At 72.7% G+C, this 55,335-nt stretch carries 54 protein-coding genes (1 of these 54 only partly in view); 18 read left to right on the top strand and 36 right to left on the bottom strand.

Features of this window, described 5'->3' with window-relative positions:
* From nuoN to ACIBPC_RS26565, 14 genes are all read right to left on the bottom strand, one after another.
* Positions 1–1,319 carry the 5' portion of an NADH-quinone oxidoreductase subunit NuoN gene (gene nuoN / locus ACIBPC_RS26630; RefSeq protein WP_362966973.1) on the bottom strand. 289 nt of this gene lie to the left of the window's left edge, so 1,319 of the gene's 1,608 nt are visible here — the first part of the coding sequence; the start codon lies at positions 1,317–1,319; its stop codon lies off the left edge, out of view.
* Positions 1,320–1,392: 73 nt separating this feature from the next.
* Positions 1,393–3,030 (bottom strand): NADH-quinone oxidoreductase subunit M, encoded by a 1,638-nt coding sequence (locus tag ACIBPC_RS26625; protein ID WP_362966971.1) that lies wholly within the window; start codon positions 3,028–3,030, stop codon positions 1,393–1,395.
* A 1-nt stretch (position 3,031) separates the two neighbouring features.
* Positions 3,032–4,927: an NADH-quinone oxidoreductase subunit L gene (gene nuoL / locus ACIBPC_RS26620; RefSeq protein WP_362966969.1), complete on the bottom strand. Its 1,896-nt coding sequence runs from the start codon at positions 4,925–4,927 to the stop codon at positions 3,032–3,034.
* 28 nt (positions 4,928–4,955) lie between these two features.
* Positions 4,956–5,255 (bottom strand): NADH-quinone oxidoreductase subunit NuoK, encoded by a 300-nt coding sequence (nuoK, locus tag ACIBPC_RS26615; RefSeq protein WP_362966967.1) that lies wholly within the window; start codon positions 5,253–5,255, stop codon positions 4,956–4,958.
* A complete protein-coding gene (locus tag ACIBPC_RS26610) occupies positions 5,252–6,160 on the bottom strand; it encodes an NADH-quinone oxidoreductase subunit J (RefSeq protein WP_398848112.1) in 909 nt (302 codons plus the stop codon). The genes nuoK and ACIBPC_RS26610 overlap by 4 nt, the downstream gene beginning before the upstream one ends.
* The gene (nuoI, locus tag ACIBPC_RS26605; protein ID WP_362966963.1) at positions 6,157–6,795 is read right to left on the bottom strand and encodes an NADH-quinone oxidoreductase subunit NuoI; all 639 of its coding nucleotides are present in this window, start codon (positions 6,793–6,795) and stop codon (positions 6,157–6,159) included. Before nuoI ends, ACIBPC_RS26610 begins: the two co-directional genes overlap by 4 nt.
* Positions 6,788–8,170, bottom strand: a complete 1,383-nt coding sequence (nuoH, locus tag ACIBPC_RS26600; protein ID WP_362967053.1) for an NADH-quinone oxidoreductase subunit NuoH — start codon at positions 8,168–8,170, stop codon at positions 6,788–6,790. Before nuoH ends, nuoI begins: the two co-directional genes overlap by 8 nt.
* The gene (locus ACIBPC_RS26595) at positions 8,170–10,710 is read right to left on the bottom strand and encodes an NADH-quinone oxidoreductase subunit G (protein WP_398848109.1); all 2,541 of its coding nucleotides are present in this window, start codon (positions 10,708–10,710) and stop codon (positions 8,170–8,172) included. The genes nuoH and ACIBPC_RS26595 overlap by 1 nt, the downstream gene beginning before the upstream one ends.
* The gene (gene nuoF, locus ACIBPC_RS26590; RefSeq protein ID WP_398848107.1) at positions 10,707–12,074 is read right to left on the bottom strand and encodes an NADH-quinone oxidoreductase subunit NuoF; all 1,368 of its coding nucleotides are present in this window, start codon (positions 12,072–12,074) and stop codon (positions 10,707–10,709) included. Before nuoF ends, ACIBPC_RS26595 begins: the two co-directional genes overlap by 4 nt.
* A 2-nt stretch (positions 12,075–12,076) precedes the next feature.
* Positions 12,077–12,955, bottom strand: a complete 879-nt coding sequence (gene nuoE, locus ACIBPC_RS26585) for an NADH-quinone oxidoreductase subunit NuoE (protein WP_362966957.1) — start codon at positions 12,953–12,955, stop codon at positions 12,077–12,079.
* The gene (locus ACIBPC_RS26580; RefSeq protein ID WP_398848418.1) at positions 12,952–14,289 is read right to left on the bottom strand and encodes an NADH-quinone oxidoreductase subunit D; all 1,338 of its coding nucleotides are present in this window, start codon (positions 14,287–14,289) and stop codon (positions 12,952–12,954) included. Before ACIBPC_RS26580 ends, nuoE begins: the two co-directional genes overlap by 4 nt.
* Entirely contained in the window at positions 14,286–15,011 is a 726-nt protein-coding gene (locus ACIBPC_RS26575; protein WP_398848416.1) for an NADH-quinone oxidoreductase subunit C, read from the bottom strand. Before ACIBPC_RS26575 ends, ACIBPC_RS26580 begins: the two co-directional genes overlap by 4 nt.
* Before the next feature lie 44 nt (positions 15,012–15,055).
* Positions 15,056–15,610 (bottom strand): NADH-quinone oxidoreductase subunit B family protein, encoded by a 555-nt coding sequence (locus ACIBPC_RS26570; protein ID WP_052848501.1) that lies wholly within the window; start codon positions 15,608–15,610, stop codon positions 15,056–15,058.
* A gap of 16 nt (positions 15,611–15,626) precedes the next feature.
* Positions 15,627–15,986: an NADH-quinone oxidoreductase subunit A gene (locus ACIBPC_RS26565; RefSeq protein ID WP_362966953.1), complete on the bottom strand. Its 360-nt coding sequence runs from the start codon at positions 15,984–15,986 to the stop codon at positions 15,627–15,629.
* 354 nt (positions 15,987–16,340) lie between these two features.
* On the opposite strand from ACIBPC_RS26565, the gene ACIBPC_RS26560 reads away from it, so the two are divergent.
* Together ACIBPC_RS26560 and ACIBPC_RS26555 are read left to right on the top strand one after the other, a co-directional pair.
* Entirely contained in the window at positions 16,341–17,123 is a 783-nt protein-coding gene (locus tag ACIBPC_RS26560) for a sulfite exporter TauE/SafE family protein (RefSeq protein ID WP_398848105.1), read from the top strand.
* Between the two features lie 271 nt (positions 17,124–17,394).
* Entirely contained in the window at positions 17,395–18,255 is an 861-nt protein-coding gene (locus ACIBPC_RS26555) for a C40 family peptidase (protein ID WP_362966949.1), read from the top strand.
* A 95-nt stretch (positions 18,256–18,350) separates the two neighbouring features.
* On the opposite strand, the gene ACIBPC_RS26550 is transcribed toward ACIBPC_RS26555, so the two are convergent.
* The gene (locus ACIBPC_RS26550; protein WP_398848103.1) at positions 18,351–19,646 is read right to left on the bottom strand and encodes a geranylgeranyl reductase family protein; all 1,296 of its coding nucleotides are present in this window, start codon (positions 19,644–19,646) and stop codon (positions 18,351–18,353) included.
* Between the two features lie 98 nt (positions 19,647–19,744).
* Complete coding sequence (locus ACIBPC_RS26545) at positions 19,745–20,446, bottom strand: demethylmenaquinone methyltransferase (protein ID WP_362966947.1); 702 nt, start codon at positions 20,444–20,446, stop codon at positions 19,745–19,747.
* Positions 20,447–20,541: 95 nt separating this feature from the next.
* Between ACIBPC_RS26545 and ACIBPC_RS26540 the strand changes: the two genes are divergently transcribed.
* On the top strand, positions 20,542–20,919 hold the full coding sequence (locus ACIBPC_RS26540) for a hypothetical protein (RefSeq protein WP_362966945.1): 378 nt from the start codon (positions 20,542–20,544) through the stop codon (positions 20,917–20,919).
* A gap of 87 nt (positions 20,920–21,006) precedes the next feature.
* Here the strand turns inward: ACIBPC_RS26540 and ACIBPC_RS26535 are convergent, their stop codons facing one another.
* Positions 21,007–21,306 (bottom strand): hypothetical protein, encoded by a 300-nt coding sequence (locus tag ACIBPC_RS26535; RefSeq protein WP_398848101.1) that lies wholly within the window; start codon positions 21,304–21,306, stop codon positions 21,007–21,009.
* A 95-nt stretch (positions 21,307–21,401) separates the two neighbouring features.
* Between ACIBPC_RS26535 and ACIBPC_RS26530 the strand changes: the two genes are divergently transcribed.
* Positions 21,402–21,791, top strand: coding sequence for a DUF4180 domain-containing protein (locus ACIBPC_RS26530; RefSeq protein WP_398848099.1), 390 nt, complete (start codon positions 21,402–21,404; stop codon positions 21,789–21,791).
* Positions 21,792–21,816: 25 nt separating this feature from the next.
* Positions 21,817–22,452 carry a DNA-binding response regulator gene (locus ACIBPC_RS26525; protein WP_398848098.1) on the top strand — a complete coding sequence of 212 codons (636 nt, stop codon included), beginning with the start codon at positions 21,817–21,819 and terminating at the stop codon, positions 22,450–22,452.
* A 70-nt stretch (positions 22,453–22,522) separates the two neighbouring features.
* Here ACIBPC_RS26525 and ACIBPC_RS26520 read toward each other — a convergent pair whose 3' ends face one another.
* Complete coding sequence (locus ACIBPC_RS26520) at positions 22,523–22,726, bottom strand: cold-shock protein (protein WP_052848493.1); 204 nt, start codon at positions 22,724–22,726, stop codon at positions 22,523–22,525.
* A 244-nt stretch (positions 22,727–22,970) separates the two neighbouring features.
* Here ACIBPC_RS26520 and ACIBPC_RS26515 point away from each other — a divergent pair, with 244 nt between their 5' ends.
* Both ACIBPC_RS26515 and mqnC read left to right on the top strand, forming a co-directional pair.
* Entirely contained in the window at positions 22,971–23,840 is an 870-nt protein-coding gene (locus ACIBPC_RS26515) for a menaquinone biosynthetic enzyme MqnA/MqnD family protein (protein WP_398848096.1), read from the top strand.
* 36 nt (positions 23,841–23,876) lie between these two features.
* Entirely contained in the window at positions 23,877–25,067 is a 1,191-nt protein-coding gene (gene mqnC / locus ACIBPC_RS26510; RefSeq protein ID WP_362966936.1) for a cyclic dehypoxanthinyl futalosine synthase, read from the top strand.
* Positions 25,068–25,149: 82 nt separating this feature from the next.
* Here the strand turns inward: mqnC and ACIBPC_RS26505 are convergent, their stop codons facing one another.
* The 4 genes from ACIBPC_RS26505 to ACIBPC_RS26490 are packed head-to-tail and all read right to left on the bottom strand — an operon-like array spanning position 25,150 to position 30,615.
* On the bottom strand, positions 25,150–26,502 hold the full coding sequence (locus ACIBPC_RS26505; RefSeq protein WP_398848093.1) for an ABC transporter substrate-binding protein: 1,353 nt from the start codon (positions 26,500–26,502) through the stop codon (positions 25,150–25,152).
* Positions 26,503–26,540: 38 nt separating this feature from the next.
* Entirely contained in the window at positions 26,541–27,497 is a 957-nt protein-coding gene (locus ACIBPC_RS26500) for a carbohydrate ABC transporter permease (RefSeq protein WP_398848091.1), read from the bottom strand.
* Between the two features lie 28 nt (positions 27,498–27,525).
* Positions 27,526–28,440 carry a carbohydrate ABC transporter permease gene (locus tag ACIBPC_RS26495; protein ID WP_398848089.1) on the bottom strand — a complete coding sequence of 305 codons (915 nt, stop codon included), beginning with the start codon at positions 28,438–28,440 and terminating at the stop codon, positions 27,526–27,528.
* Between the two features lie 3 nt (positions 28,441–28,443).
* Positions 28,444–30,615, bottom strand: a complete 2,172-nt coding sequence (locus tag ACIBPC_RS26490) for an alpha-galactosidase (RefSeq protein WP_398848087.1) — start codon at positions 30,613–30,615, stop codon at positions 28,444–28,446.
* A gap of 287 nt (positions 30,616–30,902) precedes the next feature.
* Here ACIBPC_RS26490 and dacB point away from each other — a divergent pair, with 287 nt between their 5' ends.
* On the top strand, positions 30,903–32,480 hold the full coding sequence (gene dacB, locus ACIBPC_RS26485) for a D-alanyl-D-alanine carboxypeptidase/D-alanyl-D-alanine-endopeptidase (protein WP_398848085.1): 1,578 nt from the start codon (positions 30,903–30,905) through the stop codon (positions 32,478–32,480).
* Positions 32,481–32,484: 4 nt separating this feature from the next.
* On the opposite strand, the gene ACIBPC_RS26480 is transcribed toward dacB, so the two are convergent.
* The 9 genes from ACIBPC_RS26480 to ACIBPC_RS26440 form a co-directional block, all read right to left on the bottom strand.
* On the bottom strand, positions 32,485–32,697 hold the full coding sequence (locus ACIBPC_RS26480) for a hypothetical protein (protein WP_362966924.1): 213 nt from the start codon (positions 32,695–32,697) through the stop codon (positions 32,485–32,487).
* Positions 32,694–33,230 (bottom strand): ATP-binding protein, encoded by a 537-nt coding sequence (locus tag ACIBPC_RS26475; protein WP_362966922.1) that lies wholly within the window; start codon positions 33,228–33,230, stop codon positions 32,694–32,696. Before ACIBPC_RS26475 ends, ACIBPC_RS26480 begins: the two co-directional genes overlap by 4 nt.
* A 189-nt stretch (positions 33,231–33,419) precedes the next feature.
* On the bottom strand, positions 33,420–34,634 hold the full coding sequence (locus ACIBPC_RS26470; RefSeq protein WP_398848083.1) for an HNH endonuclease signature motif containing protein: 1,215 nt from the start codon (positions 34,632–34,634) through the stop codon (positions 33,420–33,422).
* Between the two features lie 116 nt (positions 34,635–34,750).
* Positions 34,751–36,115: a dicarboxylate/amino acid:cation symporter gene (locus ACIBPC_RS26465; RefSeq protein ID WP_362966918.1), complete on the bottom strand. Its 1,365-nt coding sequence runs from the start codon at positions 36,113–36,115 to the stop codon at positions 34,751–34,753.
* A gap of 430 nt (positions 36,116–36,545) precedes the next feature.
* Positions 36,546–36,851, bottom strand: coding sequence for a DUF4229 domain-containing protein (locus tag ACIBPC_RS26460; RefSeq protein ID WP_362966916.1), 306 nt, complete (start codon positions 36,849–36,851; stop codon positions 36,546–36,548).
* 68 nt (positions 36,852–36,919) lie between these two features.
* Complete coding sequence (locus ACIBPC_RS26455) at positions 36,920–37,501, bottom strand: GNAT family N-acetyltransferase (RefSeq protein ID WP_398848080.1); 582 nt, start codon at positions 37,499–37,501, stop codon at positions 36,920–36,922.
* Positions 37,498–38,664: an aminofutalosine synthase MqnE gene (gene mqnE / locus ACIBPC_RS26450; RefSeq protein ID WP_362966913.1), complete on the bottom strand. Its 1,167-nt coding sequence runs from the start codon at positions 38,662–38,664 to the stop codon at positions 37,498–37,500. The genes ACIBPC_RS26455 and mqnE overlap by 4 nt, the downstream gene beginning before the upstream one ends.
* A gap of 43 nt (positions 38,665–38,707) precedes the next feature.
* A complete protein-coding gene (locus tag ACIBPC_RS26445; RefSeq protein WP_362966911.1) occupies positions 38,708–39,169 on the bottom strand; it encodes an Lrp/AsnC family transcriptional regulator in 462 nt (153 codons plus the stop codon).
* A gap of 67 nt (positions 39,170–39,236) precedes the next feature.
* The gene (locus tag ACIBPC_RS26440) at positions 39,237–39,947 is read right to left on the bottom strand and encodes a UbiX family flavin prenyltransferase (protein ID WP_362966908.1); all 711 of its coding nucleotides are present in this window, start codon (positions 39,945–39,947) and stop codon (positions 39,237–39,239) included.
* Between the two features lie 287 nt (positions 39,948–40,234).
* On the opposite strand from ACIBPC_RS26440, the gene ACIBPC_RS26435 reads away from it, so the two are divergent.
* The 3 genes from ACIBPC_RS26435 to ACIBPC_RS26425 all read left to right on the top strand — a co-directional run bounded on the left by ACIBPC_RS26435 (position 40,235) and on the right by ACIBPC_RS26425 (position 42,991).
* A complete protein-coding gene (locus ACIBPC_RS26435) occupies positions 40,235–41,344 on the top strand; it encodes a hypothetical protein (RefSeq protein ID WP_398848078.1) in 1,110 nt (369 codons plus the stop codon).
* Positions 41,345–41,387: 43 nt separating this feature from the next.
* Positions 41,388–42,035 carry an O-methyltransferase gene (locus ACIBPC_RS26430; RefSeq protein ID WP_398848077.1) on the top strand — a complete coding sequence of 216 codons (648 nt, stop codon included), beginning with the start codon at positions 41,388–41,390 and terminating at the stop codon, positions 42,033–42,035.
* Between the two features lie 68 nt (positions 42,036–42,103).
* A complete protein-coding gene (locus ACIBPC_RS26425) occupies positions 42,104–42,991 on the top strand; it encodes a DNA-formamidopyrimidine glycosylase family protein (RefSeq protein ID WP_398848075.1) in 888 nt (295 codons plus the stop codon).
* 18 nt (positions 42,992–43,009) lie between these two features.
* Here the strand turns inward: ACIBPC_RS26425 and ACIBPC_RS26420 are convergent, their stop codons facing one another.
* The gene (locus ACIBPC_RS26420; protein WP_362966900.1) at positions 43,010–44,530 is read right to left on the bottom strand and encodes a TerD family protein; all 1,521 of its coding nucleotides are present in this window, start codon (positions 44,528–44,530) and stop codon (positions 43,010–43,012) included.
* A gap of 99 nt (positions 44,531–44,629) precedes the next feature.
* Between ACIBPC_RS26420 and ACIBPC_RS26415 the strand changes: the two genes are divergently transcribed.
* Both ACIBPC_RS26415 and ACIBPC_RS26410 read left to right on the top strand, forming a co-directional pair.
* On the top strand, positions 44,630–45,208 hold the full coding sequence (locus tag ACIBPC_RS26415) for a SecDF P1 head subdomain-containing protein (protein WP_398848074.1): 579 nt from the start codon (positions 44,630–44,632) through the stop codon (positions 45,206–45,208).
* 95 nt (positions 45,209–45,303) lie between these two features.
* Positions 45,304–46,359, top strand: coding sequence for a sigma-70 family RNA polymerase sigma factor (locus tag ACIBPC_RS26410; RefSeq protein ID WP_362966896.1), 1,056 nt, complete (start codon positions 45,304–45,306; stop codon positions 46,357–46,359).
* Positions 46,360–46,678: 319 nt separating this feature from the next.
* On the opposite strand, the gene ACIBPC_RS26405 is transcribed toward ACIBPC_RS26410, so the two are convergent.
* The 3 genes from ACIBPC_RS26405 to ACIBPC_RS26395 form a co-directional block, all read right to left on the bottom strand.
* Positions 46,679–46,960, bottom strand: a complete 282-nt coding sequence (locus tag ACIBPC_RS26405; protein WP_398848072.1) for an STAS domain-containing protein — start codon at positions 46,958–46,960, stop codon at positions 46,679–46,681.
* Positions 46,961–47,025: 65 nt separating this feature from the next.
* Entirely contained in the window at positions 47,026–47,448 is a 423-nt protein-coding gene (locus ACIBPC_RS26400; RefSeq protein ID WP_398848414.1) for a GNAT family N-acetyltransferase, read from the bottom strand.
* A gap of 42 nt (positions 47,449–47,490) precedes the next feature.
* The gene (locus ACIBPC_RS26395; RefSeq protein ID WP_398848070.1) at positions 47,491–47,964 is read right to left on the bottom strand and encodes an ATP-binding protein; all 474 of its coding nucleotides are present in this window, start codon (positions 47,962–47,964) and stop codon (positions 47,491–47,493) included.
* 334 nt (positions 47,965–48,298) lie between these two features.
* Between ACIBPC_RS26395 and ACIBPC_RS26390 the strand changes: the two genes are divergently transcribed.
* The 5 genes from ACIBPC_RS26390 to ACIBPC_RS26370 all read left to right on the top strand — a co-directional run bounded on the left by ACIBPC_RS26390 (position 48,299) and on the right by ACIBPC_RS26370 (position 54,714).
* Entirely contained in the window at positions 48,299–49,132 is an 834-nt protein-coding gene (locus ACIBPC_RS26390; protein WP_398848068.1) for a hypothetical protein, read from the top strand.
* Positions 49,122–50,480, top strand: coding sequence for a hypothetical protein (locus ACIBPC_RS26385; RefSeq protein ID WP_398848066.1), 1,359 nt, complete (start codon positions 49,122–49,124; stop codon positions 50,478–50,480). Before ACIBPC_RS26390 ends, ACIBPC_RS26385 begins: the two co-directional genes overlap by 11 nt.
* Complete coding sequence (locus ACIBPC_RS26380; RefSeq protein ID WP_362966888.1) at positions 50,477–52,030, top strand: SCO6880 family protein; 1,554 nt, start codon at positions 50,477–50,479, stop codon at positions 52,028–52,030. The genes ACIBPC_RS26385 and ACIBPC_RS26380 overlap by 4 nt, the downstream gene beginning before the upstream one ends.
* 70 nt (positions 52,031–52,100) lie before the next feature.
* A complete protein-coding gene (locus tag ACIBPC_RS26375; RefSeq protein WP_362966886.1) occupies positions 52,101–53,534 on the top strand; it encodes an ATP-binding protein in 1,434 nt (477 codons plus the stop codon).
* A 16-nt stretch (positions 53,535–53,550) separates the two neighbouring features.
* The gene (locus tag ACIBPC_RS26370; protein WP_398848064.1) at positions 53,551–54,714 is read left to right on the top strand and encodes a hypothetical protein; all 1,164 of its coding nucleotides are present in this window, start codon (positions 53,551–53,553) and stop codon (positions 54,712–54,714) included.
* Here ACIBPC_RS26370 and ACIBPC_RS26365 read toward each other — a convergent pair.
* Positions 54,692–55,183: a GNAT family N-acetyltransferase gene (locus ACIBPC_RS26365; RefSeq protein ID WP_398848062.1), complete on the bottom strand. Its 492-nt coding sequence runs from the start codon at positions 55,181–55,183 to the stop codon at positions 54,692–54,694. The two genes, ACIBPC_RS26370 and ACIBPC_RS26365, sit on opposite strands and share 23 nt — an antisense overlap.
* Between the last annotated feature and the right edge of the window lie 152 nt (positions 55,184–55,335).

Here is a 55,335-nt window from a genome sequence, read left to right as displayed (position 1 = left end):
GTCAGCGGAATCCCCGCGAACGCCAGCAGGAACAGCGCGAACACCGCCGCCAGCAGCGGCGAACGCCGCCCCAGCCCCGCCCACTTGGACAGGTGCGTCGCCTCCCCGCCCGCGTCCCGCACCAGCGTGACCACCGCGAACGCGCCCAGCGTCACGAACGAGTACGCCGCCAGGTAGAACAGCACCGACGACACCCCGTCCTCGCTCACCGCGACCACACCGGACAGGATGAAGCCCGCGTGCGCGATCGACGAGTACGCCAGCAGCCGCTTCACGTCGGTCTGCGTCACGGCGATGACCGCGCCCGCGACCATCGACGCGATCGCCACGCCCCACAGCACCGGCTCCCAGTCCCAGCGCAGCCCCGGCAGCACCACGTACAGCAGCCGCAGGATCGCGCCGAACGCGGCCACCTTCGTCGCGGCGGCCATGAAGCCCGTCACCGGCGTCGGCGCGCCCTGGTACACGTCGGGCGTCCACATGTGGAACGGCACCGCGCCCACCTTGAACAGCAGCCCCACCAGCAGCATCGCGCCGCCGATCAGGAGCAGCGCGTCGTTCCCCATCGTCCCGGCGAGGCCCGGGTCCAGCGTCCCGACCTCGCCGCGCACGACCTCGCCGATCACGGTGTACGAGACCGAGCCCGCGTACCCGTACAGCAGCGCGATGCCGAAGAGCAGGAACGCCGAGGCGAACGCGCCCAGCAGGAAGTACTTGACCGCCGCCTCCTGCGACAGCAGCCGCCTGCGGCGCGCCAGCGCGCACAGCAGGTACAGCGGCAGCGACAGGACTTCGAGGGCGATGAACAGGACCAGCAGGTCGTTGGCCGCCGGGAAGAGCAGCATGCCGCCGACCGCGAACAGCAGCAGCGGGAAGATCTCCGTCGTCGTGTGCCCGGCCCGCACCGCCTCCTGCTCGGCCTGCCCGCCCGGCACGGCGGCCGGCTGCGCGGCGAACGAGTCGACCGCCGCGCCGTGCGCCGCCGGTTCGAGCCGCCGCTCGGCGAAGAGGAAGACCGACACGAGGCCGACCAGCACGATCACGCCCTGCAGGAACAGCGCCGGGCCGTCCACCGCCAGCGAGCCCATGCCCGCGATCTGCGCCTCGCTCGTCGCGTGCCCGCCGGACGCCAGCACCACCACGGCGGCGAACGCGCCCGCCAGCGCCAGCGCCGACAGCGCCACCTCGGTCACATACCGGTGCCTGCGCGGCACGAACGCCTCGACCAGCACGCCGAGCACGGCCGCCGCGAAGACGATCAGGCTGGGCGACAGCGCGCTCCACTCGATGTCAGGCGCCTGCAACTCACCCGGGATCATGCGCCACTCTCCTCGCTACCCGACATACCCGCCCTGCCCGCGTTCCGGGCCGTTCCGGCCACGCTCGCCCCGCTCACTCGGCGGCCTCCGCTTCCGCTGTCTCTTCCGCCTCCGCGATCTCGTGCTGCGGCCGCGGATCGTGGCGGTCCACGTCGGACAGCGTGTGCTCCACCGCCGGGTCGACGATCTCCGTCAGCGGCTTCGGGTAGACGCCGAGGAAGACCAGCAGCACGATCAGCGGCGCCACCACGGCGACCTCGCGCACGCGCAGGTCGGGCAGCTTCTCCAGGCCCGCCTTGACCGGCCCGGTCATCGTGCGCTGGTACAGCAGCAGCACGTACAGCGCGGCCAGCACGATGCCGGTGCACGCGATGATCCCGACCGCCTGCCAGCGGCTGAACGCGCCGACCAGCACCAGGAACTCACTGACGAACGGCCCCGTCCCCGGCAGCGACAGCGTCGCCAGGCCGCCGACGAGGAACGTCCCGGCCAGCACCGGCGCCGTCTTCTGCACGCCGCCGTAGTCCGCGATGAGCCGCGACCCGCGCCGCGCGATGAGGAAGCCGGCGACCAGCATCAGCGCCGCCGTGGCGATGCCGTGGTTGATCATGTACAGCGTCGCGCCGCCCTGGCCCTGGCTGGTCATCGCGAAGACGCCGAGCACGATGAAGCCGAAGTGGCTGATGGACGCGTACGCGATCAGCCGCTTCATGTCGCGCTGCCCGATGGCGAGCAGCGCGCCGTAGACGATGCTGACGAGCGCCAGCGTCACGACGACCGGCGTCGCCCACTCGCTCGCCTCCGGGAACATGCCCAGGCAGAACCGCAGCATCGCGAACGTGCCGACCTTGTCCACCACGGCCGTGATCAGCACGGCGACGGGGGCGGTGGACTCGCCCATCGCGTTCGGCAGCCACGTGTGCAGCGGCCACAGCGGCGCCTTGACGGCGAAGGCGAAGAAGAAGCCGAGGAACAGCCAGCGTTCGGCGTCGGCCGCGAAGTCCAGCTCACCGGACTGCCGCGCCTCCAGGATGGCCTGGAGGGAGAACGTGCCCTCGGGCAGCTGGTCGGCGGTCGCCACGTACAGGCCGATCACCGCGGCCAGCATGATGAGGCCGCCCGCGAGGTTGTAGAGGAGGAACTTGACCGCCGCGTACGACCGCTGGCGCGCCTGGCCCTCCTCGCCCTGCTCCCCCGCGCGGTCCCCGAAGCCGCCGATGAGGAAGTACATCGGGATCAGCATGGCTTCGAAGAAGATGTAGAAGAGGAAGACGTCGGTCGCGGCGAACGAGACGATCACCATCGCCTCGACCATGAGGATCAGCGCGAAGAAGCCCTGGGTGGGCCGCCAGCGCCGGTTCGCGGGGGTCTCGCCGTCCACGGGGTCCGCGTCGTTCCAGCCCGCGCCGATGAGGAACGGGATGAGCACGGCCGTCAGCGCGATCATCGCGACGCCGATGCCGTCCACGCCCAGCTCGTACCTGACGCCGAAGTCGGGGATCCAGGACCGCGACTCGGTGAGCTGGAACCGGTCGGCGCCCGGCGCGGTGTCGAAGCGCAGCACGACCGCCGCCGCAAGCGCCACCGTCAGCAGCGAGAAGCCGAGCGCCAGCCACTTCGCGGCCGTCCGCCGCGCGGCGGGCACCGCGGCGGTGACGACGGCGCCGAGCGCCGGAGCCACCGCCGTGGCCGTCAGCAGGGGAAATGACATGTCAGACCGCCCTCATCAGCAGGGTCGCGGCGACGAGCAGGGCCGCGCCGCCGAACATCGAGACCGCGTAGGAGCGGGCGAAGCCGTTCTGCACGCGCCGCAGCCGCCCGGAGAGGCCGCCGAACGAGGCGGCCGTGCCGTTGACCACGCCGTCGACCAGCTTGTGGTCCACGTAGACGAGCCCCCGGGTGAGGTAGCTGCCGGTCTGGACGAACGCGGCGTGGTTGAAGTCGTCCTGGAGCAGGTCGCGGCGCGCCGCGCGGGTGAGCAGGCTCCCGGCCGGCGCCACCGCGGGCACCGGGCGGCGGCCGTACTGGAACCAGGCGCCGGCCACGCCGAGGACCATCACGGCGGTCGCGGCGATCGACACCTCGCCGTGGCTGACCGGCGAGTCGCCGTGCGCCAGGCCGGTGACGGGTTCGAGCCAGTGGACGAACGACTCGCCCGCGTCGAAGAGGAAGCCCGCCGCGACCGCGCCGACCGCCAGGACGATCATCGGGACGGTCATGGTGAGCGGGGACTCGTGCGGGTGCGGCTCGTGCCCGTGGGCGTCCGGCTGCCAGCGCTTCTCGCCGAAGAAGGTCATCAGCATGATGCGCGTCATGTAGTACGCGGTGAGCGCCGCGCCCAGGAGCATCACGCCGCCGAGGATCCAGCCCTCGGTGCCGCCCTTGGAGAAGCCGGCGTAGATGATCTCGTCCTTGGAGAAGAAGCCGGAGAGGTAGGGGAAGCCGATGATCGCGAGGTAGGCGAGGCCGAAGGTCGCGAACGTCACCGGCATGTGCTTGCGCAGCCCGCCGTAACGCCGCATGTCCACCTCGTCGTTCATGCCGTGCATGACCGAACCGGCGCCGAGGAACAGCCCGGCCTTGAAGAAGCCGTGCGTGACCAGGTGCATGATCGCGAAGACGTAGCCGAGCGGGCCGAGCCCGGCGGCCAGCATCATGTAGCCGATCTGCGACATCGTGGACCCGGCGAGGGCCTTCTTGATGTCGTCCTTCGCGCATCCGACGATCGCGCCGAACAGCAGCGTCACCGCGCCGACGACGACCACCACCGTCTGGGCGTCGGGCGCCGCGTCGAACACCGCGCCCGAGCGGACCACCAGGTAGACGCCCGCGGTGACCATCGTCGCCGCGTGGATCAGGGCCGAGACCGGGGTCGGGCCCTCCATCGCGTCGCCCAGCCACGACTGGAGCGGCACCTGCGCCGACTTGCCGCAGGCGGCCAGCAGCAGCATCAGGCCGATGCCGGTCAGCGTGGACTCGGAGGCGGTCGTCGCGTTCGGCAGGACCTCGGAGAACGCGAACGTGCCGAACGTGGTGAACATCAGCAGGATCGCGATGGACAGGCCCACGTCGCCGACACGGTTGACGACGAACGCCTTCTTCGCCGCCGTCGCCGCGCTCGGCTTGTGCTGCCAGAAGCCGATCAGCAGGAACGAGGCGAGGCCCACGCCCTCCCAGCCGACGTACAGCAGCAGGTAGTTGTCGGCGAGGACCAGCAGCAGCATCGCGCCGAGGAAAAGGTTCAGGTAGCCGAAGAAGCGGCGGCGCCGCTCGTCGTGCTCCATGTACCCCACCGAGTAGAGGTGGATCAGCGTGCCCACGCCCGTGATCAGCAGCACGAACGTCATCGACAGCTGGTCCAGCTGGAACGCGACGTCGGCCCGGAAGTCCGCCACCGGCACCCAGCTGAACAGGTGCTGGTGCAGCGTCCGCTCCTCCCCCGTCCGGTCCAGCAGGTCGAGGAAGAGCGCCACGGCGAGGACGAACGAGACGGCCGCCATGGCCAGGCCGAACCAGTGGCCCGCGCGGTCCAGGCGCCTGCCGCCGAGCAGCAGCACGGCGGCGCCCAGCAGCGGTGCCGCGACGAGCAGTCCGATCAATGACTCCACGAGAACGCTCCCACGATTTCCTTTGGCCCTACAGCTTCATCAGGCTGGCGTCATCGACCGAGGCCGAGTGCCGGGAGCGGTAGACCATGACGATGATGGCCAGCCCCACGACGACCTCCGCGGCGGCCACGACCATCACGAAGAACGCCATGATCTGGCCGTCGAGATTGCCGTGCATGCGGGAGAAGGTGACGAGCGCGAGGTTGGCGGCGTTGAGCATCAGCTCGATGCACATGAACACGACGATGGCGTTGCGCCGCAGCAGCACCCCGGCGGCGCCCAGCGTGAACAGCAGGGCGGCGAGGTAGAGGTAGTTCTGCGGGTTCACTTCCTGGCCTCCTCGGCCTCGGACGCGTCGGCGGCGTCGGTGGTGTCGCCGCCGCCCAGCGCCGTGCCCTGCGGCACGGAGACGGGCGGCGTGGGACGGCCCTGGTACGCGGCGGTGCGCTGTTCGAGGGCGGCGAGGTCGGCGAGCGCCTGGCCGTGGACCTCCCGCACCTGGCCGCGCCCGCGCAGCGTCGCGTTGACGGTCAGCTCGGACGGGGTGCCGTCGGGCAGCAGGCCCGGGATGTCCACGCCGTTGTGGCGGGCGTAGACACCGGGGGCGGGCAGGGGCGGCAGCTGCGTGCCCTTGCGCACGCGCTCCTCGGCCTGCTCGCGCTGCGTCTTGTTCCGCTCGATGCGCTCGCGGTGGGTGAGCAGCGTGGCGCCCAGGGCGGCGATGGTCAGCAGCAGGCCCGTCACCTCGAAGGCGACGACGTACCGGGTGAACAGCAGGGACGCGAGACCCTGCACGTTGCCCTGCGCGTTGGCCTCGCCCAGGCCGGTGAACGAGCCGGTGGACGCCTGGCCGATGCCCGCGATCAGCAGCAGCCCGAGGCCCAGGGCGCAGGCCGCCGCGAGCCAGCGCTGTCCGGACAGCGTCTCCTTGAGCGAGTCGGCCGCGCTGACGCCGACCAGCATCAGGACGAAGAGGAAGAGCATCATGACCGCGCCGGTGTAGACGACGATCTGGACGACGCCCAGGAAGTACGCGCCGTTGGCGAGGTAGAAGAGCGCCAGCAGCACCATCGTGCCGGCGAGGCACAGCGCGGAGTGCACCGCGCGGCGCAGCAGGAGCGTGCCGAGGCCGCCGAGGACGGCCAGCGGGGCGAGGAGCCAGAACTGCACGGCCTCGCCGGTGGAGGTGGAGGTCTCGGCGGCGAGCGTGCCGAGCGTGGTCACGGTGCTCATGCGTGGCCCCCCGGTACGCGGGCGGCCGGGTCGGTCAGCTTGGACGCGGCGGTCACCGGGTCCTCGTCGCCGTCACCGCCGGGGACCTCGCCCTTCGACCGGGCCACCTGCCGCTCGGTGCCCGGCGCCGCGCCGGTGACCTCGCCCCGGTAGTACGACTGGTCGTCGGTGCCGGGGTACATCGCGTGCGGCGCCTCGACCATGCCGTCCGTGAGCCCGGCGAGCAGCTCCTCCTTGGTGTAGATCAGGGAGGCGCGGGTGCGGTCGGCCAGCTCGTACTCGTTCGTCATGGTGAGCGCCCGGGTGGGGCACGCCTCGACGCACAGGCCGCACAGGATGCAGCGCAGGTAGTTGATCTGGTAGACGCGGCCGTAGCGCTCGCCCGGGGAGTAGCGCTCCTCCTCGGTGTTGTCCGCGCCCTCCACGTAGATGGCGTCGGCGGGACAGGCCCAGGCGCACAGCTCGCAGCCGATGCACTTCTCCAGGCCGTCCGGGTGCCGGTTGAGCTGGTGGCGGCCGTGGAAGCGCGGGGCGGTCGGTTTCTTGACCTCCGGGTACTGCTCGGTGAGGCGCTTCTTGAACATGGCCTTGAAGGTCACGCCGAAGCCGCCCACCGGATTGTGGAACTCAGGCATCGTCGGCCTCCTTTCGGGGAGTCTCGGGGTCGGCGTCCTCGGCGGCCGTGGTCACACCGGCGACGGTCGCCGGGACCCGCGCCCGCGACGGGCGGCGCGGCACGGCGGGCAGGGTCTGCCCCGGCAGCGGCGGCACGGGGTAGCCGCCCGCCACGGGATCGAAGACGGGTTCGGGACGCGCGGCCTCGGCGTTCTCCCGCTCCTGGTCGGCGCGGTCGCGGAAGATGTCCACGACGAACGAGATCAGCAGCAGCGCCAGGACGCCGCCGCCCACCCACAGGAGGATGTCGCGGAAGGCGTAGTCCTCGTTCTGCATCGCGCGGACGGTGGCGACGAGCATCAGCCACACCAGCGCGATGGGGATGAGGACCTTCCAGCCCAGGACCATGAACTGGTCGTAGCGCACGCGCGGCAGCGAGCCGCGCACCCAGACGAAGAAGAAGATGACGGCCGCGGTCTTCGCGAGGAACCACAGCATCGGCCACCAGCCGGAGTTCGCGCCCTCCCAGAAGCTCAGCGGCGCCGGTGCGCGCCAGCCGCCCAGGAAGAACGTCGTCATGAGCATCGAGACCGTGACCATGTGCACGTACTCGGACATCATGAAGAACGCGAACTTGATCGAGGAGTACTCGGTCAGGTAGCCGCCGACCAGGTCGCCCTCGGACTCCGGCATGTCGAACGGCGCGCGGTGCGCCTCGCCGACCATCGCGACCATGTACATCAGGAACGAGACGGGCAGCAGGATCACGAACCAGCGGTCCTCCTGCGCGTCCACGATGGCCGAGGTGGACATCGACCCGGAGTAGAGGAAGACCGCCGCGAAGCTCAGGCCCATCGCGACCTCGTACGAGATCACCTGCGCCGTGGCGCGCACGCCGCCGAGCAGCGGGTACGTCGAGCCGGACGACCAGCCCGCGAGCACCGTGCCGTACACGGCGATGGCGGACGTGGCGAGGATGTACAGCAGGGCCACCGGCAGGTCGGTGAGCTGGAGGACGGTCTCGGTGCCGAAGATGCTCACCGGGTCGTCCGCCGGGCCGAACGGGATGACCGCGACGGCCATGAACGCCGGGATCGCGGCCAGCAGCGGCGCCAGGATGAAGACGACCTTGTCGGCCGCCTTCACGTTGATGTCCTCCTTGAGCATCAGCTTCACGCCGTCGGCGAGCGACTGGAGCATGCCCCAGGGGCCGTGCCTGTTGGGGCCGATGCGCAGCTGCATCCAGCCGACGACCTTGCGCTCCATCACGATGCAGACCAGCACGAGCAGCATCAGGATCGCGAAGCAGCCCACCGCCTTGACCAGGACCAGCCAGAACGGGTCCTGGCCGAACATGGACAGGTCGGCCTCCTGCGCGAGCGCTGTCAGCGGCATCATGCGTTCACCTCCTCGGCGACCGGTGCGGCGTCCGGGGTCCCGGTCGCGGGGGACACGCGGACGACCTGGCCCGGGACGGTGCCCAGGTCCGCGAGGGCGCCTTCGCCGGTGGAGTTCAGCGGCAGCCAGACGACGCGGTCGGGGATCTCGGGGGTGACGCGCAGCGGCAGCGTGACCGTTCCGGCGGGGCCCGTGACGGTGAGCGGCTCGCCGTCGGCGACCCCGGCCTCGCGCGCGGTGGCGGGCGAGAGGCGGGCCAGGGCGGCGTGCCGGGTGGCGGCGAGCGCGGTGTCGCCGTACTGGAGCCTGCCCTGGTCGAGCAGCAGGCGGTGGCCCGCGAGGACGGCCTCGCCCTCCTCGGGGCTCGGCAGTTCGGCGGGCGTCGCGGTCGGGCCGAGCGGCAGGTCGCCGGTCCACAGGGGCAGGCCGTCGAGTTCGCGGCGCGCGCTGTGGACGTCGGGCAGGCCGAGCGGCGCGCTGCCCGAGCCGTCCACGGCGGCCAGGGCGTCGGCCAGCATGTGCAGGGCCCGCCCGTCGGCGACGACGTGGCGGCGCGTCATCTGGTCGGGCTTGATGGCGGCGGCGAACGAGCGTGCCCTGCCCTCCCAGTTGAGGAACGTGCCGTCCTTCTCCGCGACGGCGGCCACGGGCAGGACCACGTGCGCCGCCTCGGTGACCTCGGAGGGCCGCTGCTCCAGGCTGACGAGGAACCCGCCGGCGGCGACGGCGGCGAGCGCCGCGCGGGCGCGCGCCGGGTCGGGCAGGTCGGTGACCTCGACGCCGCCGACGACCAGCGCGCCGACGCCGCCGGACGCGGCGGCCTCGACGATGGCGGCGGTGTCGCGGCCCGCGCCCTCCGGCAGGGTCTCGACGCCCCAGGCGGTGGCGATCTCGCGGCGGGCGCGTTCCGACCGCTCGGGGCGGCCGCCGGGCAGCAGCCCCGGCAGGGCGCCCGCCTCGATGGCGCCGCGCTCACCGGCGCGGCGCGGGATCCACGCGAGCCGGGCGCCGGTCGCGGCGGCGGTGGCGACGGCGGCGGTGTACCCGCCGGTGACCTGGGCGAGCCGTTCGCCGACGACCAGGACCGCGCCCTCGGTGCGCAGCGCCTCGGCGGCCCGCCTGCCCTGGTCGTCCAGGCTGTCGGAGCCGGTGGCGAGGGCGTCCAGCCAGTCGGGCTCGGTGCCGGGCGCGGCGGGCAGCAGCGTGCCGCCCGCCTTGGCGATGCCAGGCGTGATGTGCGTGGCGACCGACCAGACCTTCAGGCCGCGCTTGCGGTACGCCTTGCGCAGCCGCAGGAAGACGCCGGGCGCCTCCTCCTCCGACTCGAAGCCGACGAGGACGACGGCCGTCGCCTGCTCCAGCGTGGTGTTGGTGACGCCGGTGCCGTCGAGGTCCACGCCGCGGCCCGCGACCTGCGCGGCGAGGAACGCGGCCTCCTCGGCGCTGTGCGGGCGGGCGCGGAAGTCGATGTCGTTGGTGCCGAGCGCGACGCGCGCGAACTTGGCGTACGCGTAGGCGTCCTCGACGGTGACCCGGCCGCCGGTGAGGACGGCGGCGCCGCGTTCCCGTGCCGCCGCGAGCCCCTCGGCGGCGACGCGCAGTGCCTCGGGCCAGCTGGCCGGCTCAAGACGGCCGGTCTCCGCGTTCCGCACGAGCGGGCCCGTGAGGCGGTCGGCGGTCTGCGCGTACCGGAAGCCGAAGCGCCCCTTGTCGCACATCCACTCCTCGTTGACCTCGGGGTCGTTGACCGCGAGGCGGCGCATGACCTTGCCGCGCCGGTGGTCGGTGCGCGTGGCGCAGCCGCCGGAGCAGTGCTCGCAGACGCTCGGCGAGGAGACGAGGTCGAACGGGCGGGCCCGGAAGCGGTAGGCGGCCGAGGTGAGCGCGCCGACCGGGCAGATCTGGATCGTGTTGCCGGAGAAGTACGACTCGAACGGGTCGCCCTCGCCGGTGCCGACCTGCTGGAGCGCGCCGCGCTCGATCAGCTCGATCATCGGGTCGCCCGCGACCTGGTTGGAGAAGCGGGTGCAGCGGGCGCACAGGACGCAGCGCTCGCGGTCGAGGAGGACCTGCGCCGAGATCGGCACGGGCTTCTCGAACGTGCGCTTCACGCCGTCGAAGCGCGACTCCGGGTCGCCGGTGGACATCGCCTGGTTCTGCAGGGGGCACTCGCCGCCCTTGTCGCAGACCGGGCAGTCCAGCGGGTGGTTGATGAGCAGCAGCTCCATCACGCCGCGCTGCGCCTTGGTGGCGACGGGCGAGGTGAGCTGCGTGCGGACGACCATGCCCTCGGTGCACGTGATGGTGCAGGAGGCCATCGGCTTGCGCTGCCCCTCGACCTCCACGATGCACTGGCGGCAGGCGCCCGCCGGGTCGAGCAGCGGGTGGTCGCAGAACCGGGGGATCTCGATGCCGAGTTCCTCGGCGGCACGGATGACCAGGGTGCCCTTGGGCACGGAGATCTCGATGCCGTCGATGGTCAGCGTCACCAGGTCCTCGGCGGTGGCCTTCGCCGTCCCGTCGGTGGTGACCGTCACGCGTTCACCTCCTGGTGAGCCGATGCCGTGGTGCCGTCGTCCGCCCAGACGGTGGACTTGGCGGGGTCGAAGGGGCAGGCCCGTTCGGTGATGTGCCGCTCGTACTCGTCGCGGAAGTACTTCAGCGAGGAGAAGATGGGGCTCGCGGCGCCGTCGCCGAGGGCGCAGAACGACTTGCCGTTGATGTTGTCGGCGATGTCGGCGAGCTTGTCGAGGTCGCCGAGCAGGCCCTTGCCCGCCTCGATGTCGCGCAGCAGCTGGACGAGCCAGTACGTGCCCTCGCGGCAGGGGGTGCACTTGCCGCAGGACTCGTGCGCGTAGAACTCGGTCCAGCGGGTGACGGCGCGGACGACGCAGGTCGTCTCGTCGAAGACCTGGAGCGCCTTGGTGCCGAGCATGGACCCGGCGGCGCCGACGCCCTCGTAGTCGAGCGCGACGTCGAGGTGCTCGTCGGTGAACATCGGGGTGGAGGAGCCGCCCGGGGTCCAGAATTTGAGGCGGTGCCCGGGGCGGATGCCGCCGCCGAGGTCGAGGAGCTGGCGCAGCGTGACGCCGAGCGGCGCCTCGTACTGGCCGGGGCGCGCGACGTGCCCCGAGAGCGAGTAGAGCGTGAAGCCGGGCGACTTCTCGCTGCCCATCTCCCGGAACCACTCCTTGCCCCGGTCCATGATCGCGGGAACCGAGGCGATGGACTCCACGTTGTTCACGACGGTGGGGCACGCGTACAGGCCCGCGACCGCGGGGAAGGGGGGGCGCAGCCTGGGCTGGCCGCGGCGGCCTTCGAGCGAGTCGAGGAGCGCGGTCTCCTCGCCGCAGATGTACGCGCCCGCGCCCGCGTGGACGGTGATGTCGAGATCGCCGCCCGCGCCGAGGACGCCTTCTCCCAGAAACCCTGCCGCGTACGCCTCGGCGACGGCCGCCTGGAGCCGGCGCAGGACGGGGACGACCTCGCCGCGCAGGTAGATGAACGCGTGGTTCGAGCGGATCGCGTGGCAGGCGATGATCATGCCCTCGATGAGGGAGTGCGGGTTCGCGTAGAGGAGCGGGATGTCCTTGCAGGTCCCGGGCTCCGACTCGTCCGCGTTCACCACGAGGTAGTGCGGCTTGCCGTCGCCCTGCGGGATGAACTGCCACTTCATCCCGGTCGGGAAGCCCGCGCCGCCGCGGCCGCGCAGCCCGGCGTCCTTGACGTACGCGATGACGTCGTCAGGCGCCATCGCCAGGGCCTTGGCGCTGCCCCGGTAGCCGCCGTGGTCGCGGTAGACCTCGATCGACCAGGACTTGTCCACGTCCCAGAAGGAGGACAGGACGGGCGTCAGCAGCTTCTCCGCGCCCCCGTCGCCGCGTTCGGTCGCGGTGGTCATGGTCACTTCCCCTCCTCGGTGACCGGCCCGGTCGGGTTGCTCGGGTCGGAGGCCGCGCTCTTCTGCGGCGCGTCGTGCGAGCTGGGGTGGGTGGCGGGCGGGCGGCCCGTGCCCGTGCCGGTCTGCGCGTCGCCCTGCGCGTCGGCGTCCCGGCCGCCCGGGTGCTCCCCGGCACGGGGCGCGGTGACGCGGGCGGGGGCGTCCTGGCCCTTGGCGAGCCGCAGTCCGGCGAGGGAGGCGGGGCCCGCGCTGCCCCCGGCGGCGACGGCGCCCGGCCGTTCGTCGGGGAAGCCCGCGAGGATGCGGGCGGTCTTGCGGAAGTCGCACAGCGGGGCGCCGCGCGTGGGCGTGACCTGCTCACCGGCGCGCAGCTGGTCCACGAGCTGCCGGGCCGACTCGACGGTCTGGTTGTCGAAGAACTCCCAGTTGACCATCACGACGGGCGCGAAGTCGCAGGCCGCGTTGCACTCGATGTGCTCCAGCGTGACCTTGCCGTCCTCGGTGGTCTCGCCGTTGCCGACGCCGAGGTGCTGCTGGAGGTCGGCGAAGATCGCGTCGCCGCCCAGGACGGCGCACAGCGTGTTGGTGCACACGCCGACCTGGTAGTCCCCGGACGGCTTGCGCCGGTACATGGAGTAGAACGTCGCGACGGCCGTCACCTCGGCGGTCGTCAGGCCGAGCACATCCGCGCAGAACTGCATGCCGGTGCGCGTCACATACCCCTCCTCCGACTGCACGAGGTGGAGCAGCGGCAGCAGCGCGGAGCGGCTGTCGGGGTAGCGGGCGATCACCTCGGCCGCGTCGGCCTCCAGCCGGGCGCGGACGTCGTCCGGGTACGGCGGGGCCGGCGTCTGCGGCATGCCCAGGCTGACCTCGGTCATCGGTCGACGCCTCCCATCACGGGGTCGATGGACGCCACGGCGACGATGACGTCGGCGACCATGCCGCCCTCGCACATCGCGGCCATGGACTGGAGGTTGGTGAAGGACGGGTCGCGGAAGTGCACCCGGTACGGGCGGGTACCGCCGTCGCTGACGATGTGGACGCCCAGCTCGCCCTTGGGCGACTCCACGGCCGTGTAGACCTGTCCCGGCGGGACGCGGAAGCCCTCAGTGACGAGCTTGAAGTGGTGGATCAGGGCCTCCATGGAGGTGCCCATGATGTTCTTGATGTGGTCGAGCGAGTTGCCGAGGCCGTCGGGCCCGAGGGCGAGCTGCGCGGGCCAGGCGATCTTCTTGTCGCCGACCATGACGGGTCCGGGCGCGAGCCGTTCGACGCACTGCTCGATGATCCGCAGCGACTGCTCGATCTCCTCAAGACGCAGCAGGAAGCGGCCGAAGGAGTCGCAGGTGTCGGTGGTGGGGACCTCGAAGTCGTACGTCTCGTAGCCGCAGTACGGGTCGGACTTGCGCAGGTCGTGCGGCAGTCCGGCGGAGCGGAGGATCGGCCCGGTGGCGCCGAGCGCGAGGCAGCCGGCGAGGTCGAGGTAGCCGATGTCCTTCAGCCGCGCGCGGAAGACCGGGCTGCCGCTGCACAGGGCGTCGTACTCGGGGAGGTTCTTGCGCATCTGCCGGACGAACTCGCGCAGCGCGTCGATGGCGCCGGGCGGCAGGTCCTGGGCGAGGCCGCCGGGGCGGATGAACGCGTGGTTCATGCGCAGCCCGGTGATCAGCTCGAAGATGTCGAGGCACAGCTCCCGGTCGCGGAAGCCGTAGATCATCACCGTGGTGGCGCCCAGCTCCATGCCGCCGGTGGCGATGGCGACGAAGTGGGAGGAGATCCGGTTCAGCTCCATCAGCAGGACGCGGATGACGCTGGCGCGGTCGGGCACGTCGTCGGTGATCCCGAGGAGCTTCTCGACGCCGAGGCAGTACGCCGCCTCGTTGAAGAACGGCGTCAGGTAGTCCATGCGGGTCACGAACGTCGTGCCCTGCGTCCAGGTCCGGTACTCGAGGTTCTTCTCGATGCCGGTGTGGAGGTAGCCGATGCCCGCGCGGGCCTCGGTGACCGTCTCGCCGTCGATCTCCAGGATCAGCCGCAGCACGCCGTGCGTGGACGGGTGCTGGGGACCCATGTTGACGACGATCCGCTCGTCGTCGGCGCGCTCGGCGGCGGCCTGGGTGATCTCGTCCCAGTCGCCGCCGGTGACGGTGTAGACCGGGCCTTCTGTCGTCTCGCGCGGTTCCGCGGGGCGGGTGGCGTGAGTGGTCATCAGCTGTACGACCTCCGCTGGTCGGGAGCCGGGATCTGGGCGCCCTTGTACTCGACGGGGATGCCGCCGAGCGGGTAGTCCTTGCGCTGCGGGAAGCCCTGCCAGTCGTCCGGCATCATGATCCGCGTGAGGGCCGGGTGGCCGTCGAAGACGATGCCGAAGAAGTCGTACGCCTCGCGCTCGTGCCAGTCGTTGGTCGGGTAGACCTCGACGACCGAGGGGATGTGCGGGTCGGCGTCGGGGGCGCTGACCTCCAGGCGGATCAGCCGCCCGTGGGTGAGCGACCGCAGGTGGTAGACGGCGTGCAGTTCGCGGCCCGTGTCGTGCGGGTTGTGGACGCCGCTGACGCCGAGGCACAGCTCGAAGCGCAGCGCGGGGTCGTCGCGCAGGGTGCGGGCGACCTGGAGCAGGTGCTCGCGGGCGATGTGGAACGTCAGCTCGCCGCGGTCCACGACGGTCTTCTCGACGGCGTGGTCGGGGTCGAGGCCCTGTTCCTCCAGGGCGCCCTCCAGCTCGTCGGCGACCTCGTCGAAGTAGCCGCCGTACGGGCGGGCGGAGGCGCCGGGCATGCGGACGGTGCGGGTGAGTCCGCCGTACCCGGTGGTGTCGCTGCCGTTGTTGGCGCCGAACATCCCGCGGCGCCTGGCGATGGGCTCGCCGGTGCCGCCCGCGCGTTCGAGCGCGGCGTCGGTGACGCCGTCGGCGGTGGGGTGGTTGCCGTTCACGCTGGTCCCGTCGTTCCCGTCGGTGCGCTTGTCTCGCTCGCCGCTCACCGCAGGAGCCCCTTCAGCTCGATGGTCGGCAGCGCCTTGAGCGCCGCCTCCTCCGCCTCGCGGGCGGCCTGCTCGCGGTTGATGCCGAGCTTCTCCTCGCGGATCTTGGCGTGGAGCTTGAGGATCGCGTCCATCAGCATCTCGGGGCGCGGCGGGCAGCCGGGGAGGTAGATGTCCACCGGCACGACGTGGTCGACGCCCTGGACGATCGCGTAGTTGTTGAACATGCCGCCCGACGAGGCGCACACGCCCATGGAGATGACCCACTTGGGGTTGGGCATCTGGTCGTAGACCTGCCGCAGGACCGGCGCCATCTTCTGGCTGACCCGGCCCGCGACGATCATCAGATCGGCCTGCCGGGGCGAGCCGCGGAAGACCTCCATGCCGAACCGCGCCAGGTCGTAGCGGCCCGCGCCGGTCGTCATCATCTCGATGGCGCAGCAGGCCAGGCCGAAGGTGGCGGGGAAGACGGACGACTTGCGGGCGAGCCCGGCCAGGTTCTCGACCGTGTCGAGGATGAATCCACCGGGGATTTTGTCTTCGAGACCCATCAGGGGCGCCTTTCGCTCAGTCCCATTCCAGGCCGCCACGGCGCCAGTCGTACGCGTAGGCGGCACCGATCAGACCGACGAAGATCAGCATTTGCACGAGGCCGAACATCCCCAGCGAGTCGAAGTGCACGGCCCAGGGGTAGAGGAAGACGATCTCGATGTCGAAGATGATGAAGAGCATCGCCGTCAGGTAGTACTTGACGGGGAACCGGCCGCCGCCCGCGGGCTGCGGGGTCGGCTCGACGCCGCACTCGTAGGCGTCCAGCTTGGCCCGGTTGTAGCGCTTCGGCCCGATGACCGCCGCGGCGATCACGGAGAAGACGACGAAGCCCGTTGCCAGGGCTGCCAGTACGAGGATGGGAACGTACGCGTTCACCGCACCCGCTCCTTCCAGTCATCGGCGACTGCCACCACGAAGATCATCGCTATGTGAGTCAGTTCACAAAGCTTCAGGCATCTTAAGCCCGGACCCCTGTGACCTTCGACACGGGGTCGCCCACGAAGTTTGTGATCTCTTTCACCCGACCAACCGCCGCAACTCCGGCCAGCCCCGGAGATAGGACACAAGGTGGCCGATCGGCTACGAAGTGGTGAAGAGTGGTCGTATCGTCGCCTGTTCCGGACCGATCCCACTATCACTTTGTGTCACGTATGAGCAAATTCGCACGTGGGACAGCCTGGTGGTAGAGCGCGCATTGGCCCCATCTCGGACGATCTAGGCTGGTTGCCCGTGTCAGACATATCCCTGGCCGTCGCCCTCGCCCTGTGCGCCACCGCCTTCCTGGCGGGCTGGGTCGACGCGGTGGTCGGCGGCGGCGGCCTCGTCCAGCTCCCCGCCCTGCTCATCGGCCTGCCGCCGCACCTGCCGCCCACGTACGCGCTGGGCACCAACAAGGTGGTCTCGCTGTGCGGGACGGCCGTCTCCGCCGTCACCTACGCCCGCAGGGCGCCCCTCGACGTACGGGCGGCGCTGCGGCTCGGCGCCGTCGCGCTGGCGTCGGCGGCGGGCGGCGCGCTGTTCGCGTCCGCGGTGGACAAGGACGTGCTCCAGCCCGTGATCATGGTCGTGCTGCTCGCCGTGGCCGCGTTCGTCGTCGCCAGGCCGCGGTTCGGCGGCGCGGCGCCGGGTGCGGCGCCCTCACGCCGCAGGCGCGCGGCGGCCGTGCTGGTGGCCGGTGTCGGCGTCGGCTTCTACGACGGGCTGATCGGCCCTGGCACCGGCACGTTCCTCGTGATCGCCCTGGTGTCCCTGCTGCGGATGAGCCTGCTCTCCGCCTCCGCGACCGCGAAGGTCGTGAACGTCGGCACAAACGTCGGCGGTCTCCTCGTCTTCGCCTCCCACGGCGCCGTGCTGTGGGGCCTGTTCCCCTTCATGGCGGCCTTCAACATGGCGGGCGGCTGGACCGGCGCGCGGATGGCCGTGCGGCGCGGGAACGGCTTCGTGCGCGTCGTGCTGCTCGTCGTCGTGACCGCGCTGGTCGCCCGTCTCGCGTACGACCAGTGGTGGGCCTGACGGCGCGCCTCGCGCGTGAGGTGTGCCACGGGCGCGGTGGTTGACATGCACGGCTCGTTGTCCCGGGCGGGTCGCCCGTGCTAGGCCCGCGCCGCCTCCCCGGCATTTCGGACAACACGCAGGACATGGCGCTACAACCACCCCAAAGACGATCATCGACCTGAAACGGCACTTCGGACAAAAAGGCCGCCAACTCGTCGCGTACACGCTGACTGTGGCGCATCCCACGTGAATTGAGATCAACCGTCCGGTGCTGGTAGCCAGGTTGACCATGTCCCCGATTCGTCATCGAGGCCGGCACCGCAGACCCCGTCGGCCGCGCACCACCCGTCTGCTCCGCGGCGGCGTCCTGTCCGGCGTCGTGGGCACCGTCGCCGTCACCGGCGCGACGTCCCCCGCGTCCGCCGCCGAGCCGCCCGCCGAGTCCACGGCCGAACTGCCCGTCTTCAGCGGCGTGCTCAGCACCAGCGCCGCCACGGCCGCCGAGGCCACCCAGACCTGGGCCGGCGACACCGAACTCGCCGCCGAGCGCGAGGCCGCCCTGGAGCGCGCCTTCGAGGAGGCCCAGCGCACCGCCGCGCGGCAGCGCACCGAGCAGGAGGAGGCGGCGCGCCAGGCCGCCGCCGAACGCGCCCAGGAGGCCGCCGACGCCCGCGCCGAGGAAGCGGCGCGCGAGGAGGCCGCGGCCCAGGAGGCAGCCCAGCAGGCCGACGAGCCGCAGGCGGCCCAGGAGTCGGACGGCGCCGCCGTCGAGACCATGGCCGCCCCGGCGGCGGGCGGCAGCGCGGCGGCCGTGGTGGCGTTCGCGCAGTCCCACGTGGGCGACGGCTACACGATGGGCGGCACGGGCCCCGGCGCCTGGGACTGCTCGGGCCTGGTCCAGGCCGCGTACGCCTCCGTCGGCGTCTCGCTCCCCCGCGTCTCCGGCGCGCAGTCCACGGCGGGCACCCAGGTGTCCCTGGACGCGGTCCAGCCCGGCGACATCCTCTACTGGGGCGGCGCGGGCAGCGCCTACCACGTGGCGATCTACGTCGGCGGCGGGCAGTTCGTCGGCGCGCAGAACGCGAGCACCGGCGTCGTGCAGCGCGACCTGAGCTACGACATGCCGTCGGGCGCCGTGCGCGTCCTCTGACACGCACCCCACAGACACACGAAGGGCCGGCCACCCCGGGGAAAGCCCCCCGGGACGGCCGGCCCGCGTGCGTCCGCGGTGTGAGGCACGCGGCCTCAGGCGCGCGGCGTCACCTTCGTCAGCCCGTTGATGACGCGGTCCATCGCGTCGCCGCCCGCCGGGTCCGTCAGGTTGGCCAGCAGCTTCAGGCAGAAGCGCATCAGCACCGGGTGGCTCAGCCCGCGTTCGGCGGCCAGCTTCATGATCTTCGGGTTGCTGATGAGCTTCACGAACGCGCGGCCCAGCGTGTAGTAGCCGCCGTACGTCTCCCGCAGCACCTTCGGGTAGCCAAGCAGCGCCACCTCGCGCTGCGCCGGGGTCTGCCGCGCCAGCGCCTGGCTGACGACCTCAGCCGCGATCCGCCCCGACTCCATGGCGTACGCGATGCCCTCGCCGTTGAACGGGTTCACGAGCCCGCCCGCGTCGCCGACGAGCAGCAGGCCCCGCGCGTAGTGCGGCTTGCGGTTGAACGCCATCGGCAGCGCCGCGCCCCGGATCTGGCCCTGCATGTTCTCCGGCGTGAAGCCCCACTCCGGCGGCAGCGACGCGCACCACGTCTTCAGGACCTCGCGCCAGTCCAGCTCCTTGAACTCGGCGGAGCTGTTGAGCACGCCGAGCCCGACGTTGGACGTGCCGTCGCCCATGCCGAAGATCCAGCCGTAGCCGGGCAGCAGCCGCTCCTGGCCGCCGCGCCGGTCCCACAGCTCGAACCACGACTCCAGGTAGTCGTCGTCGTGCCGCGGCGTCGTGAAGTACGTCCGCACCGCCACGCCCATCGGCCGCTTGGCGTCGCGGTGCAGGTCCATGGCGAGGGACAGGCGCGACGAGTTGCCGTCCGCCGCGATCACGACCGGCGCGCGGAACTCCGCGGGCCGCTTCTCGTCGCCCAGCTTCGCCGTGACGCCGGTGATGCGGCCGGTGCGCTCGTCGCGGATCGGCCCGGACACGTTGCACCGCTCCAGCAGCCGCGCCCCGGCCTTCTCGGCGGCGCGGGCGAGCTGCTCGTCGAAGTCGTCGCGCTTGCGGACGAGTCCGTAGTCGGGGAAGGACGCCAGCTCCGGCCAGTCGAGCTGGAGGCGCTGGCCGCCGCCGATGACGCGCAGGCCCTTGTTGCGCAGCCAGCCCGCCTCCTCGGAGATGTCGATGCCCATCGCGACGAGCTGCTTCACGGCGCGCGGCGTCAGGCCGTCGCCGCAGACCTTCTCGCGCGGGAACGCGGTCTTCTCCAGCAGCAGGACGTCGAGCCCGGCCTGGGCGAGGTGGTAGGCGGTCGCCGAGCCGGCCGGCCCGGCGCCGACGACGATGGCGTCGGCGGAGTACTCGGTGGGGGGCGTCTCGGCGGTCTCGGCCACGGCGGGCTCTCCGATCGGGTCGGCGGGAGGGAAAGGGGGGCTGCTGCGGGGACGGTGAGCGGCCGTCAGGCACGGTGTGCCGGGGATCGGGGCCGAGTCTATGCGGCGCGGTCCTTGGTGCCCCGGTGCAGTGCGACGATGCCGCCCGACAGGTTGCGCCAGGCGACCCGGCTCCAGCCCGCGTGCTGGAGGACGGCGGCGAGTCCCGGCTGGTCGGGCCACGCGCGGATGGTCTCGGCGAGGTAGACGTACGCGTCGGGGTTGCTGGACACGCGGGTGGCGACGGTGGGCAGCGCGCGCATCAAGTACTCGTTGTAGACCGTGCGGAACGGCGCCCACGTCGGGTGGCTGAACTCGCAGACGACCAGCCGCCCGCCCGGCTTCGTCACGCGCAGCATCTCGCGCAGGGCCAGCTCGGTGTCGCTGAGGTTCCGCAGGCCGAAGGAGATGGTCACGGCGTCGAACGCGCCGTCGCGGAACGGCAGTCGCAGCGCGTCCCCGGCGGTGAACGGCATCCACGGCACGCGCCGCTTGCCCTCCGCCAGCATCCCGCGGCTGAAGTCGCAGGGCACGGTGAACGCCCCCGCGAGCGCGAACGGCATGGCGGACGTGCCGGTGCCGGCCGCGAGGTCGAGCACGCGCTCCCCGGGCCGCGCGGCGACCGCGTCGGCGACGGCGCGGCGCCAGCGGCGGTTCTGACCGAGGGCCAGCACGTCGTTGGTCAGGTCGTAGCGGGCCGCGACCGCGTCGAACATCGCGGCGACTTCGGTGGGCTGTTTGTCCAGCGTTGCGCGAGTCACGCGTCCATTCTCGCGGATGCCCGCGTCCTCCGTTCGGGCGACTTCCCCCGCCACCGGGATGAACAGGCCCCGTCCGGCGCACTAGCGTGCCGCCCATGAGCCAGATCTCCCGCGCCCTGCGCGCTGCCTCGCTGACCGCGACCGCGGGCGGCGCGGTACTCGCCGCGGCGGGCGGCGCGTCCGCCGCCGAGGCCGTGCCGGGGCCGCTCTCCACGGTCCCCTCGACGGTCGGCGTGACGGCCGACGCGCTCCGCCACTCGGTCGAGCCGGTCCTCGTCCTGCCGCTCGACCCGCTGTCCAGCTCGTCCACCGACCCGCTGACGAACTCGGTGGGCGCCCAGGTCGCCGACTTCCAGCCGGTCAGCACCAGCGCGGTGACGGGCCCGCTCGCGGACGGCGCCGGGCTCGGCGACCTGCCGGGCGAGGTGCTCGGCGGGCTCCTCGGCGGACTGCCGGTCACCCCCGCGCTCTGACACGGGGCCACGCGGACACGCGGCCACGACCGGCGCGGGCGCGCCCCGGGCGGTGCTCTCCCCGGCCGCGCCCGCGCCTCCCGGCCCTCACTCGTCGCGCTCATCCTCCCGCTCGGCCACCTCCTCCTCGTACACGTCGACCTCCCGCAGCGACGCCGCGTCCCAGATCTCCTCGACCACGGCGCGGGCCTCGCCCTCGTCGATGTCGTCGGACAGTGCCAGGACACGCCGCGTCCACAGGTCGACCGCCCCCTCACCGGTGCCGGCACTCCCGGCCAGGGCGTCGAAGTCGTCGAGGTCGTCGGCTCCGGCGGCCCCCTCCAGGTCCTCCGCGTCACGCATGTCCTGAATGCTCTGCATGTCCTGTGCGTCCCGCATGTCGTCCATGGGCCCATTGGACCGCGCCGCCCGTCCCCCGGCGCGGCGGCACGCGGCCGGGCGAACGGGTGACGGCGGCCGCCCGGCGGGGGCATGCTCGTGCCATGACGCAACCGGCCCCCACGCTCCTGGAGATCCACGGCACGCCCGTCCTCGTCGCCACCGCGGGCCCGCCGCTCGACGGCGCCGAGGCCGCGCTCCCCCTCGTCGCGGAGGCCCTGGGCAGCGGCGCCGAGCTGGTCGTGATCCCCGTGCGGCGGCTGCCGCCCGCGTTCTTCGACACCGCCTCGGGGCTCGCCGACGCGGTGACGCAGGCCTTCCTCGACTACCGCCTGTGCGTCGCGTACGAGGGCGACGTCTCCGCCGCCCTCCGGCGCGACCCGGCGTTCGCCGCGGCCGTGCGGCGCGGGAACGCGGGCCCGTACGTCTGGTTCACCGCCGACCGCGCCGACCTGGCCGACCGCCTCCTCACCCGTCACCGCCCCCCGGACTGACGCCGCGCCGCGTGATACTTGCCGTATGGCCGATCAGGTGACGAGTGTGCACGGGGTCAGGGAGCTGCGGGAACGGGCGGGCCACCTGCTCGCCGGGGCGCGCGAGGAGTTCCTGTGCGCCGCGGACGACCCGTCCACGTTCGCTCTGCCGGGCGAGCCCCCGCGCCGGTCCCCGGGCCTGGCCGTGCGCAAGCTGCACACGGCGCGGGTCCTCGGCCGCCCGGAGGCGCTCGCGTACCTGCGGACGATCACGGCGGACGGCGGGCGCGTCCGCATCTCGGCCGCCCCGCTGGGGCACGAGGCGATCGTCCTCGACCGGCGCGTCGCGATCCTGGCCGGGCGCGTCGAGCGGGGCGAGCGGCGTTACGGCGTGGTGACGGACCCGGACGTGGTGGCCGGGATCGGCTCGCTGTTCGACGCGGCGTGGGAGTCCGGCACCGACCTGGCCGACGTCCCGGACCCGGCGGACGGGCCGCCCCCGGCGCTGGACGAGGAGCTGCGGCCGGTGCTCGCCCTGCTGGGCGAGGGGTGCACGGACGAGGTGGCCGCGCGGCGGCTCGGCGTGTCCGTACGGACCTACCGGCGGCGTGTCGCGGACCTCATGGCGGCGCTGGGCGCGACGTCCCGCTTCCAGGCGGGCCTGCGCGCGCCCCGCCTGTAGGGCAGAGAAGGCAGGAGCCCCCGCCCAGCCGGGCGGGGGCTCCTTCAGTGGTGCGCCGAGGCAGGCGGCCTCAGACGATCGTGACGTTCTCGGCCTGCGGGCCCTTCGGACCCTGCGTGACGTCGAAGCTCACGGTCTGGCTCTCCTCGAGGGAGCGGAAGCCGGACGCGTTGATCGCGGAGTAGTGGACAAAGACATCGGGGCCGCCGCCATCCTGAGCGATGAAACCAAAGCCCTTTTCGGCGTTGAACCACTTGACGGTTCCGGTAGCCATGTAAGCCCTCCCTGGGCCTAAAAGGGTCGCCCTGCTCCAGAACCTTCGATGAAGCCTGAAAACGACGAAAGCCCGCGGCTACATGCTCCGCAGGCTCGTACTGCAAGGGAAACCAAACTGTAACTCGGTACGAGCGTAGCACGCGCCCCTGGAAGCGGGAAGGGTCGAAATGACCCCGGGGGGCCACCTGACCCGCACGTCCCTGACCGCTGCTCCGCACGACCACAGGCGTACCCTGCCGAAGGTGAGTACACACCACCGGAGTCGCCCGCGTGTCGGCCACATCCAGTTCCTCAACTGCCTCCCGCTCTACTGGGGGCTCGCGAGAACCGGGACGCTCCTGGACCTCACGCTGACCAAGGACACACCGGAGCGGCTCGGCGAGCTGCTGGTGGCGGACGAACTGGACATCGGCCCCGTCTCGCTCGTCGAGTACCTGCGGTACGCCGACGAGCTGGTGGCGCTGCCCGACATCGCGGTCGGCTGCGACGGCCCGGTGATGTCCTGCATGATCGTCTCCAAGGTGCCGCTCGAAGAGCTGGACGGCGCCCGGGTGGCCCTGGGCTCGACGTCCCGCACCTCCGTGCGCCTCGCGCGGCTGCTGCTCGGCGAGCGGTACGGCGTCACCCCGGAGTACTACACGTGCCCGCCCGACCTCGGGCTGATGATGCGGGAGGCCGAGGCGGCCGTCCTCATCGGCGACGCCGCGCTGCGCGCCTCGCTGCACGACGCGCCCCGTCTCGGCCTGCGGGTGTACGACCTCGGCGCGATGTGGCACGAGTGGACCGGCCTGCCGTTCGTCTTCGCGATCTGGGGCGTGCGCCGCGACTACCTGGAGCGGGAGCCGGAGACGGTCCGCGAGGTGCACAGGGCGTTCCTCGCGTCGCGCGACCTGTCGATGGCCGAGGTGGGCAAGGTGGCCGAACAGGCCGCGCACTGGGAGGACTTCGACGCCGAGGTGCTGGAGCGGTACTTCACGACGCTGAAGTTCTCCTTCGGCGCGCCGCAGCTCGCGGCGGTGGACGAGTTCGCGCGCCGCACGGGCATCGCGGACGGCGTCGGGCGCGTGAAGCTGCTCGCCCCCGAGGCGGCCGACGGCGCTGGCGTACGCTGACAACCGCAGCACGCCCCCGTCGGAAGGACCACGCCCATGGGCCAGAGCGCCGAGCTGACGACCCTCCTCGACCGCGCCGCCGACGGCGGCCGCATCAGCCCGGAGGAGGCCCTCGACCTGTACCGCTCCGCCCCGCTGCACGCGCTGGGCCAGGCCGCCGACACCATCCGCCGCCGCCGGTACGCGGGCACCGAGCACATCGCCACGTACATCATCGAGCGGAACATCAACTACACCAACGCCTGCGTGACGGCCTGCAAGTTCTGCGCGTTCTACGCCCCGCCGAAGAGCGAGAAGGTGTGGACGCGCGACCTGGACGACATCCTGCGGCGCTGCCAGGAGACCGTCGAACTCGGCGGCACCCAGATCATGTTCCAGGGCGGCCACCACCCGGACTACGGCGTGGAGTACTACGAGCGGCACTTCTCGGCGATCAAGGCGGCGTTCCCGCAGCTGGTGATCCACTCCCTCGGCGCGTCCGAGGTGGAGCACATGGCGCGGATCTCCGGGGTGAGCGCCGAGGAGGCGATCCGGCGCATCCACGCGGCGGGGCTCGACTCGTTCGCCGGTGCGGGCGCCGAGCTGCTGCCCGCGCGGCCGCGCACGGCCATCGCGCCGCTGAAGGAGTCGGGCGAGCGCTGGCTGGAGATCATGGAGACGGCGCACCGGCTGGGCGTCGAGTCGACCACGACGATGCTGATGGGCACCGGCGAGACGAACGCCGAGCGCATCGAGCACCTCCGGATGATCCGGGACGTGCAGGACCGCACCGGCGGCTTCCGCGCGTTCATCCCCTACACGTACCAGCCGGAGAACAACCACCTGAAGGGGCAGACGCAGGCGACGCTCTTCGAGTACCTGCGGATCATCGCGATCGCGCGCATCTTCCTGGACAACGTCGCCCACATCCAGGGCTCCTGGCTGACGACGGGCAAGGAGGTCGGCCAGCTGTCGCTGCACTACGGCGCGGACGACCTCGGCTCGGTCATGCTGGAGGAGAACGTGGTGTCCTCCGCCGGGGCGAAGCACCGGTCGAACCGCCTGGAGCTGCTGCACCTGATCCGCGCGGCGGGCCGGGTGCCCGCGCAGCGCGCGACCACGTACGAGCACCTGGTCGTGCACGACGACCCGGCGCGGGACCCGGTGGACGACCGCGTCGTGTCGCACCTGTCCTCGACGGCGATCGACGGCGGGACGGCGCACCCGGAGCTGACGCTGCTCACCTGACCGCGTGACACGCGCCCGCGCCCCGGTCCCTCCGCGTGGAGGCCGGGGCGCGGGCGCGTGTCACGCGGCGCCTACTCGGTGCCTACTCGAAAAGACGGTTGATCTCCTCGTTGGCGCCGGTGAGGGTGCTCTCCACGTCGGCGCCGGACATGATGCTGTCGAACGCGGGCTGGAGCACGGCCGTCACGTCGCCCGCGTGGTCGGCGATGGGGAAGAGGAACGTCGTCCCGTTCTCCACGTGGTCGGTGAACGCGGACACGTCCACGCCGTCCGCCGCGTACGCGTCGCGGGCCGTCTCCCACGCCTCGGTGATGGCGGGGAAGACGACGTGCCGCTCGCCGATGACGTTCTGGCAGGCGGGCGACGCGAGGTAGCGCACCCACTGCCAGGCGCCCTCGGGGTGGTCGGTGTCCTTGACGATGGAGTCGGCGAGGCCGTTGAACATGCTGGCGTTCTGTCCCGTCGGTCCCTCGGGGTTGGGGGCCATGCCGACGTCCACGCCGTCGTAGCCGAGGTAGGTGCCGATCATCCAGCTGCCGTCGGCCGTCATCGCGGCGGTGCCGGCGGCAATCTGGTCGCTGGGCTTGGCGCCCTGCTGGGAGGCGAAGTCGGGCATGTAGCCCTTCTCGACGAGGCTCTGCCACCAGGCGATGGTCTCGACGAACGCGGGGTCGTCGAAGTTGAAGTGGGTGCCCCACGGGTTCTGGTCGGTGAACTCCCAGCCGTTGGCGACGGCGTACTGGGCCCACTGGGTCTGGCCGAAGTTGGGGCCGCCGCCGCCCTCCATCCACAGGCCGTAGGTGGCGATGTGGTCCTTGTCGAAGCCGGGTTCGTCGCCGCGCACGCCGTTGGTGTCCACGGTGAGGCGGGCGATGACGTCCTCGTAGGTGCCGCCGTCGTCGGGGTTCCACGTCATGTGGGCGACGTCGTCGGCGGTGAGCCCGGCGTCGGCGAGGTCGGCCTCGTCGTAGAACAGGCCGACGGCGTCCCAGTCCTTCGGGAGGCCGTAGCGCTTGCCGTCCTGGCCGATCCACAGGTCGGCGAGGCCGTCCTCGTAGATGTCCAGGGGCACGTCGTCGCGTTCGATGTACTCGTCCAGCGGGGCGAGCAGGCCGCGCGAGACGTACTCGGGGTACTTCGAGAGGTGGTCGGTGAAGACGTCGGGCGCCGACTCGGAGACGAGGCCGAGCGCGAGGGACGTCCAGTAGTCGTCGTAGCCGCGCTGCTCGATGCGGATCGCGTAGTCGTCCTGGCTCGCCTCGAAGTCGTCGGCGCACTGCTGGTAGCCCGGCTGCTGGGCGGAGTCCCACAGCCAGTACGTGATGGTCTCCCGGCCGCTGTCGTCGCCGAACGCGTCGCCGGTGCAGCCGGACAGCGCGAGGGCGGCGAACGCGGCGGCCCCGGCGAGGGCACGGCGGGTGGTCCTCGTGTCCACGGCGTACCTCACTTCGTTCGATGTCACGTCGCTCGATGTCACTTCATGCCTGTGAACTGGATGGAGTTGATGATCTTCTTGCCGAAGGCGAGGAAGAGCAGCATCGTCGGGATGGCCGCGACCAGCGCCGCCGCCATCAGGCCCGCCCAGTCGGGGCCGGTCTGCGGGGTGGCGGAGACGAACGCGCCGAGCGCCACCGTCAGGACGCGCACCGACTCGTCCTGGCCGACGAGCTGCGGCCAGAAGTACTCGTTCCAGGCGTTGATGAAGGTGAGGATGCACAGCGTGATGATGGGCGCGCGGCTCATCGGGACGATGATGCGGAAGAACGTCCTGAAGTAGCCCGCGCCGTCGATCATCGCGGCCTCCTCGACCTCGCGGCTGATGCCGAGGAAGAACTGCCGCAGGAAGAAGATCGCGAAGGGCGTCATGAAGAAGAACGGCGCGACGATGCCCGGGTACGTGTTGAGCAGCCCGAGGCTCTTGATCAGCGTGAAGTTCGGCAGCATCGTGAACACCGGCGGCACCATCAGCGCCGTCAGGAAGACGAAGAACACCTTGTCGCGGCCCGGCCAGCGCAGCCGGGCGAACGCGTAGGCGGCCATCGCGCTGAAGAAGACCTGGCCCGCGGTGATCAGGACGGAGACGACCACCGAGTTGCGCAGGTAGGCCCAGAAGCGGATGGACGCGCCCGAGCCGCCCTCCGCCTGCGCCTCGGCCGTGGAGGCGGTGCCGAGGACCCGTTCGAACGGGCCGAAGGTGAAGTCCACCGGCAGCGGCGACGTCGGGTCGGTGAAGAGGGACCTGTTGTTGGACAGGGCGGTGCGCAGCATCCAGACGAACGGCGCGATCGTCGCGAGGACGACGAGGAAGAGGGCGATCCAGGCGATGAGCCGCCCGGGTCGGATCGTCCGCCGCCGCGCCGGGGCGGGGGAAGGGGTGCGCCGGTCGCGCGCGGGGGTGCTGCTCGCGGCCGGCTGGACCACGGCTGTCATGCGGGGCTCCTTGGTGCGGTCGCGGCGGTCAGGACTGGTCGGAGTCGCCGGCGCGCATCAGCCGCAGCTGGAGGAACGCGATGACGGCGAGGATGAGGAAGAGCGCGACGGAGATCGCCGACGCGTAACCGAAGTCGAACCGCTGGAACGCCTGGTCGTAGATGTAGTACTGGACCACCCGGGTCGCGTCGACCGGGCCGCCCTGCGTGGTGACGGCGACCGTGTCGAAGATCTGCCAGGAGCCGATCAGCGTGACGACGAGGACCAGCGCCATGACCGGCCGCAGGAGCGGGAGCGTGATGCGCGTGAACATGCGGAACTCGCCCGCGCCGTCGACGGCGGCGGCCTCGTAGACGTCCCGGTTGATGGCCTGGAGCCCGGCGAAGATCAGCAGCGCCGTGTAGCCGAGGTGGCGCCAGACGTTGACCAGGGCGATCGTCGGGATGGCCCACTGCTCGTCGCCGAAGAAGCCGATCCGGTCGAAACCGGCCCAGTCGATGACGCCGTTGATGATGCCGAGGTTGTAGTCGGCCATGCAGTACCAGAGCAGGGCGACCACGACGTTCGAGATCAGGTAGGGCAGCAGGACGACGCCGCGGATGACGACGGACTTCGTCAGCCGGTGCATGAGGACCGCGAGGAAGAGGGCGACGACGGTCTGCACGCTGATGTTGATCAGGACGTACTTCAGGGTGACCCAGAGGGAGTTCCAGAAGACGTCGTCGTGCAGCAGCCGCCGGTAGTTGTCCAGGCCGCTGAAGTCCGGGGCCGTCAGCAGGTCGTAGTCGGTGAGGCTGAGGTAGAGGCCGCGGAGGGTGGGCCAGGCGAAGAAGGTGAGGAAGCCGAGGAGCGCGGGCGCGAGGAAGACGAACGCGGCGCGGCGTTCACGCTTGCGCCAGGCGGGCGGGGGGTTGCCCGCGGGGGCGGTGAGGGGCGCGGCCATCGGTCACTCCTTCGTCAGGTGCAGGACGACGAGCTGTTCGGGCTGGAGGGCCGGGATCTGGAGGCCCGTCGTGGCGAGCACGCCGCCGTGGAGGACGGATGTCGCCCCGTCGAGCCAGCCGGGCAGGCTCCTGGCGCCGGCGAGCAGGTCGCGTCCTGGCGGGAGGAGGTCGGCGCGGTAGCGGGCGTGGGGGTCGAGGCCGCGCAGCCGTACGCGGGCGTGGGGGTGCGTGACGGGGGCGGCCGTTCCGACGAGTGCGAACAGCGCCTCCGACCCGTCGCGGGCGACGACGCCGTGGGCCCACAGGGCGGGGTCCTGGTGGTCGATCCTGATGACGCGGCCGGTGTGCAGGAGCGTGCGGTGGCGCTTGTAGTGGGCGACCCAGCGGGCGACTTCGGCGCGTTCCTCGTCGGTGGCGTGGATCAGGTCCCACTCGATGCCGAAGTGGCCGCCGAGGAAGGCCGTCCCGGCGCGGAAGGCGATGTCGTGGCGGCGGCCGGTGGTGTGGTTGCGGTCGCTGCCGACGTGGGAGCCGATCAGCTCGGGCGGCAGGAGGAGCTGCGTCCAGCGGTTGATGGCCTGGCGTTCCAGGGCGTCGATGCAGTCGCTGGCCCAGACGCGGTCGGTGTGCTCCAGGATGCCGAGGTCGATCCGGCCGCCTCCGCCGCAGCAGGACTCGATCTCCAGGGCGGGGTGGCGGCGGCGCAGTTCGGCCAGCAGCGCGTAGACGGCGAGGGTCTGGGCGTGGACGGCGGCCTCGCCGTGCGGGGAGTGGCCCGCGTCGTCCAGCTCGCGGTTGTGGTCCCACTTGAGGTAGGCGATGTCGTACGCGCCGAGCAGCGCGTCGAGACGCTCCAGGATGTACGCGTAGGCCTCCGGGTGGGACAGGTCGAGGACCTGCTGCTGCCTGCGTTCGCCCGGGAGCCTGCCGCCGGTGGCGAGGATCCACTCGGGGTGGGCGCGGGCCAGGTCGGAGTCCGGGTTGACCATCTCGGGCTCGACCCACAGGCCGAACTCCATGCCGAGGCCGCGCACGTGGTCCACCAGCGGGTGCAGCCCGTCCGGCCAGACGGTCTCGTCCACGTACCAGTCGCCCAGGCCCGCGGTGTCGGCGCGGCGGTGGCGGAACCAGCCGTCGTCCAGGACGAAGCGCTCCGCGCCCGCGGCGGCGCCGAGGTCGGCGAGGCGGGTGAGGGTGGGCAGGTCGTGGTCGAAGTAGACGGCCTCCCAGGTGTTGAGGACGACCGGCCGGGGCGTGGCGGGGTGGTGGGGGCGGGCCCGCAGGTGGTCGTGGAAGCGGGCGGACAGGGCGTCGAGGCCGTGGTCGCTGTGGGCGCCGTAGAGCCAGGGCGTGGTGTACGAGGCGCCAGGGGCGAGGGTGATCTCGCCGGGCATCGGCAGTTCGCCGCCGGACAGGACGGCCTGGCCGGTGGGGAGGCGTTCGGCGACGAGGCGGTGGTTGCCGCTCCAGGCGAGGTGCAGTGCCCAGATCTCGCCGTGGCCGAAGCCGAAGCCGGGGGTGCCCGCGGCGAACAGCAGCGGCGCGTCGTGCCCCGGGCGGCCCCTGCGGGTCTCGCGGACGCGCGCGCCGAGCGTGAACGGCTGGCGCTGCGGGACGCGTTCGCGCGCCCAGCGGCCGGTGAGGTCGAACAGTTCGGCGGCCTCGGTGGGGACGGGCAGCGAGGGGGCGAGGGTGTCGAGGGTCCAGTCGGCGTCGGCGTGGTCGTTGGTGAGGGTCGCGCGGGTGCGGACGAGGCCGGTGGGGGTGAGGCCGATGTCGACGGCGAGGGAGAGCGCGGCGGCGGGGTCGGCGGCGGTGAACCGGAGCGTACGGCCGCCGCCGTCGCCGTCCCGCGTCGCGTCGGTGGCGGACGTGACGGCGAACAGCGGCGACCAGTCCGCGCCGCCCGCCCGGTGCCCGGCGACGCCGGGTATGCCCTGCCAGCCCGCGCCGTGCTCGGTGACGAGGCCGGGCGGCGGCGGCACGTCCAGGCTGCCGTCCAGCGGCGGCAGGGCGGCGGACGCGGCCAGGGCGGCCAGGGCGTCCTCGGACAGCTCGCCCGGATCGGCGCCCCAGTGCAGGACGCGCGGGAGCCTCGGGCCACGCGCGTCCAGGACGAGACTCACGCCCGCGGCGCGCAGATGCAGGATGCGATCGGACACATCCAGGGCCACGACAACGCACCTCCTTGTGCTGATGCCGGTATACCTAACGATTTCCGTTGGCTTGTGAGCGGAAATGTTGCTGTTCCATGGCCCGCTGTCAAGGTCGGGACGGCCCCGGAGCGCCGTCCTTTACCGGGGCGTTAGCCAAGGGGGAGGAGAAAGAAACCAGCAAATCGCGCCATGGCCGGAAAAAACAACCGACGGCCGGACGGGCCGTGTTTCCGGTGCGTGACCATCGCGCGTTTCCAGTCCGTCTCTCCTTGACGGATCGTCACATCGCGTCATGCTGATGCGGCATGACACCCCCACCGTTCCGGCGCCTCGCGGCCGTCGGCGCCGGGCTCGCCCTGGCCCTCACCCTCGGCTGGAGCGCCCCCGCGGGCGCCGGCCAGCCCGCCCCCGCGTTCACCGGCGCCCTCGACCGGCTGCTCGCCGACCCGCGCCTCGACGGCGCCCTCGCGGGCGTCGTCGTCCGCGACGCCGACACCGGCGCCACCCTCTACGACCACGACGGCGACACCCGCCTGATGCCCGCCTCCAACACCAAACTCCTCACCTCCGCCGCCGCCATGGACGTCCTCGGCCCCGGCTACCGCTACCGCACCGACCTCGTGGCGGCGGGCACGCCCCGGCGCGGCGTCCTGCGCGGCGACCTCTACCTGCGCGGCTCCGGCGACCCGACGATGCTCGCCGCCGACTACGCCGCGCTGGCCGCCGACCTGGCCGCGTCCGGCGTCACCACCGTCCGGGGCGACCTGGTCGCCGACGACACCCGCTTCGACGCGACCCGCCTCGGCCGCGCCTGGTCCTGGGACAACGAGGCCGACTACTACAGCGCCCAGATCTCCGCGCTGACCCTCGCGCCCGACACGGACTACGACGCCGGGACCGTCTACGTCTCCGCCGCCCCCGGCCCCTCCGCCGGTGACCCGCCCACCGTCACCCTCACCCCGCCCAACGACTGGGTGACCGTCGACAACCGGGCCACCACCGCCCCGGCCGGCTCCACCGGCTCCCTGTCCATCACCCGCCAGCACGGCACCAACACCCTCGTCGTCAGCGGCCGCATCGCCCAGGGCGCCGCCCCCGCCACCTCGTGGACCGCCGTGGACGAGCCGACCGGGTACGCCGCCTCCGTCCTCGCCGACGCCCTGGCCGCCGAGGGCGTACGGGTCACCGGCGACGTCGTCCTCGGCCGCGCCACCCCGCCGGACGCCGGGCAGGTCCTCGCGTCGCACGCGTCGATGCCGCTGTCGGAGCTGCTGGTGCCCTTCATGAAGCTGTCCAACAACATGCACGCCGAGGCGCTCGTCAAGACGATGGGGTACGAGACGGCGGGGCGCGGCACCTGGCGCGACGGGCTCGCGGCGGTGCGCGCGTACGCGGACCGGATCGGCGTGGACACCGGCGCGTACAGCCAGGTCGACGGCTCGGGCCTGTCGCGGATGAGCGTCGTCCCGCCCGCCGAACTGGCCGCGCTGCTCACCGGGGTGCGCGCCGAACCGTGGTTCGGCGACTGGTACGCGGCGCTGCCGGTCGCGTGCGAGCCGGACCGCTTCGTCGGCGGCACGATGCGCAGCCGCCTGTGCGGCACCCCGGCGGCGGGGAACGCGCGGGCGAAGACCGGCTCGCTGACCGGCGCGACGGGCCTGTCCGGCTATGTGACGGCGGCGGACGGGCGGGAGCTGGCGTTCAGCGTCGTGCTGAACAACTACCTGAGCGGTTCGCCGAAGGACATCGAGGACGCGATCGTCGTGGCACTCGCCTCACCCGGGACCTCACCCGAGACCTCACCCGGGTCGCCGCCACGGCCCGCGGCCGCGCCGGAGGACGGCGCCGAGTGCGCGTGGCTCAAGCCCGCGGCGGTGTGCTGACGCCTCACCGCTTGGCGCGCAGGAACGTCGTGACGGTGAGCCGGTAGCCGGTGTGCCCGGTGGCGGTGGAGTGCCGCACGCACCAGACGTCGGGCACGTCCCGGCTCGTGTCGGCGGGCGACTCGGCGAGGCAGGTCGTGCACTCGGCGGCGTGGATCGGCGGGCCGCCCTGCGGGTCGGGCGCGAGGACCCAGTCGGCGGAGCGGGTGACCATCATGCGGCACCCGCCCGTCCGGCGTCCGTGGGGCCGCCGGTCAGGTCGAAGCGGCAGCACACGCTCTTGCCCCCCGCCTCGCGGGGCGCCCACCACGTCGCGTCGGCGAGGCTCTGCACGATGAACAGCCCGCGCCCGTGCTCGGGCAGCGGGTCGGGGTCGCCGCCGAGCGGGTCGAGCGGATCGCCCGACGGCAGCATGGGCGGCGTCGGGTCCTCGTCCGCGACCTCGACGAACAGCCAGCGCGGCCAGAACCTGAACGTGACGATGATGCGCCCGAACCCGGCGGCGTGCCGCACGGCGTTCCCGACCAGCTCGGACGCGCACAGCTCGACGTCGTCGGCGAGCCCTGGCAGTTCCCAGTCGTGGAGGGTGTCCCGCGCGGCGTGCCTGGCTATCGCCGGGGTGTCGCGGGAATCACCGGGGAGTGTGAGCGAACGGAACCGGTAGGCGCTGGAGAACGCCACGGGCAGCAGCGGCGTCGGACGCGCCGCCGGCACGGGCATCTGCTGCGCGGGCGGCCACGGCGACGTCATTGTGTACCCCCTCCATAAGCCGAGCCATGTCCTCATGCCTCTAGTCAAGGGCTCCGACGGGTCAACTCGCGACGGTCGCAAGGGGGTTCACATGCACACCGGGGGGGTTCACCCGATGCGCGGCATGAGCCCCCCATGAGCCCCCCACTCGAACCCCAACAAACCCACCCCCTTCCCCCGCCTTTCCCCTCACCGCTCGCCGTACAGCTGCCGGTGCCGTTCCTCCGCCACCGCGAGGAGCACGGCGCGCAGCTCCCCGGCCCTGCTGCCCCGCGTCCTGACGGCATGGCAGTTGGGGCACAGCGCGGCCATGGTCTCCGGGTGGTCGCGCCCGCCGAGCCCGAGGTCGTCCACATGGTCCACTTCGAGCAGCGGCTGCCCCCGGCGCGTGACGTCGTCCGGCTGGCCGGCGCACCCCGGGTTCTCGCAGCGGCCGCCGCAGCGTGCGAGCACCGCCCGGCGGGCGAGGGCGGACCGTATCGGATCGCTGCGGACCCGCTGGGCGCGCCGTCCCCGGCCGTTCCGCGCCTCGGCATGCTCCACGCTCTCGCACAGCCGCCGGTAGAGCGCGGCCGTGTCTCCGCCTTCCCCGTCCGGCGCGGCCTCCTCGTACGTGGCGTCCGGCGCGTCGTCCGCCACCGCGTCGTCCCACAAGCCCACCGCCTGGAACAGCTCTCGGGGGTCGCCGTCCGGGAAGTAGCGCTGGACCAGCAGGTTCACCGCCGCGACCCGGGTCGTGCCCGAGCGGCGCACCGCCTCGTACACCTCCTCGGTGAGGCCGCTCTCCGGCTGCCGCTCGGCGAACCAGCGCCGCAGCTCCCCGTCCCCGTGCGCCGGGGGCACCTCGCCCTCCCACCCCGGCAGCTCCCACAGCCCGGCCCGGGTGAGCGCGGCCACGGGGTAGTCGGGGCGCGGCCGTCCGCCGTCGGTCGCGTGCGCCGTCAGCAGTCCCGCGATCTCCTTCTCGGTCCCGCTCCACGGCACGAGCCGCGCCTCGCCCCGCCGTGCGCGGCCGAACGCCCAGGCCAGGGCGACCGCCTGGTGGGGCGCGGGGCGGCCCGAGCTGCGGCTCATCCGCACCTTCCCCATCAGGGCGAGCAGCTTGTCCTCCGTGAGAGGGTCCGCCGTCTGCGGGACGATGGTGAAGCCCGCACGCCGCAGGACGTCGAGCGCGTGCCCGTGCCCGCCGCTGAACTGGTCCGGCCGCAGCGGCTCCTCGCCCGGCAGGTAGCCGTGCGCGACGCCGACAACGGCCTTCGAGTCGTACGCCCGGCCGTCGTGCGCCACCCGGTACGTGTGCGACCGGGCGAAACCGTGGCGGGCGAGGAACGCCTCCTGCCCCAGCCGGTCGTACTCCTCCATCGCCAGCAGGATCTCGCGCCGCGTGACATCCCTCATCGCCATGCTCCCGGAGGGTACGCCGCACCACTGACAGTGCCGGACGGGCCCGCACGACGCCGCGGTCCCCGCGCCGGGGTGGGCGCGGGGACCGGGGGTTGTGCGGTGTGGCGTGGGAGGGGTCAGGCGGGAACCTTCTCCTCGGCCGGGCGGCGGGGGTGCTCCTCGGCGGCGGGCTCGTCGAAGTCGAAGCTCGTCGCGTGGTCGTACGCGTCGCGGTTCAGGATCTTCTCGCGCGCCGCGACGATCACCGGGACCGCGGCCTGGCCCGCCACGTTGGTGGCCGTGCGCATCATGTCCAGGATCGGGTCGATCGCCAGCAGCAGGCCGACGCCCTCCAGCGGGAGGTCGAGCGTGGAGAGGGTCAGCGTGGTCATGATCGTCGCGCCGGTCAGACCGGCCGTGGCGGCCGAGCCGATCACGGAGACGAAGACGATCAGCACGTAGTCCTGCACGCTCAGGCTCACGTCGAAGATCTCGGCGACGAAGATCGCGGCCAGCGCGGGGTAGATCGCGGCGCAGCCGTCCATCTTGGTCGTGGCGCCGAACGGGACGGCGAACGAGTTGTACTCGCGCGGGACGCCGAGGCGCTCGGTGACCTTCTGGGTGACCGGCAGCGTGCCGACCGAGGAGCGGGAGACGAACGCGAGCTGGAGCGCGGGCCAGGCGGCGCGGAAGAACTGGACCGGGTTGACACCGGCGGCGAAGCGCAGCAGCAGCGGGTAGACGCCGAACAGCACCAGCGCGCAGCCGACGTACACGTCCACGGTGAAGGTCGCGTAGTCGCCGAGCAGGTCCCAGCCGTACTCGTTGATCGAGCGGCCGATCAGGCCGATCGTGCCGATCGGCGCGAGGCGGATGATCCACCACAGGGCCTTCTGCAGCAGTTCGAGGACCGTCTCGCCGAAGGTGATCACCGGCTGGGCGCGCTCGCCCATCTTCAGGGCGGCGATGCCCACGACGGCGCCGAGGAAGACGATCTGCAGGATCTCCAGGTCGGCGAACGGCGTGACGATGTTCTCCGGGATGATGCCGGTCAGGAAGTCGAGCCAGGAGCCCTTGCTCTCCGGCAGCTCGCCGTCCGCCGGGGTGAGGCCGGTGCCGCTGCCCGGGTTGGTGACCAGGCCGATCACGATGCCGATGGCGACGGCGATCAGCGAGGTCGCCAGGAACCACAGCAGCGTGCGGCCGGCGAGGCGCGCCGCGTTCGACACGTTCCTGAGGCTGGTGATCGACACGGCGATCGCGAAGAAGACCAGCGGACCGACCGCCACGCGCAGCAGCTGGACGAACCGTCCGCCGATCTCCTCCAGCGTGCGGCCGAGCCACTCGACGTCGCCGCTGCGGGCGATCCAGCCGAGCAGCACGCCCAGCACGAGGCCGGCGAGTATCTGCACCCAGAAGGGCGGGAGGGATATCCGGGGGCGTCTCGGCTCTGCGGGCGCTGCGGGCGCGGCCGAGGCAGGGGTCGGGGAGGACACAGGCATACTCCGGTCAGGGTTATTCGGGGAGTGGAGTTTCCGGGCACGCCGATGCGGGCGTGAGCGGGGGTGGGTCGCTGGTGCGGGTCAGTCGGTCAGGGGTGAGGACAGACGTTCAGCGACAGGCCGCGGTCAGACAGCGGCAGAGGTCGATGTGCAGGCGCGCCACGAGCATGATGCCCGGGTCAGAGATGCGCGCGGCTGCTGTGTTCATGCAAAGCACGGTAGCACCGCGCCGGAGCGGCGTCACGGGTCCGTCCGGCAGGTGAACGCGCCGGTGGACACCGTGCGGGAGGGCGCGTCGCAAGTCCCGCGCGGCGGGCGGGAGATGGGCGGGCGAGTGGCCCGCGTCACGCCGGGCATGCGAACGGCCCGGCGGTCGGGCCGCCGGGCCGGGGAACGGGGTGTGGGGAGCGAAGGGTGCGGGAGCGGACGGTCAGTCCGCGTCCTCCATGGAACGGTTCGCGTTGATCTTGTGCATGGCGCGCTCGACGTGGGGCGCGACCTGCTGGGACATCGCGTCGCGCTGCCTGCGCAGCACGACGAAGCTGATGGGCGCCGAGAACACCAGGGCCAGCAGCACGATCCACAGCGGGTTCGACGTACCGATGGACTCCGGCAGCACCCCGACGTACGCGAGGACCGCGACGGCGGCGAAGCACGCGGCGAAGACGGCCAGCCGCAGCAGGCTGTAGCGCAGCGCGGCGTGCCGCGGGGCGGGGGTGTCGGGGATGGTGCTCACGTCGGTCCTCCTAGCAACGGGAACGCCTGTCCAGTCAAGCACGGCGCGGCCCCGGCCCGGCGGGCGGGTCAGCCGAGCGGGAGCCAGAGAGTGACGTCGTCGCGGTAGTCGTCGTCGGCGACCTTGATGGCCCCGGGGACGCGCCCGACCTCCCGGTAGCCGCAGGACGCGTAGAACCGCTCCAGGCCGTGCCCGCCGCGGCAGGTCAGCCGGATGCCGGTGAAGGCGGGGTCGACGCGGTGGGCGGCGGACGCGGCGGCGGCCATCAGCTCGCGGCCGACGCCGCCGCCCTGGCGGTCGGGGTGGACCATGACGGTGACGAGGCCGACCCAGTGCCGCATGAGGCGGTGCTCGTTCAGCCGGAGGAACGCGGTGGCGACCGGGCGTCCGCCCTCCGCGCAGCCGACGAGCAGCCGCGTCGTGCCCTCGGCCATGCCGACGAGGTGGCGGCGCAGGGCGGGCTCGACGTCGTCGGTCGTGACGGGCGGCACGAAGCCGACGGCGCCGCCCGCGTTCGACACGTCGGTCCACAGCTCGGCCAGGCTCTCCCGCAGGGCGGGGGTGACGGCCGGGTCGAGCAGGTAGCGCAGCCGCTGCCGCGCGCCGGGGGCGCGCTGCGCGGCGGAGCCGGGGCCGGGCACGGCGCTCACACCCGCATCGGCTGCGGCGAGTCGCGCCGCGCCGGGTCGGGGCCGTCGTACTCGTTGACGACCTCGTAGCGCGTGTTGCGCTCGACGGGGCGGAAGCCCGCGTCCCTGATGAGGTCGAGCAGGTCGTCGCGGGTGAGCTTGTTGGGCGTGCCGTAGTTGTCGGCGTCGTGGGTGATCTTGTACTCGACGACCGAGCCGTCCATGTCGTCCGCGCCGTGCTGGAGGGCGAGCTGCGCGGTCTGCACGCCGTGCATCACCCAGAACACCTTGACGTGCTGGACGTTGTCGAAGAGCAGCCGGGAGACGGCGAACGTCTTCAGGGCCTCGGCGCCGGTGGCCATGGTGGTGCGGGCCTGGAGGCGGTTGCGGACCTTGCCGTCCTTCATGTCCACGAAGTCGTGCTGGTAGCGCAGCGGGATGAAGACCTGGAAGCCGCCGGTCTCGTCCTGCAGCTCGCGCAGCCGCAGGACGTGGTCCACGCGGTGGCGGGGCTCCTCGATGTGGCCGTAGAGCATGGTGCAGGGCGTCTTGAGGCCCTTCTCGTGCGCCAGGCGGTGGATGCGCGACCAGTCCTCCCAGTGGGTGCGGTGGTCGACGATGTGCTGGCGGACCTCCCAGTCGAAGATCTCCGCGCCGCCGCCGGTGAGCGATTCGAGACCGGCGTCGATCAGTTCGTCGAGGATCTCGGACGCGGTCAGGCCCGAGATGGTCTCGAAGTGGTGGATCTCGGTCGCGGTGAAGGCCTTGAGGGACACGTTGTCCGGCAGGGCCTCCTTCAGCGCGCGCAGCGAGCGCGGGTAGTAGCGCCAGGGCAGCGTGGGGTGCAGGCCGTTGACGATGTGCAGCTCGGTGAGCCGGTCGCCCTCCATGGCCTTCGCGAGGCGCACGGCCTCCTCGATGCGCATGGTGTACGCGTCCTTCTCGCCCGGCTTGCGCTGGAACGAGCAGTAGGCGCACGAGGCCGTGCACACATTGGTCATGTTCAGGTGCCGGTTGACGTTGAAGTAGACGACGTCGCCGTTCTTCCGCGTCCGCACCTCGTGGGCGAGACCGCCGAGCCAGGCCAGGTCGTCGGACGCGTAGAGGGCGATCCCGTCCTCACGGGACAGCCGCTCACCCGCGCGGACCTTCTCCTCCAGCTCCCGCTTGAGCCCAGCGTCCATACGTCACGCCTCCTGGTCGTCGCTGCCGCTCTGCCCGTCGAGCCTACGCCCGGTCCTCGTCCGGGAGGTGCCCGACCCGGTTCTCCCACTTCGTGGACAGGACCACGGTGGTGCGCGTCCGCGAGACACCGGCGGTGCCGGACAGGCGCCGCACGGTCCGCTCCAGGCCGTCCACGTCACCCGCCCTGATCTTGATCATGTACGAGTCGTCGCCCGCGATGAACCAGCAGTCCTCGATCTCCGCGAAGTCCCGCAGCCGGTCCGCCACTTCCTCGTGGTCCACCGAGTCGGACAGCTGGATGCCGATCAGCGCCGTGACGCCGAGGCCGAGCGAACGGGCGTCGACCGTCGCGCGGTAGCCGGTGAGCACGCCCGCGGCTTCGAGGCGGTTGATGCGATCGGTGACGCTGGGCCCCGACAGGCCCACGAGGCGGCCCAACTCCGCGTAGGACGCGCGGCCGTTCTCCCGCAGCGCCTGGATGAGCTGTCTGTCCACCGCGTCCATCTCGCAGAGCCTTCCTCGTCCCCTGGTCGATTGCACAGACGAATCTAAGGCATGGACACGTCGTCACCTACGAGTGGCCGCCCCCGGCGCCGCCCCCCAGCTCGCCCCGCCACCGCCGGTACAGCCCGTGCCCCACGCCCACCGCGTCCAGCGCGCGGCCCGCCACGAAGTCCACCAGGTCCTGGATGTGCGCCGCCCCGGCGTAGAACGCGGGCGACGCGGGCAGCACCACCGCGCCCGCCGCGTCCAGGTCGGCGAGCTGCCGCAGCGTCGGCCCGTTCAGCGGCGTCTCGCGCACCACGACGACCAGCGGGCGCCGTTCCTTCAGCGTCACGGCCGCCGTGCGCTGCAGCAGGTCCTTCGACAGGCCGAGCGCGATCCCCGCCACCGACGCCGTGGACGCCGGGACCACCAGCATCCCCCGCGCCGGGTACGAGCCCGACGAGGGCCCGGCCGCCAGATCACCCGCCGGCCAGTACCGCACCGCGTCCAGCGCCGCGTCCCCCACCGCGAACGCGTCCGGCTTCCCGTCCGCGCCCCGCGCGAGCCACGCCCGCAGGTCCTCCCGCCAGTGCCCGTCGCGGAACGGCGCGCCCGTCTCGTCCAGCAGCGTCAGCCGCGCCGCCCGGCTGACCACCAGGTCCACGGCCTCCCCCGCCGCGAGCAGCGCCCGCAGCACCGCGGCGGCGTACGGCGTCCCGGACGCGCCGGAAACCCCCACTATCCAGGGCGTACGGGGCGCGGACGGCCCGCTCGCGGGCTGCTCGGTGGGCTGCATACGTGCGAGGCTAGCCCGTCGCCGCAGCTAACGACCCGCTTACCGGACGGTGACGCTCCGGCCACATGCGGCGGTCCGGCGACGGGCCGCGGCGCGGTGCGTGGAGACTGGAACGCACGATCGTCACCGGCCCACGTCCCGTCTCCCCCGCAGAGAGCCCTCCCCCACAGCCCCTCCCCCACAGACAAGGGAGTACCGACATCAGTACCCGCCGCCCCTACCGCACGCGGCTGACCGCCCTCGGCGGCGCCGTGCTCCTCTCCGCAGCGACCGTGGCCTGCCAGGCTGTGGAGCACGTCCAGGCGGGCCGCGAGATGTCGGCGGCGGTGGACGAGCTGCTGTCCTGGGAGTCGCTGACCATCGGCGCGGGCATCGACGCCACGCCGGAGGAGGTGGCCGCCTACCTCGACGCGGTGACCACCCGCGACGGCGGCGCGCCCGCCACGCCCGGGCAGGCGCGCCTGCTGGCCGAGCTGGAGCTGACCGTGGCGGTCGGCGACCCGGACCGCGAGCGGCGCATGCGCGACCTCGGGCCCGACGACGAGCTGGACGGCGCCATGACCGTCAACTTCGGCGGACGCGACGTCGCCGGGGTCAAGAACATCGAGGACCGCACGTACGTCCGCGTCGGCGCCCAGTCGATCGTGGACGACGTCTACGGCGGCGACGAGGCGGCGGTCGCGGCGGCCGCCCGGTTCGAGGAGGACGCGCAGGAGCTGCCCTCGTCCGTCGGCGCGGCGGCGGGCGCCCTGCACGGCAACTGGACGGAGATCGACCCGTACCTCCTGGACGACTACGCCGCCGCGCTCCACGAGGCGGGCGGCGTGGACGAGGAGGCGGCAGGCCGCCTGGGCACCGCGCTGGTGGACGGCGCGTCGCTGCTCGTCCCCGAGACGCAGCTCGCGCTCGCCGACGCGCTGGGCGACGCGCTGCGCTCCGGCGGGGAGCTGCACCGGCGCGGCGACGCGGACGGGGCGGAGCAGGTGGACGTGTCGCTGCCCGCCGCCGACGCGTGGCGCGCCCTCGACCCGCTGCTCGGCGTGATGACGGAGCAGCTGCGGCAGTTCGGCCTCCCCCCGCTGGTCACGGCGCCCGACGAGGAGGACGGCGGGCGGGTGACCGCGCGCCTCCAGATCCGCAACGGGGTGCTGACGGACGCGACGGTGGACCTGGCCCAGTTCGGCGGCGCGGCCGCGGAGGCGGCGGACGGCGCCCCGGCGCTGCCGCTGCACCTGTCGCTCGCGGGCGGCTCGGCGCTCTCCCTCAAGCCGCCGGAGTCGGACGGGCCGCTCGACCCGGCCGAGCTGACCGTCGCGCTGATGTACCTGCGGGTCCAGGCGGAGGAACGGGCCGAGGACCCGGACCGCGCCGACGTGCCGGGCCCGATGCAGCCCTGACGGACGGGGGCCGGTTGTCAGAGGCAGCGCCTAGGGTCGGGCCATGGACATCGTGAACCCCGCCCTGAACGACTACCTCATCGCCCACGCCACCCCCGCCGACGATGTGCTGCGCGATCTCGCCGAGGAGACCAGGCGGGCACTTCCCGAGCACCTCAGCATGCAGATCACGCAGGACGAGGGCGCGTTCCTCACCCTCCTGGTGCGCCTCACCGGCGCGCGCCAGGCGGTGGAGGTGGGCACGTTCACCGGCTACTCGTCGATCTGCATCGCGCGGGGCCTCCCGGCGGGCGGGCGGCTGATCGCGTGCGACGTGAGCGAGGAGTGGACGTCGGTCGCCCGCCGCTACTGGGAGCGCGCGGGCCTCACCGACCGCATCGAGCTGCGCGTCGGCCCGGCCGCGGACACGCTGCGCGCCATGCCGCCGCAGGAGACGATCGACTTCGCCTTCATCGACGCGGACAAGGTCGGCTACCCCGTCTACTACGAGGAGATCGTCACCCGGCTGCGGCCCGGCGGCCTCATCGTGCTGGACAACGTGCTGCGGTCCGGCCGCGTCGTGGACCCCGCCGCCCAGGACGCCGCCGACATCGCGATCCGGCAGATCAACGACACGGTGACCGCCGACCCGCGCGTCGAGTCCGTCCTGCTGCCGGTGCGCGACGGGGTGACGCTCGTCCGCAAGCGCTGACCGCGCCGCCGACGGGGCATTCACCCCGCGACGCCCGGATTGTCAGTGGGTGCGCCTACGCTGGGGGCATGCCCGAACTGCCCGAGGTGGAGGCACTGCGCGAGTTCCTGACCGGTCACGCCGTGGGCCGGCGGGTGACCCGCGCGACGCCGGTCGCCTTCCACGTCCTGAAGACCTACGACCCGCCGCTCTCCGCCGTCGAGGGCGGGACCGTCACCGCCGTGGCGCGGCACGGCAAGTTCCTCGACCTGGCCGTCGAACCGCCGGGCGCGCCGGACGGGCCGCTGCACCTCGTCGTCCACCTGGCGCGCGCCGGGTGGCTGCGCTGGCAGGACGAGCTGCCGACCGCCCCGCCCAAGCCGGGCAAGGGCCCGCTCGCCCTGCGCGTCGCGCTCGGCGACCCGCCGGGACCCGGCTTCGACCTGACCGAGGCGGGCACGCAGAAGCGCCTCGCCGTCCACTGCGTCCGCGACCCCGCCGAGGTCCCCGGCGTCGCCAGGCTCGGGCCTGACCCGCTCGACCCGTCGTTCACCGCCGCCGCGTTCACCGCCCTGCTGGCGGGCGAGCACCGGCAGATCAAGGGCGTGCTGCGTGACCAGGGCGTCCTCGCGGGCGTGGGCAACGCGTACTCGGACGAGATCCTGCACGCCGCCCGCATGTCCCCGTTCAAGCTGGCGGACAAGCTGACGGCGGCCGAGACCGCCGGGCTGTACGACGCGCTGACCGGCACGCTGCGGGAGGCCGTCGAGCGGTCGCGCGGCGTCGCGGCGGGGCGGCTGAAGTCCGAGAAGCGCAGCGGGCTGCGCGTGCACGGACGGGCGGGCGAGCCGTGCCCCGTGTGCGGCGACACGATCCGCGAGGTCTCCTACCGCGACTCGGCGCTCCAGTACTGCCCCACCTGCCAGACGGGCGGCAAGCCGCTCGCCGACCGCCGCCTCTCCCGCCTGCTCAAGTGACCGGCCCGGCGGCCCGCCTCACGCGTCGGCCTCCACCGAGACCCCGTACGCCATGGCGATCTCCGCGAGCCCGCTGTCGAACGTCCTGCTGACCGCCGAGAACCACCACCCGTCCTCCTCCCTGACCAGCTCGCCGATGGTCAGCCCCTTCGCGCCCGGCGGGCCGGAGGGGAAGCCGTAGCACAGCAGCTCGGCCTCGTTCGCCACCCCGAGCAGCCGGGTGTGGAGGAGGCTGACGAGCGACAGGTCGCTGCCCGCCCCGCTCTGCTCCTCGTCCACGGACAGGGCGAACACGACGCGCTCCACCCGTTCCGCCAGCTTGGGCAGCTCGACGGTGAACACGGCCTCGGGGTCGTCGCCGCCGAGGCGCACGCCGACCGCGTCGGGCTCCGGGTTGTTGTAGAAGACGAAGTGCTCGTCGGACAGCACCGCGCCCGCCCCGTCCACGACGAACGCGCTGCCGTCCACGTCCACCGCGACCCCGTCGGGCGTCCGCCAGTCCAGGCAGATGCGGAACGTGTCGGCGCCCGGCAGGACCTCCGCCAGCCGCATCCGCTGGCCGGTCGCCAGCGGCAGCCGCCCGCCCTCGGGGCGCGGGCAGTTGGCCAGCAGCACCGAGCGCGGGTCCACCCGCGTCGGCTGGTACGTGACGGCCGACGCCGTCGCCACGGCGGCGGGCGGCGCGGGCGCGGACAGCGACGCCATGGCGCGCAGCCGCTCCGCCACCTCGGCGGCCGACGCGGGGCGCGCGTCCGACGGCTTCGCGAGCATGGCGAGGATCAGCTCGTCCCATTCGGCGGGCAGCCCGGGGCGCAGCACGCCCGGCGGGACCGGCTCCTCCTCCATCTGCTGGCGCAGCAGCTGGTAGAGCGAGGGCCCGAGGAACGGCGGGCGGCCGGTCGCCAGCGCGTACAGCACGCAGCCCGCCGCGTACAGGTCGCTGCGCGCGTCCACCGTGCGGCCCTCGATCTGCTCGGGCGACATGTACGACGGCGTGCCCACGACGACGCCGGTGGACGTCAGGCGCGCGTGGTCGGTCGATTCGGCCAGGACGGCCGCGATGCCGAAGTCCAGGACGCGGGCGAGCCCGTCGGGGCCGACCATCACGTTGGCGGGCTTGAGGTCGCGGTGCACCACGCCCGACGCGTGCGCGACGGCCAGGGCGCGGCAGATGTGCTCGCCCCAGCGCGCCACCTCGGCCAGCGGCGGGAGTTCCTCGGTCAGCACCTGTTCCAGGGACCGGCCGCGCAGCCGCTCCATGACGAGGTAGAGGAACCGTTCGCCGTCGTCCTCGAAGTGCGACTCGCCGGCGTCGTGCACCGTCACGATGAACGGGCTCGACAGCCCGGCCAGTAGCTTGGCCTCCCGCTCGAACCGCTCCTTGGCGCGCGGGTCGCGGCCCACCGCCGCGGCGCCCACGACCTTCACGGCGACCTGCCGCTCCAGCCGGAGGTCGAGCGCTTCCCAGACCGTGCCCATGGCGCCGGCGCCGAGCCGTTCCCCGATCCGGTAACGGCCTTCGAGTATCCGGTCCCGCATGCCGCGCACCCCCGTTCCCATGTCCGGCGGACGGCCTGCGCATCCGCCACCGGTACCGCTACTTTAAGCGCCAGGCGGCGACTCCGGAGGGGGCCCTGAATGAGCTCTGCCCACGCGAACGGCCCCTGGCCCGGCGGCCCCCCGCGCACGGCGCCGCCGCCCCGCAGGGACGGGTCGGGGCCCGCGCTGCTCGTCGGCGTCCTCGCCCTGCTCGGCGTGGCCATGACCATTCTGGCAGTGCTGACGGCCAGGACGCCGACCGGCGGCGGCGAACTGCCCGATCCGCTCCGCTTCATCCCCGTGACGGCGGCGGCGGCCGGGCCCTGCTCGGGCGCCGAGGCGGGCGCCACCGTCACCGACCGGGGCAGCTGCCTCACGCTGCGGGACTCCGGCGGCCTGGCGGTCCAGCGGCTCCAGGACGCGCGGGCCGAGCCGGGCTCCACGGGCGACTGGGGCGTCCTGATCGTCCTGCGCGCCACGGACGCCCCCGCGTTCGCCGACCTGACGGCGACCGTCGCGGGCACCGGACCGGGCGGCAGCCGCCTGGCGATGGTCCTGGGCGACGAGCTGCTGACGGCCCCGGTCGTGTCCGGCCGGATAGACGGCGGGGAGGTCGTGATCAGCGGCGGCTTCAGCCGCCAGGAGGCCGAGGACCTGGCAGGACGCCTCCGCGCCTGAGCGGCGACCGGCCGTTGTCAGACCCCGTGGCTAGGGTGGCTCGCAGATCGACCGCCCGTCACTCCGGACAGTCAACGAGCCAAGGGGAATCCGCCATGAGCCGAGCCGCGACACCGCCAGCGCCGCCCGCCGCAGAGCCCGTGGCCGAGCCGGTGACCGAGCCCGTGACCGAGGCGGACCTGGAGCGCCACCGGAAGGAACTCACCGCGTACTGCTACCGCATGCTCGGCTCCGCCTTCGAGGCGGAGGACGCGGTGCAGGAGACGCTGGTGCGCGCCTGGCGCGGACTCGACCGCTTCGAGGGCCGCTCGTCCCTGCGCTCCTGGCTCTACCGGATCGCGACCAACGTCTGTCTCACCATGCTCTCGGGCAGCAGCCGCCGCGCCCGGCCGATGGACCTCTCGTCGCCCACCCCGACCGCCTCCGCCGTGCTCGGCCCCCCGCTGCCCGAGACGGCCTGGATCGAACCCATGCCGGACAGCCGGACGATCTCGGCCACCGACCCGGCCGAACGGGCGGAGACCCGCGAGTCGGTGCGCCTGGCCCTGATCGCGGCGCTCCAGCACCTGGCGCCGCGCCAGCGGGCGGTGCTGATCCTGCGCGAGGTCCTCAGCTGGAAGGCGAGCGAGGTCGCCGAACTGCTCGACACGAGCGTCGCCTCCGTCAACAGCGCCCTCCAGCGCGCCCGCGCCACCATCGCCACGACCGGGCTGCCCGAGGCGGGCGACGCGGCGCGCGCGCCGGGCGACGCCGTGTCGGCCGAGGCGCTGTCCAGCGAGCAGAAGGACCTGCTGGCCCGCTATCTCGACGCGTTCGAGCGGTACGACCTCGACTCGCTGACCACGCTGCTCCACGAGGACGCCACCCTCAACATGCCGCCGTACGACCTGTGGCTGCGCGGCGCGGACGACGTCCGGGCCTTCATGCTCGGCCCCGGCATCGGCTGCGAGGGGTCGCGTCTCATACCCACGTCGGCCAACGGGCTCCCGGCGTTCGGCCAGTACCGGGCCGACCCGGACGGCGGGCACTCGCCGTGGGCGCTCCAGGTGATCGAGTCGGCGGACGGCCGGATCACCGGCATCACCGCCTTCCTGGACACGGCGCGCTTCTTCCCGCTGTTCGGCCTCCCGGACCACCTGCCGCCCGCGTGACACGGGCGGGCCCCGGCAGCGCCCGGGGCAGGGCAGCAGGGGGGTGCGCCGCCATGGACCGGCGGAAGCCGTCGACGGGTGCGGCCCGCCGCGACCTGCCCCGGAACCGGGCCGCGTTCCACGGCACCGCCGGGACCGTCCGCGCGGACTCGGCCGTCGCACGGGCTCAGCACGCGGCGGGCCGACCGGCCCGTTCCGTGCGGCTTCTCGCGGCGAGCGTCCGCGCAGATCAGAACAGGACGTCCTCGCCGATGACTTCACCACCCGCGGGCGCGTCCCGCATGCCGGCGCATCCGCCGCCGGACCTCCCGACGCGGCATCAGCCGTCGTCGGCCAGCAGTTCGCCCAGACCTATCAGCGTCAGCAACTCCCGCAACCCGTCCGCCACATCGCGGAACCGCATCCGGCAACCGGCCCGCCCCGCCGTCAGCCGCATCCGCGCCACCGCGTCCACCGCCGCGGGCCCCGGCACGGCCAGCTCCGCCAGATCCACCGTCACCACCACGGCACCGGAACGCCGCAGTTCGCCGTCCAGCCGTTCGCACAGTCCCCGCACGTCCTCACGGACGAGCGGCCCCCACACCCTGAACTCCGTACTCACCACAGCGGCCTCCTCACCTGCCCACAAGACCACCACGCCGCGCGGAACTCATCGGCAGGCCCCCGTCAGGCCAGCGGCTTGACCCACCGCCGCCACTCCTCCTCGGCGCGGTAGCCACGGGCGCCCCACGCGTGGTGGGCCACCTCGTTGCGCCGCAGCACCATCGCGTCGGCCCGCCGCCCGCCCAGCGCGGCGAACCGTGCCTCGGCCGCGTCGAGCAGCGCCGTCGCCACACCGCGCCGCCGCACCTCGGGCGCGACCGCCAGCCGGTAGAGATGGCACCGCCAGCCGTCGAAGCCCGCGATGACCGTCCCGGCCAGCGCCCCGTCCACCTCGGCGAGCAGCAGCGCCTCCGCGTCCCGCGCGATCAGCCGCCCGACGCCCGCCGGGTCGTCGCTGATGCTGGTCCCCTCCGCCGCGCGCCGCCAGAAGGCGAGCACGGCGGGCACGTCCGCCGCCCCGGCCGCCCGTACCGTCACACCGGTCATGTCCGTCATGCCCCCATCCGAGCACAACGGCACCCGCGCCGGTCAGGCGGGGGCGGCCGGACGCTCCTCCCCGGTCTCCAGCGTGAACCAGACGACCTTCCCCCGCCCCGGCGCGTGACGGCACACACCCCAGTCACCGGCGTACAGCGACATCAGCAGCAGCCCCCGGCCGTGCTCCGCGTCGTCGTCGGGCCGCGCACGCACCGGCGGCGGCCCGCCCGGCGCGCCGTCCCGCACCAGCACCCGTACGCCGCCCGCCCCCGTCCACTCGCCGTACAGGGCCACCGGTTCACGCGTCCGGCAGCCGCGCGCGGCGGTGACCGCGTTCGTCACGACCTCGGACGTCAGGAGGACGGCGGTGTCGACCAGTTCGGACCCCGGCCGTACGACGGGCGCCAGCGCCGTCCGCACCACTTCCCGCGCGCCCCGCACCCACCCGGGCTCCGGCGGGAACGTGAGCGAGAAACCGGCCCCCGGCCGCACCGGACCGAACCCGGGCGCAGCGATCGAACACATGCGGACCTCACCCTTCCCGACGCCCTGTCCCGGAAGCCTTCCGGAGCCACGGGCGCCGCCCCCATAACCTGCGCAGCGCCACGGCTCCCAACCGTGTCCGCGCGTGATAAATCCCTCGGACCCCGGCGGCATACCCCGTGACCGTGAAGAGCCGCACGGAAGCGCACCGTTGACGGCGCAGCAGTCCCCCCACGACACACCGTCTCCCCCAGCCGTGCACACCCGCCACAGCGTCCATGGGCCAACTCCCCGCGCACAGAAGCAGAACGTCCGTCGAGAGCGCTAACGTCGGGTGGGGAGGTAATAGACTCGCCGCTGTTGAGAGGGCGCGATTATGAGTTATGGCGACGACTACGACGACACGCGCGCCCGGGGCGTTCCCGCGCAGACCCGGACGCGGCTGCCCGACCAGCCGGAGACCGGCACGCGCCGGTCCGGCCCGTCGCCGTTCCGCAGCATCGGCGCGATCGTCTGCGTGGTCGTCCTCCTCCTCGCCGCGATCGTCTTCGCGAGCCAGAACCGCGAGAGCGCCGACGACGACGCGCAGGGCGGCGGCGGGAACGGCGGCACCGACCAGGCGCGGTCCACCGCCCCCTCGGGCGAGCAGCCGGTGGACGGGGCGTTCAACGGCATCCCGACCGGCTTCGCCCAGGACGCGCAGGGCGCACAGAGCGCGGCGGCCAACTACGCGGTGGCGCTCGGCGGCACGGAGATGTTCAACGCCGACCAGCGCCGCACGGTGGTCGAGACCGTGGGCACGGCCGCCGACCGCGACGACCTGCTGGCCTCCTACGACCGCGCCTACAGCCCGGATCTCAACGAACGGATCGGCCTCGACGCGGACGGCGTTGCCCCGGCCGGCTCCACCTTCGTCAACCGCACCCTCCCGGTCGGCTCCACGACCACGGAGGTCACCGACACCACCGCCGAGGTCTCCGTCTGGTGCGCCGGGCTCTTCGGCATCGCGGGCACCGACTCCCGGACCCCCGTGCGCACCAGCTGGTTCACGCTCCATTTCACACTCGCCTGGGAAGAGGGAGACTGGAAGGTCGTCCGCACCGAGCAGACCGAGGGACCCACCCCGGTCAGCGGGGACGACGTCGTGTCAGGAGCCGAAGAGATCGCCGAAGCGGCCGAGTCGTACGGAGGGTTCACCTATGCGCGCTAGCCCGCGGTCCGGTCCGTTCCGGCTGCTCCACCGCGCCGCCGGGCTCGCACCGGCCGCCGTCACCGGCGGCCTGTCCGGCGCCCTCGGCCTCTCCGCCCTGCTGCTGGCGACCGCGCCCCGCGCGCACGCCGCCCCGGGCGACCCCGACGACCCCGAGGCGCCCGCCGACGGGGAAAACCCGGAGTGCGACTACATCTCCGGCACGGCCCGCGACTACTGCGAGGGCGACCCCGCCGAGGGCGGCGGAGGCGGCGGCGACAGCACGCTCAGCGACTCCCTCGACCCCCTCTCCTCCCTCGCCCGCGGCTGCGCCGACGCAGCCGCCTGGATCGTCAACGAGCTGTCCGACCTGGTCTCGACCGCGACCGACGTCGACTTCACCAACGCCTCGTTCCTCCGCCAGTACGCCGTCGTCTTCGCCGCCTCCACCGTCCTCACGCTGATCCTCTGGCTCCTCGCCGTCGTCAAGCGCGCCATCCGCGGCGTCCCGCTGACGACCGCCGCCTCCGAGGCCATCGGCTACCTGTGGCTGACGGTCATGGCCTCCGCGTTCACCCCCCTGATCCTCTACTCGGTCGTCTCCGCCACCGACGGCATGACCGAGGGCATCGTCGCGGGCACGGGCGACAACTCCGACGCGTTCTTCGGCGACTTCGCCGCCGCCCTCGAAGCGGGCGAGGACATCGGCGGCGGCCCGATCATGCTGATCGTCGTCTCGCTCATCTCGATCCTCGCCGCGGGCGTCCTCGCCCTCGAACTCGTTATCCGCGCCGCCATGCTGTACGTCGGCGCGCTCCTCGGCACGGCCGTGTACGCGGGCCTCGTCGACAAGAACCTCTGGGGCCATGTCCGCCGCTGGGCCGGCATCATGATCGCCGTCATCCTCATCAAACCGGTGATCGTCATCGTCCTCGGCCTCGCCGCCGCCCTCACGACCACCTCCGACGACCAGGGGCCCACGGCCGTCTCCTCGGTCGTGTCGGGCCTCGCGATCATCCTCCTCGCCATCTTCGCCTCCGCGATGATCTACCGCTTCGTCCCCGGCTTCGGCGACGAGATCGTCAGCCAGCGCGCCATGCGCCAGGACACGTCGAGCCGCGCCGCGGGCGCCGCCCTGTCCACCCCGGCGACCATGCTCCGCCAGGGCATGACGACCCACGGCACCCGCGACGGCGCCGCGGCCGCCACCGCCGCGACCGGCGGCGGCCAGGCGCGCCCCGCCAACCCCCTGGCGGGCGGCGTCGCCGCGCACGGCTCCCGTACGGCGCCCCCCGGCTCGTCCCCCACGGGCAACCCGGGACCGGCCGGTCCCTCCGGGAACGCGGGATCACGAGGAGGTAGCGGATGACCGCCCCACCGCACACACTCACCAGGCGCCGCACCTACCTCATCGGGCGCGCCAGGCCGCAGTCGATCGTCGGCCGCAACCGCGAGACCGGCGAGATCGCCCTCATCGTGGCCGGCGCGTTCCTCGGCATGCTCAGCGGCATCCTGATCCCGGTGCTGACCGTCAGGATCGTCGGCCTGGCCGGCTTCCCGATGCTGGCCCTCGCCGCGGTCTACATGCCCTACAACGGCCGCACGTTCTACAGGTGGTACGAGATCAACCGCTTCTTCCGCCGCACCCAGCGCCGCGGCGCCACCTACCGTTCGGCCGCCCCCGAGGCCGGGGTCCGGCTCGACGGGCGCGAGGTCGAGGTCGGCTCGCCCCCTGGCGTCGGCCCGGTCCACTGGCTCGCCGCCGCGTTCGGCCCGGACGAGCTGGCCGTCCTCCTGCACACGGACCGCCGCACCGTCACCGCCGCCATCGAGATCGAGGGCCCCGGCGTCGGCCTGCGCGACAGCGAGGACCAGGAGGCCCTGGTCGAACGTTTCGGCACCCTCCTCAAGCACGTGGCGAACGGCGACGGCTACGTCTCCCGCCTCCAGATGCTCGCCCGCACCCTCCCCGCCGACCCCGACGCCCACGCCAACGACGTCAGGGAACGCGGCGACTCCGCCGCACCCCACTGGATCCAGGACTCCTACGACCAGCTCCAGTCCATGGTCTCCACCTCAAGCGAGCAGCACCGCGCCTACCTCGTCGCCTGCATGCACCACTCCCGCGACCTGGCGGGCGAGGCCCAGACCATCGCCCGCGCCGCCAAGGGCCGCGGCCGCAAGCGCGGCATGTCGCAGGACGAGGCGCTCGCCGTCATCATGGCCCGCGAACTCACCGACATCTGCGCCCGCCTGGCCGAGGCCGACATCCGGGTACGGCAGCCGCTCGGCGAGGCGCGCCTGGCCTCCCTGATCCACTCGATGTACGACCCGGACCACCCCATCGACCACATCCAGGCCATGTCCAAGCGGAACGCCTGGCCCGCCGAACTCGACGCCCGCGAGCCGACGTACCTCCAGGCGAAGACCCGCGAGTCCGACACCCGCGAGCCGTGGTGCCACGCCACCGCGTGGGTGAAGGAGTGGCCGATGACCCCGGTCGGCGTCAACTTCCTGGCGCCGCTGCTGGTCCACACCCCCGACGTCATCCGCACCGTCGCGGTCTGCATGGACCTGGAGCCCACCGAGATCGCCATCGAGCGGATGCTCACCGAGAAGACGAACGACGCCGCCGAGGCCTCCCGCGCCGCCAAGATGAACCGCACCGTGGACCCGCGCGACATCGCCGCCCACGGCCGCATCGACCAGCGCGGCGACGACCTCGCCTCGGGCGCGGCCGGTGTCAACCTCGTCGGCTATCTGACGGTTTCCTCCCCCGACCCGGAGGCCCTCGCCCGCGACAAGCGCACGATCCGCGCCTCGGCGGGGAAGTCGTACCTGAAGCTGGAGTGGTGCGACCGCGAGCACCACCGCGCGTTCGTCAACACCCTGCCCTTCGCGACGGGGATCAGGCGATGACCGCACCCCGGTCCCGCACCGGGCCGCCCGAGCAGCACGGGGAGCACACGGAGAACGAGGAGGCGACGACATGCCCGCACGCGATCCGCTGAGCCTGATCACCGAGGCGTTCACCAGCCTGCTCTTCGGCAGGACGGAGACCACCCGCCTGCCCGTCCGCACCTCCACGGGCCAGGCCCAGGCCGTCTACCTCCCCACCGCCGCCCCCGGCCTCGGCGACTCGGGCGTCATCATCGGCCGCGAGGTGTACAGCGGCAAGGGCTACATCTACGACCCCTTCCGCCTCTACGGCCAGCAACTCCCCGCGCCCCACTGGCTCGTCCTCGGCGAGTCGGGCAACGGCAAGTCGGCGCTGGAGAAGACGTACGTCCTGCGGCAGCTGCGGTTCCGCGACCGCCAGGTCGTCGTCCTGGACGCCCAGGGCGAGGACGGCGTCGGCGAGTGGAACCTCATCGCCCAGCAGCTCGGCATCACGCCCATCCGCCTGGACCCGATGGCCACGCTCGACGGCAACGTCCGGCTCAACCCGCTCGACCCCGCCATCACCACCACCGGCCAGCTCGCGCTGCTGCGCACGATCATCGAGGTCGCCCTCGGCCGCACCCTCGACGAACGCTCCGGCTTCGCCCTCAAGGTGGCCCACGCGTACGTCAACCAGACGACGGTGGACCGCCAGCCGATACTGACCGACATCGTCGAGCGCCTGCGGCACCCGCTGCCCGAGGCCGCCGACGCGATGAACGTCCACCTGGAGGACGTCCGCGCCTGGGGCCTCGACGTGGCGCTGGTCCTCGACCGCCTGGTGGACGGCGACCTGCGCGGCATGTTCGACGGCCCGACGACCGTGGGCATCGACCTGGACGCGCCGCTGATCGTCTTCGACCTGTCCCACATCGACCGCAACTCCATCGCCATGCCGATCCTGATGGCGATCGTCGGCGTGTGGCTGGAGCACACGTGGATCAGGCCGGACCGCAGGAAGCGCATCTTCCTGGTCGAGGAGGCGTGGCACATCATCAACTCGCCTTCCGTCGCCCAGCTGTTCCAGCGCCTCCTGAAGTTCGGCCGCCGCCTCGGCCTGTCGTTCGTCGCCGTCGTCCACCACCTCTCGGACGTGATCGACGGCGCCGCCGCGAAGGAGGCGGCCGCGATCCTCAAGATGGCGTCCACGCGCACCATCTACGCCCAGAAGTCCGACGAGGCCCGCGCCACCGGGCAGGTCCTCGGCCTGCCGCGCTGGGCCGTCGAGATCATCCCGACCCTGACCCCCGGCATGGCCGTCTGGGACGTCAACGGGAACGTGCAGGTCGTCAAGCACCTCATCACCGAGGCCGAACGCCCCCTCGTCTTCACCGACCGGGCCATGACCGAGTCGTCCGCCGCCCTCGCCGAGGCCCGCGCGCTCACCGCCGGGGACGGCCAGGACGACGACGAGCGTGACCCGTTCGAGGCGGAGACCGAAGCCCGAGCCCTGTCGTTCGAGAAGCGCCAGGGCGTCCTCTGACCGGCCGGGACCGCCCATGACCCACGACCAGCGCGCGCCGCGCCCCGCTCCCGCCGGCCGCGGCGGCGTCCCGGACGGGCTCCTCGTCGGCGCCCTCGCGCTGATGCTCGCCCTCACCGCGCTCATCTGGACGGCGACCGGCCTGGCCGGGCTCGTCACCGGCGGCGCGTGGCCACCCGGCGTCACGTTCTTCAGCACGGCCTCGGCGGTCCGCTCGTTCTTCACCGCGCCGGGCGACGTGGCTTCCGCCTGGCCGGACGCCGACCCGGCCGACCTGCCGGGCCCGGCGGCGGTCTGGATCGCGTTCCTCCTCCAGCTGGCCGCCCTGTTCTTCCTCGCGCTGGCGCTGTACGTACGGGCCGCCCGCTGGCGCTCCCACCGCCGGACTCCCGCGGCGCGCCGTACACAGCCTGTGGACGAAGCTCCCCAACCCCCGCCGCCCGCCCCGGAACCCGCCGCGCAGGAGCACATCCCCGCCGACGACCCCTCCGACGTGAAGACCACCGCCGTCCTCACGGCGCCCCCCGGCCTGATCGTGATCGATCCGCACGGCTCCCTCTGGACGCAGACCGCGCGTCGCCGCACCAAGCTCGGCCCTGCCCACGTCTACGACCCGGGGCATCTCACCGACGCCCCCGTACGCCTGCGCTGGACACCGCTGCGCGGCTGCGAGGAGATGCCCACCGCCCGCAGGCGCGCGGCGGCGCTCCTCGCGCCCGTACGCCCGGCCGAGCCCGTCTTCCAACTGGACGCCGCCACGGCCGAGACCCTGCTCCGCTGCTACCTGCACGCCGCCGCGCTGGCGGGCGCCTCCCTGCACCAGGTCCACCGGTGGGCGGTCGGCCGCTCCGGCGGCGAGCCGGTCAAGATCCTCCGCACCCATGCGCGCGCGGCCGGTGGGGCGTCGATGGAACTGGAGAGCGCGCTCGACGGGCATCCGGTACGACGCGACGCGGCGCTCGACCTGATCGCCCGCGCGCTGGGGGGACTTGAGCAGGTGCACATCCGCCAGTCCTGCACGCCCGGCAGGGTGGACTTCCTGGCCTTCGACAACCTGGCGGGCGAGGGCGGGACGCTCTACGTCGTGGGCAACCACCGGGAGACGGCGCCGCTGCGGCATGCCCTGGTGGACGAACTGACCAGCGCCTGGCCGGCTCTCACAGTGATCGCGGGCTCCTGAGGACCAGTTCGTACGTCTCGTACACGGGGTCGGCGGGATCGACGGCCCGGTCGCCGGTCGGTTCGAAGCCGAGGGACCGGTAGAACTTCACGGCGCGCGGGTTGTTCTCGTGGACGCGCAGCCGGACCTCACGTCCGTCCGCCCAGTCGATCGCGGCCTGCATCAGCAGGCTGGCGAGTCCGGTGCCGCGGTGCTCCGGCCGCATGTAGACGCCGACGACCTGGGCGACCCCGCCACGGCTGAACACACCGACCATGCCGCCCCATTCGCCGACCTCGGTCTCACCGATGAACGTGACGGTACTCCGCCCGACAGCCCGCCGTTCCCATTCGCCCTGGGTCAGCTCAAGCGCTTCCTCATAGGGCTCGTAGAACGCGACGGACGCCACAGGATCGGACAGAGCCGTGAGCCGCAGCTCCCGCAACTGCCGCCAGTCGTCCCGCGACGTGCGACGAACTCTGTACGCCATGAGGCCGATGCTCGCACTCCGGAGAGAGGACCGCAAATGCGAGTAGGGCCCGTTGATGTGTCAACGGGCCCTACTCTTTCAATAATTGTCCGGCGGTGACCTACTCTCCCACACGGTCCCCCATGCAGTACCATCGGCGCTGGAGAGCTTAG

This window comes from Streptomyces sp. NPDC049879, from assembly GCF_044461265.1.
Classification (GTDB): Bacteria; Actinomycetota; Actinomycetes; order Streptomycetales; family Streptomycetaceae; genus Streptomyces.
The sequence above is the reverse complement of the archived record's forward strand: the minus strand, read 5'-3'. Positions and strand labels throughout refer to the sequence as shown.

Excerpts from the sequence above, each read along its gene's own strand:
- ACIBPC_RS26625 (WP_362966971.1), bottom strand. The coding sequence starts at position 3,030 with ATGTCATTTCCCCTGCTGACGGCCACGGCGGTGGCTCCGGCGCTCGGC.
- ACIBPC_RS26610 (WP_398848112.1), bottom strand. The coding sequence starts at position 6,160 with ATGAGCACCGTGACCACGCTCGGCACGCTCGCCGCCGAGACCTCCACC.
- nuoI (WP_362966963.1), bottom strand. The coding sequence starts at position 6,795 with ATGCCTGAGTTCCACAATCCGGTGGGCGGCTTCGGCGTGACCTTCAAG.
- nuoH (WP_362967053.1), bottom strand. The coding sequence starts at position 8,170 with ATGCCGCTGACAGCGCTCGCGCAGGAGGCCGACCTGTCCATGTTCGGC.
- nuoF (WP_398848107.1), bottom strand. The coding sequence starts at position 12,074 with ATGACCACCGCGACCGAACGCGGCGACGGGGGCGCGGAGAAGCTGCTG.
- nuoE (WP_362966957.1), bottom strand. The coding sequence starts at position 12,955 with ATGACCGAGGTCAGCCTGGGCATGCCGCAGACGCCGGCCCCGCCGTAC.
- ACIBPC_RS26570 (WP_052848501.1), bottom strand. The coding sequence starts at position 15,610 with ATGGGTCTCGAAGACAAAATCCCCGGTGGATTCATCCTCGACACGGTC.
- ACIBPC_RS26555 (WP_362966949.1), top strand. The coding sequence starts at position 17,395 with ATGTCCCCGATTCGTCATCGAGGCCGGCACCGCAGACCCCGTCGGCCG.
- ACIBPC_RS26540 (WP_362966945.1), top strand. The coding sequence starts at position 20,542 with ATGAGCCAGATCTCCCGCGCCCTGCGCGCTGCCTCGCTGACCGCGACC.
- ACIBPC_RS26535 (WP_398848101.1), bottom strand. The coding sequence starts at position 21,306 with ATGGACGACATGCGGGACGCACAGGACATGCAGAGCATTCAGGACATG.
- ACIBPC_RS26530 (WP_398848099.1), top strand. The coding sequence starts at position 21,402 with ATGACGCAACCGGCCCCCACGCTCCTGGAGATCCACGGCACGCCCGTC.
- ACIBPC_RS26525 (WP_398848098.1), top strand. The coding sequence starts at position 21,817 with ATGGCCGATCAGGTGACGAGTGTGCACGGGGTCAGGGAGCTGCGGGAA.
- ACIBPC_RS26520 (WP_052848493.1), bottom strand. The coding sequence starts at position 22,726 with ATGGCTACCGGAACCGTCAAGTGGTTCAACGCCGAAAAGGGCTTTGGT.
- mqnC (WP_362966936.1), top strand. The coding sequence starts at position 23,877 with ATGGGCCAGAGCGCCGAGCTGACGACCCTCCTCGACCGCGCCGCCGAC.
- ACIBPC_RS26500 (WP_398848091.1), bottom strand. The coding sequence starts at position 27,497 with ATGACAGCCGTGGTCCAGCCGGCCGCGAGCAGCACCCCCGCGCGCGAC.
- ACIBPC_RS26495 (WP_398848089.1), bottom strand. The coding sequence starts at position 28,440 with ATGGCCGCGCCCCTCACCGCCCCCGCGGGCAACCCCCCGCCCGCCTGG.
- dacB (WP_398848085.1), top strand. The coding sequence starts at position 30,903 with ATGACACCCCCACCGTTCCGGCGCCTCGCGGCCGTCGGCGCCGGGCTC.
- ACIBPC_RS26480 (WP_362966924.1), bottom strand. The coding sequence starts at position 32,697 with ATGATGGTCACCCGCTCCGCCGACTGGGTCCTCGCGCCCGACCCGCAG.
- ACIBPC_RS26475 (WP_362966922.1), bottom strand. The coding sequence starts at position 33,230 with ATGACGTCGCCGTGGCCGCCCGCGCAGCAGATGCCCGTGCCGGCGGCG.
- ACIBPC_RS26470 (WP_398848083.1), bottom strand. The coding sequence starts at position 34,634 with ATGGCGATGAGGGATGTCACGCGGCGCGAGATCCTGCTGGCGATGGAG.
- ACIBPC_RS26465 (WP_362966918.1), bottom strand. The coding sequence starts at position 36,115 with ATGCCTGTGTCCTCCCCGACCCCTGCCTCGGCCGCGCCCGCAGCGCCC.
- mqnE (WP_362966913.1), bottom strand. The coding sequence starts at position 38,664 with ATGGACGCTGGGCTCAAGCGGGAGCTGGAGGAGAAGGTCCGCGCGGGT.
- ACIBPC_RS26445 (WP_362966911.1), bottom strand. The coding sequence starts at position 39,169 with ATGGACGCGGTGGACAGACAGCTCATCCAGGCGCTGCGGGAGAACGGC.
- ACIBPC_RS26440 (WP_362966908.1), bottom strand. The coding sequence starts at position 39,947 with ATGCAGCCCACCGAGCAGCCCGCGAGCGGGCCGTCCGCGCCCCGTACG.
- ACIBPC_RS26430 (WP_398848077.1), top strand. The coding sequence starts at position 41,388 with ATGGACATCGTGAACCCCGCCCTGAACGACTACCTCATCGCCCACGCC.
- ACIBPC_RS26425 (WP_398848075.1), top strand. The coding sequence starts at position 42,104 with ATGCCCGAACTGCCCGAGGTGGAGGCACTGCGCGAGTTCCTGACCGGT.
- ACIBPC_RS26420 (WP_362966900.1), bottom strand. The coding sequence starts at position 44,530 with ATGCGGGACCGGATACTCGAAGGCCGTTACCGGATCGGGGAACGGCTC.
- ACIBPC_RS26415 (WP_398848074.1), top strand. The coding sequence starts at position 44,630 with ATGAGCTCTGCCCACGCGAACGGCCCCTGGCCCGGCGGCCCCCCGCGC.
- ACIBPC_RS26410 (WP_362966896.1), top strand. The coding sequence starts at position 45,304 with ATGAGCCGAGCCGCGACACCGCCAGCGCCGCCCGCCGCAGAGCCCGTG.
- ACIBPC_RS26400 (WP_398848414.1), bottom strand. The coding sequence starts at position 47,448 with ATGACCGGTGTGACGGTACGGGCGGCCGGGGCGGCGGACGTGCCCGCC.
- ACIBPC_RS26395 (WP_398848070.1), bottom strand. The coding sequence starts at position 47,964 with ATGTGTTCGATCGCTGCGCCCGGGTTCGGTCCGGTGCGGCCGGGGGCC.
- ACIBPC_RS26390 (WP_398848068.1), top strand. The coding sequence starts at position 48,299 with ATGAGTTATGGCGACGACTACGACGACACGCGCGCCCGGGGCGTTCCC.
- ACIBPC_RS26385 (WP_398848066.1), top strand. The coding sequence starts at position 49,122 with ATGCGCGCTAGCCCGCGGTCCGGTCCGTTCCGGCTGCTCCACCGCGCC.
- ACIBPC_RS26380 (WP_362966888.1), top strand. The coding sequence starts at position 50,477 with ATGACCGCCCCACCGCACACACTCACCAGGCGCCGCACCTACCTCATC.
- ACIBPC_RS26375 (WP_362966886.1), top strand. The coding sequence starts at position 52,101 with ATGCCCGCACGCGATCCGCTGAGCCTGATCACCGAGGCGTTCACCAGC.
- ACIBPC_RS26370 (WP_398848064.1), top strand. The coding sequence starts at position 53,551 with ATGACCCACGACCAGCGCGCGCCGCGCCCCGCTCCCGCCGGCCGCGGC.
- ACIBPC_RS26365 (WP_398848062.1), bottom strand. The coding sequence starts at position 55,183 with ATGGCGTACAGAGTTCGTCGCACGTCGCGGGACGACTGGCGGCAGTTG.